Raw genomic sequence first — 57,671 nt, 5'->3', positions numbered from 1 at the left:
CGTAAGTTCGGCACTGCATACACACCTCCCAATTCCAACCAACTGCCCACCGTACCCGAGAAGGAAGGCGTTAGGCTCACGTTAAAGCCGCCATAAGCGTACAACATGGTTGGATTATTACCATCTAACACTAATCCCTTCTTATAAGAGATAAGCATCGGTACCTGAGTACCATCCTTCGAGGTATAGAAGACTTGTTTAGACTCAAATTGCTCCGACTCAAACGGAGACTCAGAGCGTTGGTAGATTTCAGAGCTTCCAGTTTCGACATCGAAAGAGAAAATCGTTGGCGGCGTTACATAGTTGGTAAAGGTGTAATAGAGCTCGGTTTGCTCGTTTTTACCACCCAAGCCACTGGCCGTTCCCAGCCCAGACAAATGAATTTCACGAACCAGATTGCCTTGGTAATCCAGCTGCTCAATCTTAGACACCACATCCACCATGTAATGAGCAAACAAGTAACCACCGCCAGTGCTGATATCTAACGGCTGTGGCTTTTCAGGAATGATATCGAGCCACTGCTGACTGCGAGTATCAAAGCTCACCACCTTGCCATTAGGCGCATCGAGATTAGTGTATAAAATGAAGACTTCATCTCGGTTATCGATGAGGTACGTGTCGCTATCAACATGATCAATCAGCGTGTTCAGTGATTGTTCCTCTGAACCTAAATCGATATAGAACAGTCTGTTACCTGATGTCGACTCTCGACCTAGGATGAGCAAGTAACGGTCGTCTTCGGTGGTGTAACCCGACACATAGCGATGTTGCTCAGTACTATTTTCACCAAAAATCACTTTGTCGCTGGCTTGCTCTGTGCCCAGTTCATGGAAGTAAAGTTTGTGCTGTTCGGTACGCGCAGAAAGCAGGCTGCCGTCTGGCTTATCGTAACTAGAGTAATAAAAGCCACGATTACCCAACCAAGAAATGCCGGTAAATTTAGCGTCGGTGATTTCGGCTTCAAGCTGCTTTTTAGTCTCAGTATCAATCACAAAGATCTTACGCCAATCGCTACCACCTTCAGAAATGCTGTACGCCACTAAGCTGTAATCTTTAGAAAACGACACCGAACCTAATGATGTGGTGCCATCTTCCGAGAAGGTATTCGGATCTAGGAATACTTCCATCGGCTGACCTTCTTTCTGACGATAGAGAATACTGTGATTCTGCAAGCCATCGTTCTTATAGAAGTAGGTGTAATCACCTCGCACAAACGGCTGTGAGCTCTTTTTGTAGTCTTGCGCTTTCGCTAATCGCTCTCGCAGTTCTGTGCGATACGGGATTTGAGCAAGGTAATCGAATGTGACTTCATTTTGACTCGCCACCCATTGCGCGGTTTCGTCACTTCTGTCGTCTTCTAACCAGCGATATGGGTCTTCGATTATCTGACCAAAGTAGTCATCGCTGACGATCTGTTTGTTGGTGACTGGATATTGATACTCTTTTGAATAGCTCATCGTGATCCTTATTAAAAATAATGTGAAATCGTCAGATAACGCGTTCTGATGTGTTCAATCAATAACTTAATCTTGTTCGGTGGTTGACGAGTAAATGGGTACACCGCATAGATACCGAGCTTCTTGCCGACTAAATCAGGGAAGATATCCACCAGCTGGCCATTACGAATATCGTGATACACCAGACAACGTGGCACGTATGCAACCCCATGCCCCCCCAACGCCGCCTTTCTTAATGCCGTCGCATTATCGGTAGAAAAAGAACCCGAAACGCGCACTATGTATTTATCGTTATCAGTAAAGCCATCTTTACTATGTAGAAATTGCCACTCACTAGCGCCCGTTGTTTGATAAGCGTATTGCAGGCAGTTGTGATCCACCAAATCTTTGGGCTGCATCGGCTTACCGTTTTTGGCGATATAAGACGGAGAAGCACACACCACCCATTGCGAATCCAATATATGACGAGCGATTAAACTGGAGTCTTCCAAGTAGCCGGTTCGAATGACCAAGTCGAGACCATCATCAACCAAGTCGACAAATCGATTGTTAAGAGACATATCGACCGTTAAACCTGGGTGCATATTACAAAACTCGGCCACAGCGTCTGCCAGAATCAAATCTCCCGAGATAGTAGGCACTGACATTTTGATATGACCACTAACATTTTCACCAAAGCCTGAAACTGCGTCCATAGCCTCTTGAGCCGCCTGCTTCACATTTTTGGCGCTATGTAGCATTGCCTTACCTGCCTCGGTCAGGGTCAATTTACGCGTGGTTCGATACAATAATTGCACGCCAATCTCTTCTTCTAAACGTGCAATTCTTTTACTAACTACCGAATTTGTAAGGTTATTTTGCTCTGCAACCTTACTAAAACTGCCCAATTCTACGACCTGTGAAAACAGGATCAAATCGTCTGCTCGCATCTGATTATGCCAATTTTGGAATTAATTATTTTCATTATTTCCCTATATCAATAAAAAATAAAGGGGTAAATTCACGCCAAATTAACAAAACAATTACAAAAACAGCTTTTGCAATCACATCGGTTACAAATAAAGCGACTCTAATTACAACAATTGAATCCTCGAGATTCAGATTACACCTACAAAACTAATAACGTGTTATTCACTTCAAACATGAACGTTTGAAAACAAGTACGAGGAAGTACCCATGAGTGAAACCCTACTAGCATTATTGGCCTTTTCGCCAATAGTTGTTGCAGCGATTCTGCTGGTTGGCCTGAACTGGCCTGCAAAAAAAGCGATGCCAGTGGCATTTGCATTAACCGTTGCTATCGCCCTATTCGCATGGGATATGTCTAGCACTCGCGTGCTGGCTTCAGTATTCCAAGGCTTCGGCATTACCGTATCGGTTCTCTGGATTGTGTTTGGCGCCATCTTCTTATTAAACACTTTGAAACACACCGGAGCTATCACCACCATCCGTAACGGCTTTACTGACATATCAGCAGACCGTCGTGTACAAGCGATCATCATCGCTTGGTGTTTTGGTTCATTCATTGAAGGTGCATCTGGCTTCGGTACACCCGCTGCAATCGCCGCTCCATTGTTGGTTGCCATCGGCTTCCCAGCATTAGCCGCGGTACTGATGGGTATGATGATTCAATCTACGCCAGTATCATTCGGCGCGGTGGGTACACCTATCATTGTTGGCGTAAACAAAGGTTTGGATACGCACAACATTGGTGAAAGCCTGATTGCAAATGGTTCAACATGGGACGCTTATCTACAGCAAATTACGTCAAGTGTAGCGATCATCCACGCCTGCGTTGGTGTGATGATTCCTGTATTGATGGCGATGATGCTGACTCGCTTCTTCGGTAAGAACAAAAGCTGGACTGAAGGTCTTGATATCCTGCCATTCGCACTGTTCGCAGGTGCCGCTTTCACCATTCCTTACGCACTAACGGGTGTTTTCCTCGGTGCTGAGTTCCCATCGCTGATTGGTGGTTTGGTTGGCCTTGCTATTGTTGTAACAGCAGCAAAACGTGGCTTCCTAGTACCTAAATCAAAATGGGATTTTGAGAGCGAAGACAAGTGGCCAGCAGAATGGCTAGGTTCTTTGAAGATCGATCTTGATGACAAAAATTCAAACGGTAACCAAAGCCATAAAAAAATGAGCATGGCGATGGCATGGGCACCTTACGTGCTGCTCGCTGTCACTCTCGTTGCTAGCCGTGTGAGCCCTGAGTTCAAAGGCCTGCTTAAGAGCGTTAGCCTTTCATTCAGCAACATCCTTGGCGAGACAGGCGTAAGTACAGCGATTCAACCTCTGTATCTACCTGGCGGTATCTTGGTATTCGTCGCACTGGTTGCTGTTCTAATGCAATCACGCAGCGCAGCGCCACTGGCTAAAGCCTTTGGTGAGTCGAGCAAAACTCTAATAGGCGCTGGCTTTGTGTTGGTGTTCACCATCCCAATGGTTCGTATCTTCATTAACTCTGGTGTGAACGGCGCTGATTTAGCAAGTATGCCGGTAACGACTGCAAACTTTGCAGCTGACCTAGTCGGCGGCGCATTCCCAGCGTTGAGTGCCACGGTGGGTGCGCTAGGTGCCTTCATTGCAGGTTCGAACACCGTTTCAAACATGATGTTCAGCCAGTTCCAATTCGAAGTAGCACAAACTCTGTCGATCTCTAGTGCTGTGGTTGTCGCTCTACAAGCTGTTGGTGCAGCAGCAGGTAACATGATTGCGATTCACAACGTAGTAGCCGCATCAGCAACCGTAGGCTTGTTAGGACGCGAAGGCGCAACGCTACGTAAGACAATCATTCCAACGTTCTACTACTTGGTAATGACAGGCATCATCGGCCTAGTGGTTATCTACGGATTCAAAATGACAGACGCACTTATGTAAACCATAAGTCGTTACCAAAGCACTTGGCGTTAATACTCAATTCCCCGACAGCGACATCGTCTAATAAGACAGTTGATGAGTTCCGGGATGGATACTAGAACACATCAACACCCTCGGGTATTAACGCCACTTTATTAAGAATTAAAGCAGCCCAAGCCAAGCTCTCATAGAAGGGCAACATCCCAAGAATTTAGGACTGAAATTATGATCATATCCGCATCGACTGATTACCGCGCCGCAGCAAAAGCAAAATTACCACCGTTTCTTTTTCACTACATTGACGGCGGTTCTTACGGAGAACATACCCTACGCCGCAACACGGCCGATCTTGCAGAGATCGCACTCAAGCAGCGTGTACTTAATGACATGTCGGACCTAAATTTGGAAACCGAATTGTTTGGCGAAAAGCTAGCGATGCCGATTGCATTAGCTCCGGTTGGCCTAACAGGCATGTACGCACGACGTGGCGAAGTACAAGCGGCAAAAGCGGCTGACAACAAAGGCATCCCTTTTACCATGTCCACCGTATCGGTATGCCCGATTGAAGAAGTCGCACCTAAGATTGAGCGCCCAATGTGGTTCCAACTTTACGTACTAAAAGATCGCGGCTTCATGAAGAACGTATTGGAACGTGCCAAAGCGGCAGGCGTAACAACGCTGGTATTTACTGTAGACATGCCAGTACCTGGCGCTCGCTACCGTGACATGCACTCAGGAATGAGTGGTCCAAACGCAGCAATTCGTCGTGTATTTCAATCGATGCGTCATCCTAGCTGGGCCGTTGATGTTGGCCTGTTGGGTAAACCGCACGACCTTGGCAACATCTCTACTTACCGCGGCTCTCCAACCAAATTGGAAGACTACATCGGTTGGTTGGGTGACAACTTCGACCCGTCGATTTCATGGAAAGACCTAGAGTGGATCCGTGACTTCTGGGACGGCCCGATGGTCATCAAAGGCATTCTTGATGAAGAAGATGCAAAAGACGCCGTGAGATTTGGCGCAGACGGTATCGTAGTTTCAAACCACGGTGGTCGTCAGCTTGATGGCGTTCTATCAAGTGCTAAAGCGTTACCTGCAATTGCAGACGCAGTAAAAGGCGACACCAAGATTCTGGTCGACTCCGGCATTCGTACTGGCTTAGATGTCGCTCGTATGATGGCGATGGGCGCAGACTGTACCCTACTTGGTCGCTCTTTCGTCTACGCGTTAGCAGCGCAAGGACAAGCAGGTGTTGAGAACCTACTCGACCTTTACGACAAAGAAATGCGCGTTGCGATGACTCTAACTGGCGCCAAGACAATCAAGGACTTAACTCGTGATTCTCTGGTGGGGCTAGATTAAGCCTCCGCGACTAAGATTCGGATTCGGATTCGGATTCGGATTCGGATTCGGACTAATGCTTTGGTCTACTTCGACTGAAGTTCAATCGGTGTCACAGCAATTCCACTGCCGTTGTGACACCGTTTAAAAACAAATCAGTGCCAAATAAGAAGCACAAGGAAGCAAAGATGGAGACAACTACATCCCATGAGCGAGTAATAGACGCACAAGCTTATCAGCAGCTTGAAGCGATACTGGCTCAAAAAATAGAAACAGAACGCATTGTCACTCAAGAGGCAAAGCGCTTGGCTTACGGCACCGATGCGAGTTTTTATCGCTTGGTGCCGAAAATGGTTCTAAGGCTCAAGAACTTAGACGAAGTCATATTCACCATTCAAAGTTGCCGTGAACTCGGTATTCATTTTACCTTTCGCGCCGCGGGCACCAGCCTGTCAGGACAAGCGGTTTCAGACTCGGTACTCATCACCCTAACCGACGACTGGCGTGGTCATGAAATCGTAGATAACGGCAATCAGATCATCCTGCAACCAGGTGTGATTGGCGCAGATGCCAACAAATACCTTGCCCCTTTCCAACGTAAAATCGGCCCAGACCCAGCCTCAATCAATACCTGTAAAATCGGTGGTATTGCGGCGAACAACGCCAGTGGCATGTGTTGTGGTACTGCGCAAAACTCGTATCGCACCGTCGAGAGCATGAAAATCGTATTGAGTGATGGCTCCCTGCTTGATACGGCTGACAACGCAAGTGTTGAGGCATTCAAGCAATCGCACAAAGAATTGTTTGAAGGCATTGTTGAATTACATCAACAGACAGCTTCAAACCAAGAACTTGCAGACAGAATCCGCCACAAATACCGCCTCAAAAACACCACTGGCTACGCTCTGAATGCTTTGGTTGATTACCACGATCCAATTGAGATCATCAAACACTTGATGATTGGCTCAGAAGGCACGCTAGGTTTCATTGCTGAGATTACCTACAACACGGTTATCGAACACCCAAACAAAGCTTCGGCCCTGTTGGTGTTTGCCGACATCGAACAAGCAAGTAAAGCCGTTACTACGCTATCAAAAACACCCGTTGCTGCCGTTGAATTGATGGATGGCAGAGCACTACGTTCAGTAGCTGATAAACCGGGTATGCCTGCATTTATGCCAAGCTTGGATTTAGAAGCCGCGGCTATTTTGGTTGAATCACACGCCAGCTCCCAGCAGGACTTAGATTTACAATGTAAATCAATTTTGGACGCATTGACTGAATACACGATTGTTGAATCGGTCCCTTTCACTTCCAATCCAAAGACAGTCGCAACCCTATGGGGCATCCGAAAAGGCATGTTCCCAGCGGTTGGCGCAGTACGTGAAGTTGGCACGACCGTTATCATCGAAGACGTAGCCTTCCCTGTCGAAAACCTTGCTAATGGTATTCGAGAGCTGCAAGAGTTGTTCGATAAATACGAGTACAGCGAAGCGATCATTTTTGGTCACGCCTTAGAAGGCAACTTACACTTTGTGTTTACTCAAGGCTTCGACAGCCAAACAGAAATCGATCGCTATGGCGGTTTCATGGATGACGTTGCCGAACTGGTTGCGGTGAAATACCAAGGTTCTCTGAAAGCAGAGCATGGTACAGGTCGTAACATGGCGCCTTATGTGGAGTTGGAATGGGGCAAAGATGGCTACGCCTTGATGCAACAGATCAAAGCGCTGTTTGACCCAGAAAGACTGCTCAACCCCGGCGTTATTATTAACGACAACCCGAATTCACACATCACGAATTTGAAGCCAATGCCTGCTGCTGACGACCTTGTCGATCGCTGTATTGAGTGTGGCTTCTGTGAGCCTGTTTGTCCGTCTCGTACCTTAACCCTATCGCCACGCCAACGTATCGTGCTGTACCGAGAGCTACAACGCCGCCGTGCCGCAGGTGAAGAGATAGAAGCAAGTGAGCTAGAGAAAACCTTTGAATACCAAGGTATCGATACCTGCGCCGCAACTGGCCTGTGTGCCGAGCGCTGCCCAGTAGGAATCAACACTGGCGACTTAATTAAGAAGCTTCGTATCGCCAAGTACGAGAAATTTACGCCAATCGCGAAGTGGACAGCGGATCATTTCTCGACCACCACTAAACTAACCAAGGCTGGCCTCAAAACCAATCAAGTGGCGAGTAAGATTTTAGGCGCAAATACCGTAGGCAAGCTAACCAATGGCTTGCGCTCAATGACTAAAGGCGCGACACCCGTGTGGATGCCTGAGATGCCACAATCCAACAGTCACTCGCTAACCCCATCACCAGTGACGGCAGAATCCTCAAGCAACCACAAGAAGGTGGTTTACCTGCCTTCTTGTGCCAGTCGCACCATGGGACAACAAAGCGATGCGGGCGACCAACGTCCTCTAACTGAAGTGACCATGTCTTTGCTCAACAAAGCCGGATTCGAAGTTATTCTTCCTAAGAAATTGGATGACCAATGTTGTGGTATGCCTTACGACAGTAAAGGCATGACCGATTTAGCTCAATCTAAAGCACAACAACTCGAAGAAGTGTTGTGGCAAGCCAGTCGTCAGGGTGAATACCCCGTATTAATGGACACCAGTCCGTGTGCTAAACGCAGCATTGAGCAATTCACCAAACCGTTAGAGGTATTAGAGCCTACAGGGTTTGTTAATCAATACCTGCTTGAGCACCTGACACTTGAGCCACTGCAAGAAACCGTGATGCTGCATGTCACGTGTAGCTCTCGTCGAATGGGCTTAGAAGGCGCGATGTTGAGCCTTGCTAAAGCCTGTACCGAAGAGGTGATTGTTCCTGAACATATTCAGTGTTGTGGTTGGGCGGGTGATAAAGGTTTTACTACGCCAGAGCTGAACGAGGCTGCGGTACACCCACTCAAAGAACAAGTACCGAGCAACTGTACTCGTGGTTTCAGTAACAGCCGAACCTGTGAGATCGGTTTGTCGCATCACAGTGGCATTCCGTATCAATCAATCTTGTACTTGGTGGACGAGGTGGCGCAGTAGCTTCACTCTTGATACAGAGTAATTTGCTCTAACTTAAAACGAAAATGGCAGCCCAATCAGGCTGCCATTTCTTTATTCGTTTGTTCGAAAGATGCTACTTAACTCGATGCCGATGAGCTAACCGTTATTAAACTAGATATTACAAAGCTAAGCGCATCAACTCTTCTGGCAAGTAATGTTCTGCTTCTGCACCTTTGGCGATTAAGTCGATCACTTGGAACTCACTCATGTCACCAAACTCTTTGGTTAAGTAATCACGAAACGCTTTCTCATTCGGCCATTTACCTCGCACGATATAGCCATCTTCTTTGTCAAAATCTTCCGTTTCAAAGAAGGAAAAGTCGGTCATACCAATATTGTGGCAATACAAAACAAGATACATAATTATTCCTCAACAATGGGGTTACTAATAAAAACTCACAGGGAGGTAGAAATCAAGCTCAAATACTTCATCACTATTAAGAAAATGGTTCCGATGATAATGCACATACGCAGGAGTCGAACGCTGTTTGAAACCAGAAGCCGGTAACCATTTTTCCAATACCATACTGATCTGTGGTAGCAGCTCACCATAACGACCATTAAGTCGAAACACCGCATGCAAACCGCCTGGAATCACCATTTGGTTAACCACACTTCGATACTTAATCGGCTCATCAATCGCGATACAGGCTACATAGCGACACTGATCCATTTCAACCCAAGCAGGGTTTGAGTGATGCAAACCAAATTGGCTCGAAAAATCACGCTGTTCCGAGTTCGCCCACGCTTTCAATATCAACCAAGCATTGCGAATGGATCGGTTATAGCCAGTATGTCGAACATAAGCTGCCATTCGGTCTGATACTTCAACAATTTTAGGTTCAGGCAACTCCCGCTGTGACACATTCAAATAGCCTGCCGCCACTTCGGGATCTTTCAGGTAAGGTTTTTCTGCAATCTGTAAATCATGCTTGCGCCATTCTCCGGGCGACATATTAAAAGTCGCTTTAAATGCTCGGCTAAACGAAGACACAGAGCTAAAGCCACATTTATGGGCGATCTCAACCACAGACGAGCTGGTATCGAACATTAATTGATTGGCCGCATACTCCATTCGAGTGCGTCGAATGTACTGATGTAGCGACTCCCCAACCACACTTTTGAACGTGCGATGAAAGTGTTGCTCTGAATACGCAGCAATCTCAGAGAGCGCTTTTGCCGACAAAGGTTGGCTGATGTCTTGGTGAATATGGAACAAAACATCATTGATTCGGGATATGTGTTGTCGTGACATCGTTCAAATAGCATAAATGGACATGTTTAAGAGCATAAACGGACACGCCAGTTTTTACAATTGCCGTGTAATATCAAGCGATAGAATAAAAACGATAAACGACGAGACACAACACATGGAAATCGCACAGTCATTACAACAGATTCAATCTTCATACATTCGAGAGATCCTCGCAGCCGCAAGCGATCCAAATGTTATTTCGTTGGCCGGTGGTTTACCCGATGCGAAAACATTCCCTATCGATTTAATGAAGCCTACGCTAGAAAACCTAGCGAACATGCCTGAAGTTTTCCAATACGGTTCGACCGCCGGTTATGGCCCGTTGCTTGATCACCTAACACAAAGCTACCAATTGCCAGAATCTCACACGGCCATGATCTGTACAGGTTCTCAGCAAGGTTTGGATTTGATTGCGCGTGCGTATGTTGACCCGGGTGATGTGGTTGTGATGGAAGCGCCAAGCTACCTAGGCGCGATGCAAGTGTTTGGCTTAGTTCAAGCAAACATTGTGACTGTGTCTCAAACAGAATTTGGGCCAAATCTAGATGAACTAGAGACGTGCTTTGCCGAGCAATCACCGAAAATGTTCTACGCCGTGCCTGATTTCCATAACCCAACAGGTGTGTGCTGGGCAACAGAAACTCGCCAGAAAGTGGCTGAGCTGTGTATCAAATACAACGTGGCCTTCATTGAAGATGCGCCATACCGTGAGCTACGTTTCACAGGAACAGAACTGCCGTTGGTTTCTTCGTTCTGCCCTGACAACTCTATCGTTCTTCGTTCATTCTCTAAGATTGCATCGCCAGGTCTACGTATTGGCGCGGTAACAGGCAAACGCAGCTACCTTGAGCCACTGATCAAAGTGAAGCAAGGCGCTGACTTGCACTCAAGTGTACCCATGCAAGCGCTGCTTGTTGGTCTTCTAAAGCATGAAGACTTCAACGTACATATGGAAAACATTCGCACACTTTACAAGTCTCGTTATGAGGTTCTGTTTTCAGAGCTAGAAAAACAACTGCCTGCAGATTGCGTGTTAAAAGCCGTAGACGGCGGGATGTTCATTTGGGTTGAGATCCCAGAGTGCGACACTTTTGAACTGGCTAAAACTCTGCTATCGAATGGCGTAGCGGTAGTACCAAGCCCTGTCTTCTATCCAAAGGCAGATGAAGCAAAAGCCGCACTGCGCTTGAACTTCACCAACGCCAACCCAGAAGAATTAACCGAAGCGGTAAAGCGCTTAGCGGAAGTACTTAACCAAGCGTAATCGCTGGTTAAGTCAGAAAGATTCAATACTAAGGCCCTGTTGTCGTTTTACAGCAGGGCCTTTTGGGTTTGGGAATGCGTGTTGTAATTCGAACCAGATAAAACGGTTCCATTGCATTTCTTAGCCCATAAACCACATAAATAGAGGTGATAAATATCCCTACTTTTGGTTGGTTTTTGTCCTTCCTTGGCTTGGTTATACTGCGGCGGATTTTAATAAGCCAATATGGGCAAACCTGAGTGAATTAAACTCAGTCTGTATCATAAAAGGCAACGCTCTGGATTTACGTTCCAGCTCGCAGAAAGGAAAAACCATGTCTCAATATGTTGTATGTGCTCTGTATAAATTCGTAGCACTTGATGATTACCAAGAAATTCGCCAGCCACTCACTGACGTGTTAGAAGCCAACCAAATCCGCGGTACTTTGCTACTTGCGAGTGAAGGTATCAACGGCACCGTTGCAGGTAAGCGCGAATCGATCGACGCTCTTCTTAAATGGTTCAAACAAGATTCTCGTTTGGCTGATGTTGTTTACAAAGAGTCGTTCAACGAAGAACAACCATTCAACCGCACCAAGGTGAAGCTTAAGAAAGAGATCGTAACCATGGGCGTTGAGGGTATCGACCCACGCCACGTTGTCGGCACTTACGTGAAACCAAACGAGTGGAACGCGCTGATTTCTGATCCTGATGTAATTCTGGTTGATACTCGTAACGACTACGAAGTCGATATCGGTACATTCAAAAATGCTGTAAATCCAAACACAGAAACCTTCCGTGAATTCCCTCAGTACGTTGAAGAAAATCTTGATCCTAAGAAGCACAAGAAAGTCGCGATGTTCTGTACTGGCGGTATTCGTTGCGAAAAATCAACGGCCTACATGAAAGAGCAAGGCTTTGATGAGGTATATCACCTTGAAGGCGGCATTCTTAAGTACTTAGAAGAAGTACCAGAAGAAGAGAGCATGTGGGAAGGCGACTGCTACGTATTTGACGGTCGTGTTGCAGTTAACCACCAGCTAGAAAAGAGCGGCTACGATGTGTGTAACGCGTGTCGTCTGCCAATCACTGACGAAGACAAAGCGTCTGAGCACTTCGAGAAAGGCGTAAGCTGCCCTAAGTGTATTGATAAGCACAGCGACGAGCAGAAAGCGCGTTTCCGTGAACGTGAAAAGCAAGTTCAACTGTCGAATGCTCGTGGCGAAACCCACGTAGGTGGCGATGCTGCTCACCTTATCGATCAACGTAAGAAAGAAAAGCTAGCACACAAAGAGCAGCAACGTTCTGGTAAGAAAGCGAAGTAAGCTTTCTGCTTTCAACACACATAGTTCTAAACATGTAACGACAAATAGTTAGCTATATACATACAAAAGGGCGTAAGTTCGAAGATGATTCTTCGAGTTTGCGCCCTTTTTTGATCGCTTTACGGCTTTGTGTTTTGAACCACATTTCTTTCGATAAATTGCTTCTATACTGTTAATAATTCGACTAGAGAGGAAGTGCCAATGCTCAATGAAAACCATGCCTTTATCTTAGATTTCCCAGATCTTAAATTAGACATTGTTCAGCTCAACCACGACGACGAAAAATTCAAAGCAGACATGCAAAAATACCACCAACTCGACTACGACATCCGTCAGCTAGAAATCTCTGGCAGCCCTATCGATGACGACAGCATGCACAACCTCAAAGTAGAACGCATGGCGCTAAAAGACTCGCTACACAAACAGCTCACGCGCCACCACGCACTTAAGATCGTATAGAAAAATCAATCCAAGACTTTATTCTAAGCCATGCATCACGCATGGCTTTTTGGTTTTATCACATCGCAAGTCTAAGCTAATTCGGCTTCTTCAATTATGTTACTGTTTGCTTACTCAAAGGCGTTTGATAAGGAAGCAATCAGAGTGGTAATAGAAGAAGAGAATATACAATTCCAGCTCGTTTCAAATTCTGAATTCGAAGAACTGTTTACGTGTATTAAACAAGGGCTTTTCATACACGTAGATAACGTTTTCGGATGGGATGACGACTTCCAACGTCAACGACTTTTAAACGATTACCATCCCTCTTGGTTTCATTGGGTATACCTAGAAAAACAAAGGGTTGGGCTTGTGTGTTTTAAGCCTTATGACAACGCATACCATGTTCACCTTCTGATAATTTCCCATCAATACCAAGATCAGTCTCTTGGTAAAAAAGTCATGTTCCTCATACATAAGAGCGCCACGAAAGAGCGACGTGAGCAAGTCACGCTATCGAGCTTTAGAAGTAACACTCGCGCCATTCGCTTTTATCAGTCACTTGGCTATCAGGTTATTGATGACAGTGATAAAGATTTTGTGGGGATGGCTCTCAACCTAGCTAACTCTCAGTCTCCCTAACCATAGAGAAAATACAGATAGCGAGTAGGTAGAGAGCGTTTACTTTAGCGCGCGCTTGAAATATCTAACTTCTCAATCAACGACGGAAAGCCCCAACCGTTCTCGCCTTCGACCACAGGTTCTCCGGTCAAATACTCAAACAGCGTTGGCGCTAAAGATCCGTTAGCTTCGATTTTCAGTTGCTGAGAGTTATCGCCAATTGGCGCTCCCCAGAATCCGATGAAAGCATCTTTCTCTAAGTAATCCTCACCAGCATGACGCCCCGGTACCTTGGTGTTGTAGCCAATTCCCGCTTTAGGGAACAAGTTAACCGTGCCAGCCCTATCTTCAAGGTAGATATTAGCCAGTTGATTCACTGAATCTGGTCGAGGTGTTGGTTGCGTTAATGAAGTCCACTCAGCACTGCTACACCACGTTGTCACATCCGCTTTAACCGCTCGGTTAATACACTTTTCTACCAATTGAGAATATTGTGAAAAATCAGCTTCGCTTGGTGATGCTAGGTATGGATTTAACCTTTGCGTATTGAGCAAAATCGGCGCTCGGTTGTCTTCCAATGACTCATAGAAAAGCTTGTCACCTTCGCGGGTAATTAATTCGTCGACTCGTTTTAAATCTCGGTTACCAATCACACGAACCGCACAACGTTGTTGGTCACATGTGCTTTCTCTTACGACCATATAATCAAGACTTTCAGGCAAGCGTTGCGCTATCTGATTAACGATGTCTATGTTCTGACCAGCTGGCGCTGCAATCGGAGACCACTGCGTGAGTTCTTGGTAAACCGGCTGAACCTGCCAACCTTGAGCCGAATTAAAGAAGTCCATCATGAAGTTACCACCGGCAGTCGAGGCGACCACCACATCCAATTCCTTCGAGCTTGGGTAGCTTAGAGCATTGGTGATTTTAGGCCCTTCACCCTCGTCTGAAGATATCTTCTTAACCACAATTGGATACTCTAGCTCTGCTTGTAAGCCTTCAAATACCTGCTTTTCGGGATTGAGCGCGTAGAACACCGGCGTTAAACCATGATCCCCAGCCATGCCCCATAGCGTTTTATCGTAAACGCCTGCACTGCGGTAGGTCGCTTCAATCTGGCGAATCCAATAGTCCAGTCGGTTAAGCTCTCCAGTAGGCATCAGAATTTCGTCACTAAAAGGACCGGTAAAGTGCGCGAAGTGATCCGGCCATGGGTTATAAACCAAGGTGTAGTCTGGCATCCCTTTTCCATCTAACTCGGCAAACTGAGTGATCGACTGTTTAACCTGAGCTCTCTTTGAAAACTTAGTGAAAAAATCAAAGCCAGATATAGACTGATACGCTTCAATATCTTCAATCAAGGCTTGACGCTTTTCTTGCAAAACCACTTCGACTTCTGAACGTTCTTGAAGCTCTTTAACGCAACGTTTTTCACCATAATCACGCAGTGACTCACCCAAGCCTAGGTTTACTAGCCCATCGTAAGTGGTATGAGCATTCCAATCGTATTGGGCGTTGCAGTTCAGCGTTTTTAGGTAATCAAGGCGATCAAACATGGTTTGCACCTTGTTGTTTGCCATCAACACATCCAGCTGCAGGGCATCATTACCAAAGAAGTAATAAGCTCGGTCGATCTCTCGGTCAACAAAGTGGAAATTAGGGATACCCGTACCACCTTGCCCCGATACTTTCGCGCCCGTTTTAATGATCGGTAGGTTGCGTACACTGATTGTCGGAGTAGAAGAGATACCTACTCGGCTTATATTATTTCGATTCTCTTGATAGAGTTTTTTGAAGAACGGAAGATAATTCGGATCACGGTAGGTTTGTTCAGACAGAACTTCCATGAACCTCACCTGTTGTTGATGCTCAGGCTCAATCACCGTTTCTAACTTAGGTTTGTATTGCGTTCGGTTTTTATGATTTTGGTAAGCAACCGAAATGAAAGGTGAATCTTCATCGACCAAGCCTTCGATCAACCCCTGCTGTAAACCATCGACGGTCACTTGGACCGCAAAACGTTTGTGCTGTTGAGATTCTAAGAATTGTATTAGCGCATCAGGCTGGTCACTGAACGCTTGTTGCATCCAATCATCGAGCGCTGCTGCACGTTCTTCTTTAAACACAAACTGTCGGTAAGCTTTCAGCAAGTTTAAGCGCACAAAATCAATAAGCGTGATGGTAAGAGCTTGTGCTTTGTTATTCGGCTTATCAGCGTTTTCTGGTTTACCATCTTCTGCAATCGCCAACATTGCAGACTTCATATCACCTTCATCCATTCCCAATGCCGCTTTACCGATCAAATCAACGATGATCGGTTGAATCTGAGCGATGATCGCTAGATCTTCAGGGCTATTGGTTAAGTATGTGTAATTCGCAGGGAGCGTGTCCATATCCTGCCAAACACCAATTTCGAATAACGCATCGTAGATAACCACCATGTTGGCAATGAAGTGTTCATCGATACGAATGCCTTCATGATGTCCCGTTGCTTCAGTCGAGGTATCTGGCTCGTGATGCTCAGTGGTTGGCTTATCTCCAACATGATAAAGGCTATGTTCAAAGCCCTTTAGCGCCTGCTCATCATAAACCGTCGACAAGTAAGATTTGAATACATCTTCACTGCCCAAGCCTGAATAGCGGTCGTAATAACTATAGAGAAAATAACCCAGAGGAATTGAGTACGTCGGGTTAGATAACTGAGCAACGACTCTGGCTTTTGTTTTGACATCTAAAGGGAGAGCGAGAATATACGCATCTAATGTAACTCCACCAATCGTGAAAAGAGCTGCATCACGAGTGAGTTTGGCAGAGTAACTTAGGCTTAAAAGCACCTGATTTTTCAACACTTCACTGGAGCTAAACACGCCACCAATGACGGGCGTTGTTGATATATCAGCGGCACTCGGACCTGACGCAACCGCCAACGATAAGACACTGAATAAACTGGCGTAACTGCGAACGTGAGAATAAGAGCTCATCAAATTTCCTTTAGATCAACACACTTCTATAAATACGACTTATTGTTTCAGTTTCAACTGATTAGTCAACCTACGGCCATCTCTAAAGGTTATACAGACAACCAATACCTATAAAATACATATACATCTATAAATAACAATCACTTAGCCAACCTACAATTGACAGGAACATCAATTACAAACACTAAACATTCACCATAGATATCACTCGCATATATAACTCAGCTAATTAGATATGTCTCTAGAATAAACACTCCTGCTATTTCTGCCACATACCGTTTTGATACATTTCTCATCAATGGCATTCAATTTATAAATAGTCATATTTATCAATGACATTCTCCCGATTGATTCCAGAGTAATAATTTTTATCAATAACTTAATAGGAGAACTAACATGAATGGTCAACGTTCACTGTTAGCAGTGGCAATAGCCCTAGGGATGGCAGGTTGTGGTAGCGATAGTTCAGATAACTCCGCAACTGATACTGGCGGTTCAACAGCAACTTCAGCGTCTTTAACAGCAAAAGCCGCTGATGGCTACTTGGTAGGAGCCAATGCGTGTTTGGATCTAAACAGTAATAAAGTTTGTGATAAGGATGAGCCAAGTGCCGTAACGGGTGACGATGGTTCGTTTACAATTGATAATCTAACTCAAGAACAACTTGAACAAGGTACTCTGTTGATCGAAGTGGTTGCCGGACAAACCATCGATACCGATAACCCAGGTGTCGTTCTAAGCAAGAGCTATCGCCTAACTGCCCCACCAAAATCGGAATTTATTAGTCCATTAACTACTCTCATTCAAAATGAAATCGAGAGTGGTTCTTCGTTAGAAGAAGCCAAAACAGCTATTCAAGAAAAGTTGGGAACCACACTCGACTTAACGCAAGATTATATCGAAGCCAAAAACAATAATGACTTAGCCGATTCACAAAAAGCGGCTTTTGAAAACCTACACCGCGTAGCTCAAGTTACCGCTTCAGTCATGGCTGAGAACACGGATGCGTTATCAGAAACGGCAGCGGGCGCCGGTATTTCTGTCGAGGCACTCACCGCATTAATTGCAGAGGAAGTAACACGAGTTCTCGACGAAGTCGTTAAGAATATTGAAGCCGCTGGTGAAAACTTCGACCCAAGCGATATTGCTGGCAGTATTAATCGCGATCATATCACCATTGATGACTCTAATCTCGAAGATAAAATTAAAGAAAATGAGGCAAATAAAGGCTCTAAGCAAGCCGACCTTGCGAAGCTTATCAAAACAGACGGTATCAATTGGTTTGGCGGCGATAATGACACTGGCAAAGATTTAGTGGTTGCCTATGGAACATTGAAGTCTGATTCAGATAACTCAGTGACCGAAACCAGTTATATTTATGATTACTTTGCTGAGCAATTTGTTGAGTTTGAATATACCCCTGACACAAATAACATGGTGTTAGGACAAAACGGTTGGGAAGCGAGCGATGATACCTTAACCAGCATTAAGCCGAACAAAGACGGCAGCTTAACTCTAGAATCTAGAAGCTCGATTTTTAGTGAAGTTGCTAGTGCCAAGCAATTAGATATCAGTGGGCTCAATGTTCGTTCCATCATGGATCAAACGGATGATGAAAACGTTTGGTCTAACATTATGCCAGTAGGTTTAAAATTCCCTGACAACACAACCGCATATAAATTGTCTGTAGAAGACATCAACGACAACATTTATACCTTTTACAAAGGTGATTGGTGTGCCGAGCACGCTCCGGATCGCTATGAAGCGCTCAATAACATGTGTAACGGCATTAGCGCCTTTAAGAATGGCAGCGATACATGGCTTGCCACTTTGGCATCGACCATTGCTGAAGATGAATCAGACCGTCATGACACAGCGTCTAACAATCATGCAGATTTAATTCCAATGGCAGGCATGGAAAGTGCTGAAATATTTGCACAGCTGCTTTCTAACGGCACCGTTGTTTATTATACAAGAGCATGGAATTTAGATTCTACATTCTCCAAATTGTCGGAACTCGGTTCGTGGAAAGATGAATCCGTAAATGGCGAGGTATTACGTCAAGTTACGATCCCTGAATCTATCCACTCGCAAGCTACATGGTCTAACTACCAAAAAGAAGATAACTCCGCTTACTTGTCTGTAGTCGAAGGCTTTGTACGTATTACCTACAAGGAAGTTGAAGATGCAGGCAGTGAGGCTTATGTTTTTGATGAAGCGACTAAGCAGTTCATTTTGGATAACGCATTAACACCACAACCTTTACACCCTCTCAACCTACAGGCTTGTCTTGACTCGCTGCCGGATGCTGAGTTCATTGCGACGGCTAATGACGTCACGGTTTACGATGTACAACGCACACCTATGTGGGATCAGGAGGCAAAAACACAGAACCTAACTTATGAGTTTACCTACTTGGGCGACACTTTCTCTTGGCTGAATGACGTTACGTTAGTCACTGGACTTCCAAGCTGGATTACTGACTTAGAAGGTAGCCTAGAAAAAACGCGTATCGATATCAAAGATTCGGAAGGTGCTTTAATGGGGTATGAGTACTCATATAGCTCTGAAGATCACTATCTAGGTCAAGAGGGCTTTAACTCTGATGACTCACTAGGTTGGGGGTCGGCTAAAGCAGCATTACCACTGACGATTACTGACAACCAAAAAATCATCAATCAAACGGTAGACTTTGGAACGTCAACTAACGCACCACTTGCCTCTCAGTTTGATTATTGGTATGACGAGATCAGCGGTGAATTCGGTGAAACTGAGTACCCTGGATTAAGAACCGTTTCTGTAGAGACTTCACTAGACGATATTATCTACGGACAACCTTACTTTCTACCCACTTTCAACTACCAAGAAACCTACCTAGGTAAAGAAGAAGTTACTGTGCCTGCGGGTACCTTTGCTGCATGTAAAGTAACAAGTGAGACACAATTCGAAAATGACGGACCTCGTGACACTCAAACAACATGGCTCACTAACCGAGGATCTATTAAGTCCGTTCGAGAGGAGTCCTCTTGGGGTATGTCGATTAATATGAAAGCAAAAAGCTTACCTTCTATTCAATAATCGTTAGATAATATGAACAAGCCAATATCTTATTGGCTTGTTTTTTTTCGTATTAGCTCTTTAAGCCAACATCTCCATTCACAAAACTTGGTAGCATTTCAAGCTCATCGCTTCCCCTAGTTAAACGCCCTAGCCACTCGTCCTTTACTGCTCAATTCGTAATGACCAATATAGGCTGGAATAAATACCGATTGTCCTTTAGTGAGGGTTAAGTGCTCGCCTTTCTCACTCACTAGCGTTAGATCATCGTCTATTGCCATTAAAATTTCAGCACCGCTTGTGATGACTTCTTCTTGCTGAGGGCGGTGAAAAATATTGAAATCAAAATCATTGACCGGGATATCATAGCTATCACATTGACCCAGTTTTGAGGGTGCTAATAATAAGCGTTCGAAGGGAATTGGCGTAAATTTTGTGCAGGCGACTAACTCAGCGACATCAATGTGTTTTGGCGTTAAACCAGCACGTAACACGTTGTCTGAATTCGCCATGATCTCGAGCCCAGTCCCCTTGATGTAAGCGTGCGGAGTGTTCGCATTCAAATACATCGCTTCACCCGGCTTTAGTGTGATCAAGTTAAGCAGCAGAACACAAAACAAACCGATATCGTTCGGGTACTGATGGCTAAGCTCAGTAACCAAAGCAAACTCAGCTTGATCTTGGTGAGCGGCTGCGTGAGTCAAAAGTTGCTCTAATGCTCGGTGTTTACGTTGGTCATTCAGCGTTAACAGATCGCGGAAAAACGCTTCTAAGCCAAGAGAATCAATATTGTTACCAAACTCTTCAACCAAGCCAGCCAGCTCGCTCGAATCCAATTTTCTGAACAGACCCAATATTTTATCGAACTCTCGAAAGCCATTCATCGCTTGATATTCAGTGATCGCGTAAACCAATTCAGGTTTGTGGTTCGAGTCTTTGTAATTGCGATGCCCTGCGTTTAGGGGAATTCTTGCTTGCTCTTCTCTCGCAAAGCCAATTTCAGCTTGGCGCTTGTTTGGGTGAACCTGAACAGACAGCGCTTTTTCTGCTGCCAAGATCTTAAACAAGAACGGTAGCTCACCGAACTCCTGCGCAATATCAGTAGATAGATAAGCGGGTTTATTCTTTTTAATCAGCTCAGATAGAGGCACCAAATGTTGGTCAAGCTTGACCATTGAGCAGCCCTTCGGATGTGCTCCCATCCAGACTTCCGCTTGCGGCTCTTGTGACTCATTCTTAAAGCCAAACAGCTCACGTATCGAAGAAATACTCCCCCATGCATAATTTTGGATGGTGTTTTCCATTGGGAAAAATGAGTGTTCTGAGAAGTGGCTGAGTGACATGGCGTTTTCCATAGTGAGCCCTTTGAACATAATTCAGAGAGCTGATTTCTAATAACGTAAATAATTAGAAAGACTACAGAGAGCAGCTAGGCCCCACATGAGATGAGGTCTTAGACGCAATAGGAAAAATTCTTAGAAACAGGTGAGATCGATGAAAAGCGTGAAAAGAGTCACATTTGAATATCACTAGTAGAAAGCGCTGAGAATAAGATAGCTACTTGTATCGCACTGGTTACAGCAGCGATACAAGCAACAATACAAACACCAGCGACTATCTTGTTATCGGGAAGAGTCCTTAAAAGCCAGAGCGAACCTCTGCACTTTTCTGAGGCGATTGAGCTTGTAGGAAAGGCAGCAGCAGCAAGCCAATAACGGCCGCACAAGTAGAGATGGTAATGAAGAACCCACTCCAACCATAAGTTTCTAGAACGAGCGCTAATGGGTAACCAGAAAGTGCTGCACCCATGTAAGCAAACAAGCCAACAAAGCCTGTCGCCGCCCCAGCAGAGTCTTTGTGCGAACATTCTGCCGCCGCCATGCCAATAAGCATCTGAGGGCCAAAAACAAAGAAGCCAACACAAAACAGACCAGCGGCTTGAAACACAAAATTGGTTAATGGCATAAGCCATAAAGCCGATACCGAGAGAAAAATACCAATCGCAAACAGGATGTTCATCGGGCCACGGTTGCCACCAAATAGCCTATCCGATCCCCACCCAGCAACAAGTGAACCAACGAAACCGCCAATCTCAAACAGAGACAAGGCAGCGTTGGCGTTTATCAAACTGTAATTGTGTTCTTCGGTGAGGTATAAGTTACCCCAGTCGTTAACCGCCGTTCTTACGATGTAAACCAACACATAGCTAAAGGCGAGCAGCCAAATGTACTTATTGCTGAACACATAGGTTTTCAGGATTTCTCGATAGCTTAACCCTTGCCCATGGCTCTCTTGCGCCAATTCTAGATGGTCACTGCGCCACTTCCCTACCGTCGGAAGTCCCATGGTGGTGGGCTTATCACGTAAGCGCCAACAAACGATAAGACCGATAAATACACCAATCACACCTGGCCAGATAAACCCAGCTCGCCAACTGAATTGCAGCGTTAGATAACCCACGAGAATAGGAATTAGCGCCCCACCAACGTTGTGTGCTGTATTCCATATAGCCCAGCGAAAGCCTCTTTCGGAGCGAGAATACCAAGTCGTCAATAACTTAGAACACGATGGCCAGCCCCAACCTTGGAACCATGCATTCAGTACCCAAAGCGAGATGAAAGCCGCTAACGAACTAGAAAAGCCAAACGCGATATTGATCAAGCCTGTTGCGATTAAGCCAAGCCCCATAAAGTAGCGCGGGTTTGAACGATCCGATATCGTGCCTGAGATAAATTTCGATAAGCCATAAGAAAGATAAAAGAGCGTGCCAATTAAGCCGATATCGCCTTTGTCCAAGCCAAGGTCGGTGATCATAGCTGGCGCGGCATAATTAAAGGTTTTACGAGTGAAGTAAAAACCGGCATAGCCGACATACATTCCTATCATGATGTGAAGACGCCAGTAGTGGTAACTCAGATTGATCTCATCATCAGTTAGAGCATCACTCTTTGACGTTGTTGAGCGCAGAAATCCAAACATATTCGTTCTCACACTTTAGGTAATGTAACGCTGATATTGGTGCCCGAAGATGAGCCATTAGCGTTGATTGTCATCTTGCCACCGAGCGCCTGAACACGCTCTTGCATACCACGAACACCCATTCCTTTGAGAAGGTCTTGCGCTGTAAAACCAACGCCATTGTCTGAGATCCGAAGATAAGCCTGATCATCTAGAATCAGTTCAATTCTGATTTCGCTCGCGTTGGCGTATTTAGAGGCGTTGTTTAGAGATTCTTGGCACAGCCTGAAGATAGTGACCTTGAGCGTGTCACTCAAACACGAGTAATCACCTTGCCAATTTAACTGGATATCAACGCCGTGATCCGAAAACTCCATCTCTCGAATAAGCTGTTCCACAGAATCTTTTAGGTCAAGATCGTCCAACATCTTAGGTCTTAGTTTTGTAAGTAGACGCTTGGTGGTGTCATAAACATTCAAAGACAATGACTCAATCGTGCCCGCACAACGAACGCTCATCTCAGCCGCGTCGACACGCTTAATAATGCTTGCTTGAGTGCGAATTGCCGTGATGTTTTGACCGATTTCATCGTGTAGCTCACGAGCAATGTCACGACGAACCGATTCTTCAGCTGTGATTAACTGACGTGAAAGATTTTGATTCCTGGAGAGCTCACTGCGCAATTTCGAATTGAGATCTTTTTGCTTTTGAACTGCAAGACCCAGCAATATACCAGTGATGGTTTGAGCGGAAAGAGATAAGAGTAAATCGGTAATTTCGAGTTTGGACGTTCCACTGTGGGCAGCAATCAGCGCAACACTGTTTAACAGGGTCGCGAGCAAAGCGCCTTGCCATCCGTAACGAACGGCCAGCAAGATAATAGGGATCGCCATACAAAATGGGGCAAATCGTCTGAGTTCATCAGGCAAACTGGTTTGTATCAAAATACTGGCCACCAGCAACACACTGTATAAAGCGATGTGACGGATTTTGAACTCTACAACATTATGGATTAAGTAAGAGCTCAGTGGCGCCCACTTATTTTGGAATAGATAGTTCCAGACCAGATAACACATAGGCACCAGCATCAGTCCACCCGTGATACTCGCTAACCACACCATGTAAACGGCTGGAACATGAGAACCCACCACGGCAACGTTAATTGATGCGGTGACCATGATTAAGCTCGCCATCACTAACAAGTGACGATTCTGGTCACCAGAATAATAACGTTTGGCAATTAGAGTAGCTGGAATACTTAGTCCACTGGCGATTAGTATCGTCAGCCATTGGGGTTCATCCAGTAATAGAGCTAGAGCGATCGCGAGCCCCCACTCTGCAATATAGATAGCAGGCCAATAGTGAGTGCGAGTGTGCAGCGTCATTCCTAACCTGAGTGAGAATGGAAAAAGCAGAATGGCTAACTCAGGGTCATTAATGAAATAAAAGGCAATAACCCATAAACAAAACCATGCGCTGCCAGCCATAAAAACCCCACATAGGGAGGTGGCTAGATAGGAGCGCATTAGTACTGATCTTGAGTGAACAATTTAGCTAACTCAACGTTGTTCTTAACATTGAGTTTGTCCATGGCATTGGCACGGTGTACATGAACCGTTTTATGACTAACCCCTAACTCAACGGCGATAGATTTCACATCGAGCCCTGTTGCCAATAACTGGCACACTTCGCTTTCTCGACGGGTGAGTTGATTTAAAGAGGCTTTATTCTTCATTGGTGTCGCAAGCTTTATAGCGATATCGGGCGTGAGATAACAGCCACCATTTGCGCTCGTATGTACGGCTTGGATTAACTCATCTGGGCTGCAGCGCTTGCTGAGATAACCTTTGGCTCCTAACTCTAATGACTTCTCAACCATCGCCGGAGAGTCATGTACGCTCAGCATGATACTGGCAATGCCTGATGGAATTTCTTCCAATAAGCTCAAGCCACTTTCATCCTGCATTGAAATATCCAAGATAACGACATCAGGGTGACAACTTGGCAATCCGAGGCGCGCTTCTGCCGCAGAGTTGAATTCACCCACGACCGTAATATCAGTTTCAAGACTGAGTAATTGAGCAAAGCCCGAACGAACAATGACGTGGTCATCAACAAGCGCAACATTAATCATGATATTAACCAAAATTAGGAGTAAGAAAGAAAAATAGCCCCGACAGGAGCTATTTAATATTAAGTTTATTGATAGATATGATACTGAATCGAACTAGCGATTGGTATGATCTCACGTGCTTTAATCAAATAAAGCACGTGAGACTAACTACCCGAAACTCTATTTACGAAAACTCGCTAGGCGTTTTGAGCAGCTAGGTGCATCTTCTTCGCGTGACGAATCTTCTTCTCTTCCGCAACCGCAACGAATAGCAGCAAAACAATACAAATAGCAGCAGATGTATCCAATGCTGCGAATGTGCCTTTCCAACCCGTTAAGCCGAAAATAGGTGTGCCATCCGCAATCATACCGAGGCCAAGTTTGGCAAAGCTGTCACCAATTAGGTAAGCAAATGTACCTTTCACGCCGTCAGCAACACTGATTGCTTTCTTAGGTACAAAACCTACCGCAGCAACACCAATCAACAGTTGAGGACCGAACACTAGGAAGCCAAGTACGAACAGTGACGCTAGGTACATGAACTCGCTCGTTGCATTTTGGTAGAACTCTAGAGAGACAATAATCAGTCCAAGCGATACACAGGCAACTAAAGCACGGCGTCCGTTCGCAAGGTCTGATAAATAACCCCACATCAATGTGCCAACCAGTGCTCCGACTTCAAAAAGAGTAAAGCCTGAAATCGCCGTTTCTTTTGATAGACCTAGCTCTTGATACGCGTAAACGGTAGACCATTGATCGATACCGATACGAACAATGTATAAAAAGATATTCGCGAAGCAGAGCAACCAGATCACTTTGTTTTTTAGAATGTACTCAACAAAGATCTCTTTCTTGGTCATTTGATTTTCTTCAGCGATAGTATCTTCTTCGCTAATTTCTTCATCAAACAACTCTTCAACCGTACCTAGACCGTATGCTTCTGGAGAATCATTACCAAAACGCATGCCAATAAAACCCACCACAATCGCGATGATAGATGGGAAAACGAACATACCAATTACGTTGCCATCAAATAGGTAATTCGCACCAAACAGAGCAACACCAGCAGCACCAGCACCACCCACGTTGTGCGACATATTCCAAAGACCTAAATACGAACCACGCTTGTTACGAGGCGTCCATTTAGTGATCGTTGAATAACTTGAAGGGCCACCCGTACTTTGGAAGAAACCACTCAATGCGTAGAAGGCAACCATCATGAATAAGCTAGCGCTGCCGCCACCCATACTGAAGCTGAAGCCCAACATGGCAATACCCGAAAGGACAAGCATGAAGGGCAGGAACTGCTTGGTATTTTTACCATCGGCGTAATAAGAAACGACGGTTTTACCGATACCATAAGTGATTGAGAAACCAAGACCGATAAGACCTAGATCCGTCATTGATAACCCATAAGTAGAAATCATGTCGTTTTGCGCGACATTGAAGTTCTTACGGATCAAATACATGGTTAGATAACCAATGAACACGACTAGGTAAGATTGAAGGAAGGGTTTAAACCACATTTTTCTTCTAGTTTCGACCGGAAGATCCAGTGTCGGTTTTCGAACCTGATCTAGGAACTTTAACATTGTGAACTCTCTTATTATTTATGAGGTCTGCACGGCATAATTGCGACCATGCATTCTTTGTTAGTTGACCGTGAAATAATAAAGAGTCTAAAAATCGACCGCATGAGAGAGGGTCTTAGAATAACTAAGAAAAATTCCTAGTTCAGAATTGGGAGTCAAGAAAGCGTGAACAGCATCACTTTGTTTACGGTCTGTTATGTATTGATATTACGATAACAAAAGTAACTCATTTCAAGGCTGATAAACTTTGTAAACGAACAGACACAAGTGAAACACTTCGCCTAAAAAAAGCGCCAGTGTCGATTCATCACCATCAAACTCCATGACATGATCAATACTGGCTCAACATTCATTCCTATTAAAATAGATTCAATAGGCTTGTTACGTGTTTTGCGCGAATCGTACTACAGTCGTTTACCGCTGCCGTCTTCCCACATCACTTCGCATTCATCCTTGATAGCCGCTTTCAATAGTTCGACTAGCGGAAAAGCTCGGCTACCGATATTAACAGGCGCTTCAACAACCTCTTCTTCACTGTCGTCATCAGCATTTTCTTGCTCTACCGGTTTGCTCTGCTCAGCAGCGATCGCAGCACGTAAGTTGTTTAGCGCTTGAGGAACCTCTGAAGCATCAATGGCTCCTGGGATCGCGCCACTATGTCCAAGCATCTTAATGAACTGAAGACCTACTTCACCAAACATCGTGACGCTAGCATGAGCCTTGCAACTAAAGGTAATTAACATAATGAGCCTCTATCAAATTTAGGTATCTGTAAACTATGTTGAGTAAATCATTGGAAAGCAAGTGGATAATAACTAAATCGCTTTTGCCAACTCGAACCTTGATTATCCTCCCTCTCGGACAAGCTTGCGCCGTCAGTGATACGCATCACTATTTATTATCGGTTGGGCATTTTTAATATAAAACCTTGATAATAATCACACTAAATAGCCATCTAAGTATCCGCATAGCTTATTATTTAATCTACTATTAACTTCATTATCAAAATCTTTGGCACAAATCACATGAAAAGGCTGGTCGGCAGACATCTAGAAGAAATGGCGGACATACGATCCACCCGCAAGCAAAAGATTGTCCACTCCTTTTCACTGACTGCCGCTGCGTTATTCATTTTCTACACTTGGGCTTACTTCCAAGGCCAACATTACACACTATCGGTTTTCGAATTGTGTTTTGCACTGATCGCTATCTCCAATGCATTTTACGTAAGAAAAGTCATTAACCCTGAATATTCAGAATTGATTCTGAGTGGCGTTCTTCTGGTACAAGGGGTTATCCTATTCTTGTACAGTCACGCTATTCCCGACCGGATACTTTGGCTCTATCCGATTCTGGCAGCCGTCATTTTCATTAACGATTTCAGAATTGGCATTGTCTTCAGCACCTCATTTTGCCTATTTATCAGCATCTTAATTACGGCGATGCCCAACAACTTTTCTTTGCCATTTAACAGCACACACAGATTTATTCTTAGCCTGTTTACCATGAGCTTGGTGTGTCACACATCCGCTTATTACTACACAAAAGCCGTCAGTTACATCCAACGCCTGTATAAAGAAGGCATTGAAGATCTCGCCTACAGAGACCAACTTACCGGATTGGCAAACCGCTGGAGTTTTGAGCGCTGGGCGGTAGAAAAGCTTGCGACAGTGGATAGTGAGCGATCACTTACGGCATTGGTCTTTTTAGATATTGATGACTTTAAAGGCATTAACGACAGCTACGGGCACGACGTCGGAGACAGTGTCTTACAGCACTTTGCTAATCGCTTGAGCAACAACATCCGAACCAGAGACAGAAAAAGCCATGAATACGATTATTCGATTGCGCGCTTTGCTGGCGACGAGTTTGTTTTGATGCTCTACGATGTACCAACTCGTAAAGATCTAGACGGTATTTTAGATAGGATTTGTGGGTTATTCGAAAGTGGTTGCCAGACAAACGAGAGAATCAAGGAATTAACGCTCAGTGTTGGGGTGTCTTTGTATCCGCAAGATGCTCAAGAATTACATGAACTGACGAGATGTGCTGATAAAGCGATGTATGTCGCTAAGCACTCAGGAAAAAACCGATACGCTTATTATCACGACAATCCAGTATCGACCTTGATAGAAGAACTACCGACGAATCTAACCTTCTCAGAATCGGATTCATCTGAGCTTGAAGATTGTCTTGAAGCAAAAGTCGAAGGGAACAATGTTACGCTGTTAAAAACGCGTCAACGTTAACCATTAATATCGCTGACTGCTAAGCGCGCTAACCTGCCATATACATAAGCCATAGGCTCACTAACCCGATAACAATAATCCATACGACTTGTCGTGTTCGGTTTGGGTTATTGCCTCTAGGTCTCACTACCGTTTTAAAAGCAGCTTGCTTAGCCGACTGAATAAACGGTGCTTCAATCTCACGTTTTTTCACGCGACGTTTAACAGCGCTGTTCGCAACCTCGGTAAAACGCTGCCCTTGCTCCGTTGTAAAGTCGTTATCAAAGCCCATCCGACCTTGCCTTTCGCCATGTTTTTGCTGTACTGCCATAGCGGCCTCCTTGGCGGTCTACTCTATATTGAGTATAGACATAATTTCATATTGTTACCTGTTCAAAATTATTGTTACCTGTTCAAAATTTTCGAATAAGTCACTCAACGCTATGCCATCTTCTTTTTAAATCGAATTACATAAACTACAGCTATTCAAGTTTATGAGGATTTCAAAATGACGAGTGTAAGAACAGTAGATCATGTGATTGCAGCACATGCCACCTCCGATGGTGATGGCGTCAAAATCCAAAGACTCGCTGGCTTCAATAACACGCGTTTCTCTCCATTTTTGATGATTGATGAACTTAAGTCGGATGAAAGCAAAGACTATGTTGGTGGCTTTCCTCCACACCCTCACCGCGGGATAGAAACGCTCACTTACATGCTCCAAGGTCACTTCCAACACAAAGACCACATGGGGAATGTTGGAGAGCTACGCTGCGGTGGCGCGCAGTGGATGGCCGCAGGTCGTGGTGTTATTCACAGCGAAATGCCAATGATGGAAGAAGGCGCATTGCACGGTTTTCAGATTTGGATAAACCAACCAGCAACACACAAAATGCAGCCAGCGCAATATCACGACTTCCAGAGTGAAAGCATTACAGAACACCAAAGTGAACAACGTGGTTTATTGAGAGTGATAGCCGGTGGGTTTGAACTGCATAACCAAACTAACGATGATTCAGAGGCTTTACGGGCGCAAGGTCCATTGCAGAAAACAGGTGTGCCATTAAGCGTTGCGGATTGGCGCTCTCATTCTGGGCAAAAAGTGACGTTAGGGACTAATGTTAATCACAATGCCATGACTTATGTGTACCGAGGCAGTATTAAGATCAACGACAAAGTGATCAAGCAAGGTCAGCTTGCCCTGTTAACAAAAGCTGAATTGTTGTCTTTAGAAAGCCTAGAAGATTCAGGTGTACTGATTTTTTCTGGTCAGCCGATTAATGAACCTGTTGTGCACTATGGTCCGTTCGTCATGAATTCAATGGAAGATATTGAACAGACGATTCAGGATTACAACAACGGCGTATTTGAGACTTACTGATTTACAGATGTCTGTCTTTGAGCTTTGAGATTTGAATTGAAGATTGAAGATTGAAGATTGAAGATATTTTGCAACGAACAACGATTTGGTCATCCATTTGATGACTGCAAAAACAAGTGACACTATCCACTGCCGGTTACTATCACTTATTTAACCACGCTCTTAGAGCGTGGTTTTTTTCTATTAAATTAGAGACCAACGATGCCCTGATTAAACGAATTTAGAGCGAGTTACAGGTACTCACACAGGTAAGCTGTCGCTTCTTTTACCTGTAGGTCGAATGAAGAATCACCCGCAACGTCAAAAGACTCACCAGATTGGTATGTCGTCCAGTCATCATCGCCAACACGCTTTACAATTAAAGCACCTTTAACAACGGTCATCTTCTCTGGAGCCGCAGTACCGAACGTGTATTCGCCAGCCGCCATCACACCAACACTCACATCAGCGCCAGCTTGGTTAAACGCTAACGACTTAACGCCACCTTCAAAGTATGTGTTTTCTTTAATCATTGTACTTCCTTGTTATCTTCAAATTGCAATTATTGGACTCAACGAATGAGCCTATGCGTAAATCTAGGTGATAATTGTTTTAACCAATTCGAGACTGTCCTACAAGAAATAAATACGCATAGCTTAGGCATTTATTGAATTCACTTTCATTGATAACGTAAATACCAAGGAATCAGGTAAAAAATCGCCAACGCAACCAAATTTATTGGAACATTCGATCCTGCTTCTAACTCTTATAACAATTTTTGCAAACTAAGGTTTTAGTTAATAGAATCTAAAATAATATCAGTGGGAAAATGAAGAGATAATGGCAAAAAAGTCGATCAAAAGCAGAGATTTATTTGCCAACTCGTTACTCTACAGCTTCCTATTAGCTGGTTTTATGATTGCCCTCACCGCGGGCTATTTTGCTTACCAAGCCCACCAACAATCTGTCAGCCCAAGCAATGTCTATGGCACATGGATAGAGATTGCAGCACCACCTTACAATACTGATACCCTGACACTTTCAGATAATGGTGTGATGATGAATCATCGCCTCATTGCTACCTCGTTTGATTTTGATGGCAAGATTGTCACGATCAGCACAGGCTCTGGAACCACCGTTTACACCATCAGTGGAACTTACGATTCTCCTCGCTTGAAGCGACTAGAGCCAAGCGTACCATCTCAGCAATTTATTAAAGAAGGCTACGAGGATACTGCAACTGGTGATACCCACAGTGTGATGCAACAAAGACGGGCTTCTTTAGCTGAGCAATTCAAAAGATAATCCCCTTCTCAGTCTTCTTCAGTCGTCTAAATAATAGTCTTCTCCGTAAATAGTCTTCTCCGTAAAAAGTATTCTCCGCATCACTACTTTCATATTTACCTACCGATCTGCGCCGCTCACTCAACACACTTCGCTTTGTGATACTGCTTCAACTTGCGATATTTTCTTATCGTTTGTCGCATCTTTTCATAACTTCATGTCGTGGATTTTCACTTATGAGATTTTACTTCTGAAGGGTGTTTTATTTTATAAAACATGGACTCAGCCTCTCACTCATTAAGCAACAGAATTGTAACGAAATACTATTTTTTAGTTGTCCATCGAAAACGGATTTATTTTCAGTTATAAAATTAAAACTCTCTCGAATACTGACTGGGAAGCTCCTTCAAAACTGACTGGAGCCGTTTATGGGGCCATTTGGTTCTCGTAACCTTCAAGGAATGAGAGAAAAAGTATGATTCGTATAAATACCTGTGCTGCGAGCATTGCTCTAGCGCTATCTGGTACAGCATTAGCTGCTCCAACAGCACCTAGCATCGACATGTACGGTTCCAACAACCTGCAGTTTTCCAAAATTGAACTCGCGATGGAAACCACATCAGGCTACAACCAGATGGTTAAATATCACGACAAAGCAAAGGTCGACGTCAAGTTCAACCAATGGAGCGGAACGTCAGGAAACACTTACAACATCTACTTTGATGGCGTTAAAGTGGCCACTGGCCCTATAACTGGCAGCCAAACGACAGCTTCATTCGAATACGGCCATGGCGGCTTATTTCAGATGGAAATCGAAGCGTGTGACGAAACAGGCTGTGCCAAGAGTGCACCCGCTCAGATCACAATCGCAGATACCGATGGCTCACACTTAGCGCCACTTTCGATGAATGTGGACCCGAACAACAAGTCATACAACACAGATCCAAACACGGTAGTAGGTACTTACTTTGTTGAGTGGGGTATTTATGGTCGTGATTACACCGTTGATAACCTACCCGCTGACAACTTGACCCATATCCTTTACGGCTTCATCCCAATTTGTGGTCCTAACGAATCAGTAAAATCAGTGGGCGGCAACAGCTACAACGCACTCATGACAGCGTGTCAGGGCGTTAATGATTACGAAGTGGTCATTCATGACCCATGGGCGGCTTTCCAAAAGAGCTTCCCTCAAGCAGGGCACGAATACAGCTCCCCTATCAAGGGTAACTACGCGATGATGATGGCGCTTAAGCAGCGTAATCCTGATTTAAAAATCATTCCATCGATTGGTGGTTGGACGCTATCTGATCCGTTCTTCGATTTCACCACAAAAGCCAACCGCGACACGTTCGTTGCATCGGTTAAGAAATTCCTCAACACATGGAAATTCTATGACGGTGTCGATATCGATTGGGAATTCCCTGGTGGAGGCGGTGCTGCTCCCGATCTTGGTGACCCTGTGAATGACGGCCCTGCTTACATTGCATTGATGGCAGAACTGCGCGTTATGTTGGATGAGCTAGAAGCTGAGAACGGCCGTACTTACGAGCTAACATCAGCGATCGGTGTTGGTCACGATAAGATTGAAGACGTGAACTACGGCGATGCTATCCAATACATGGATTACATATTCGCAATGACTTACGACTTTTACGGCGGTTGGAACAACGTGTTAGGTCACCAAACAGCACTAAACTGCGGTAACTTCATGCGTCCTGGTCAATGTGATGGCACAGGCCTTGATGAAAATGGCGAACAATACACTGGCCCTGCTTACACCACAGACAACGGCATCCAACTGTTACTTGAGCAAGGCGTTCCTGCGAACAAACTTGTGGTTGGTACAGCGATGTACGGTCGTGGTTGGGAAGGCGTATTACCTTCATCACTCACCGATCCTACTGACCCAATGACGGGTGTAGGTAATGGCAAACTGACCGGCAGCTCTGCTCAGGGTGTATGGGAAGATGGCGTTATCGATTACAAAGGCATTAAAGCGAACATGCTTGGTGCAAACAACCAAGGCATCAACGGCTTTGAATATGGTTACGACGAAATGGCAGAAGCGCCTTACGTTTGGAACCGTACTTCGGGCAAGCTGATCACATTTGATGATGACCGCTCAGTAAAAGCAAAAGGCGCATACGTTCGTAGCCTTGGTCTTGCGGGTTTATTCTCTTGGGAAATTGATGCGGATAACGGCGATATCCTGAATGCGATGCATGAAGGTCTAGCAGGTGGAACTACTGACCCTGTAAACCGTAAACCAACCGCAGCAGCGGGCGCAGACCAATCGGTTGAAGGCCCAGCTTCTGTTTCTCTAGACGGTAGCGTTTCAAAAGACAGCGACGGCACGATTGCGAGCTACGCTTGGTCACAAGTAAGCGGCACGGCAGTAACGCTGGCGAACGCTAATGCGGCTGTTGCAAGCTTCGATGTGGTTGAAGTCGCTCAACAAGAAGTACTAACGTTCAGTCTAACGGTAACTGATAACGAAGGTGCTACTGCAACTGACACAGTGGTTGTAACAGTAACCCCTAAGGACACAGGTCCAGTCAATACAGCACCAGTTGCGATTGTTTCAGCTCCAGCTGAAGTTAATGCGGGTGACGTAGTCGTGGTTGATGCTTCGGCTTCGAGCGATGCTAACCAAGATACATTGACCTTCACGTGGGATGTGCCTGCTGGTATTGATGCTACGGTTCAAGGTGCTTCAGTGAGCTTTGTCGCGGCGGAATACACGCAAGATACGACGCTGAACTTCTCTGTAACGGTCAGCGATGGCACTGATACATCGGTAGCGGCTACTTCAGTGAACGTTCTTAAGAAAACCACTGGCGGCGGTACATGTACTAACGCTTGGGATTCAAGTGCGGTCTACACTGGCGGCGACCAAGTAACTCAAGGCGGTAAGGTTTGGGAAGCGAAGTGGTGGACAACAGGTGAAGATCCAACAACGACAGGCCAATGGGGCGTGTGGAAAGAGATCGGCCCTGCAAACTGTGCAAGCTAAAAATAGGGTTTAGCTAAACGCTAACTAAGCGTCGACTAAACACCTAAAAGCAAGGCCAACCAGATAATGTCTGGTTGGCCTTTTTATTTATGTTTTCTGAGCTTTGGGCTTACGATCTTTTTATTGGCGTCCTACTGACTTGCGATCGTTGGAGTTAGCCAATTAAGTTATCAAAGCTCTCGAATACTTGTGGGCACTTCATCACTCGCCCGTGACCTTGGCCTTGAGTCGCAATCAAGGTAACGCGACCCATTTCATTAGCTGCACGCTGAGACACATCAAACTTAGTAAACTTGTCTTGCTCATCATGAACAATGATCGTCTGAGACTCACGAAGCGCCAGCTTTCCATAAGGATCGACAGACTGAATTGGGTAGTTAAACTGCTCTTCCACTTCACCTACTACCGCCTCAAACAACTTCATTGAGTAACCAGAACGCGCAACGCTGCCAAATAAGTTTTCTAGATAATCCAACACAGGTGCAATGAGCAATAACGGCTTGTTTTCCAATTTAACGTGCTTACATTCCAACGCAGAAGCGGTACCCATACTGTGACCGACCAACCCTGCCACTTCACCCACCGAATCGAGAACAGCTTCCAAACCATTCACAAACGCTGGGATATGACCATGTACGCCATCACTGCCACCATGAGCAGGGTGGTCGTAAGCCATTGCAGTAAAGCCTTTAGCAGCGATGTGTTCCATTAAAGGAAAGAACTGACTCGCGGTGCCAGACCAACCATGGGTCAGCACCCAAACTGGACCAGTACCCAGAGAATACGTTTTTATAACGCCATCACGACCTTCGATTTCACTCTTGATAAGCCCTTGCGGATCTGCATTTTTTTGCTCGGTACGCATTGGAGTGAGCAGCAGTTTACGTGCCGTTTTCTTTGCATGACTCGGCGCTAAAATGTAGTGCAAATTAGTTGTTGCGCCAATTAAGCTGCGCTTGAAGCTAAATTTGTTCGATGTATTGAAATAGATTTTGTCACTCATGACCGTTCCTTGTATCGCCATCTTAGTTGGCGGATCGAGCTCGGCCCTAAAAATCGAACGACCGTGCTATTTGTTGATATAAAAAATGGCGTTACTGCTGCTTATAAAGTTTATCGCCACTTCTCTAAAATTTGTATCAGCCTGACTAAAGCAAAGTTCACATACTTTATAAATACAATGCCTTGCGAACTAATTGGTTTACGAGTTAAACCGCTTTCCAGCTAGCGACCAAGCGCTCAACACCACTCCAAAAATGAGTATGGCTCGCTTGCTGCCCTCGCAATGAGTAAAACAAGTTCGCGCTTAAGTAGAGACCGTACAACTCGAAGGTTGCCTGTTTCGGGTCTAAATCGGCTCTGAATTGTTTGCTCTCAACCGCTTTTGCTACCTGAATCGTCAAGTAGTCAATCCACACTGAAATGGTTTTCTGCAGTGCCTTCTGAATCACAGAAGTTTCGCTGCCTGCATCTTTCCAAGCGTCAATAAACATGCAGCTGCCTTGGAACGAATGGTTCCAGCCCAGCCAGTTATCGAGCAGTTGTTTCAGCTTGGCTTCAATATCACCGTCGCCCAACTCTCTCGCCGGAATGATGACTCTTTCAGTGAATATGGCATTGGAATATTCGAGTACAGAGAGTTGCAGGTTCTCTTTAGAGTTGAAGTGCGCAAACAATCCACTCTTAGACATACCACACTGCTTGGCTAATTCGCCAATCGTCAAACTCTCAAGACCATTCTCACTCGCAAGTGAAAATGCATGGCTCAAAATATACTCTTTGGTTATCTTTCCTTTGCTCATTATTCACCAATAATAAATCTGATGCTTTATTTTTAGCACGTTCGTACTTTTTTTCAAGTTTTTTACTTAACCCTTGGTATTCATTTTGTATTATCAAAGAATTGTGGAAAAATGCGACAGTATTCAAAGGAAATTGAAATCGACTAACAAAGGAAAAAGAATGAACACACTTTGGGAACAGTTTGCGTTTTCGGCGTCAGTAACAGGCCCTATCTGTTTAATGCTGTTTCTTGGTGTGATGCTCAAGCGAATCGGCTTGATCAATGATAATTTCATTGATGTCGCATCTAAGGTCGTATTTCAAGTCACCCTACCAGCAATGCTATTTCTTAGTATTGTTCAATCAAATCATAATTTTTCAGCCAGTAGCGCGTTAGTGGCCTTTGGCGTCATCGCAAATTTTATCTTTTTCTTGTTCACGATTTTCTCTACCAAGTTGGTATTCAAAGATTCGAAAGATCAAGGTGTGATTGTCCAGGGTGGGTTCCGCGCTAATACCGCGATCATTGGCCTCGCCTATGTGGCTAATATCTATGGCAACCAAGGCGTGGCATTGGCGGCTATCTATGTCGCATCCCTAACCGTGCTGTATAACATTCAAGCCGTGATTGCACTGACACCCAAAGGCAAAGACACCGGCGCTAAAGCCATTAAAGTGATCGTCAAGTCCATCACCAAAAACCCGTTAATTATTGCTATTTTCTTAGCGGTCGTCTTCTATGCGCTTTCAATTCCTATTCCAAAAATGGTGGCTGACGCTGGGCAATACTTTGCCAATATGACATTACCTTTGGCCCTGCTCTGTACTGGCGGGTCGCTGGATATTAGCTCGCTCAAACAAGAAAAGTTGTCGACGTGGTTCGCCTCTAGCTACAAGTTAATTGCCTCACCGTTACTGATTACATTGGCTGCTGGGTACTTAGGGTTTGAAGGGCTCGATCTCGGACTTATCTTCTTGATGAGCGCTGCACCAACGGCAGCAGCGAGCTATGTTATGGCGCGTGCAATGGGAGGGAATTCAACCCTGGCGGCTAACATCATCGCGCTCACGACCGTTGTTTCTCTTATCACTTGTACACTAGGTATTTTTGCACTCACCGCAATGGGTTTAATATAGCTGCGACAGGCTTCAAAAAACCGACACAAGCCCTGAAATAAAGGTCATAAGCCTTGATTTAGGACTAACTGGTTGGGCATAAAGGCTGCTAGATTTCGTAAAAATTTCACTAAGAGATCTAATATGTCTTCCGTTCAACATACGCCTTCACAACACATCGCCAGTATAGAGTTAGGCCGAGTGATTGCTATCTTGGCGATCATTGGCTTACACGGCCAAATGGCACTTACTTATTGGCAAATCGATGAAGTGCCATGGATTGGTTATGTGCTTAACCAAGTCGCTCGCTTCGCCGTGCCTCTGTTCTTTCTGATTTCCGGCTATCTGATCCAACCCAAGCTCACAGCGTCGCCTTGGACAACCTTCATCAACTACTCCAAACCACTACTCAAAGTTTGGTTGGTATGGAGCGTCATCTGCCTAGTCATGCCATTTAATCTCGCTAAGGTTGAAGAATTGGGTTACTTAGGCGAACGCCAAGGCTACTGGGGCTTTTTAATGAACACCCCGCTCAACTCTTTCTTAGAGGGTGGGCTGGTTCACTTGTGGTTTATTCCAGCCCTTGTTTGCGCAGTGTTGGTCATCGCTTTATTGGTTGAGTTGAAGCTCAACAAACTTCTATTACCGATAGCCATAGCGCTCTATGGCTATGGTGTTTTGGCAGGAAGCTACGCAACGCTGACCGGATTAGAAGCACCCTTCTTCACGCGTAATGGCCCGTTCTTTGGCACGTTAATGGTGACCTTAGGTTTCCTTATTCGTCAGAATCAATGGAAGGTGTCATCAACTAAAGCGTGGGGGTTATTAGCGTTAGGCATGTTGATTCACTTTGCTGAGGCGGCATGGCTCACCACGTTCGACGTCGGATTCAACATGAATGATTTCTTGTTTGGCACGGCGCTATGGGGGATGGGCGTGTTCATGTGGCTTTTAGCAAATCCAAACATGGGTAACTACGCTTGGGTTCGTGCCATTTCGAATCGTATGCTGGGTATCTACGTAAGCCATTTACTGATCATTATTGTGTTGTTCAATGTCTGTGGAGTCTTAGGCATTACGGAATTGGCAAAAGACGTTACGGTATTTTTTGGCACCGTATTGTTGAGTTTCTTGTTGGTCGTTGGGATCGAAAAAACGCCACTGCGACGCGTGCTACTTCGCTAGTCTTTATGCCTAAAACTATCCGCTAAATCAATTTTAAAGAGCCACAAAAAAGAAAGGCAAGATAACTTAATATCTTGCCTTTCTTTCATCATATTGGAACCGAGATTATCTCACTCGTGAGGTGCTATAGGAACGCCATCGCACCTTTACCCACACCTTCATAAGCGACGATTTGTAGTGATTGGTTCTCAGCTAGGCTCGGTTCAACTTGATCCGCAATATAGCCCGCAAGTAATTCCACCGTGGTATCTGTCGGTAAAATTTCCGTCTCACTCTTAGCAATCGCTAGCTCAAATTCGCCTTGTGGCGCAGTGTAGCGGAAGCCATAGTGACTTTCATCATTAACACTTTTCGCGTGTTCACTCAGGTTAAGTGATGAAACTGAAACTTGGTCTTCTTTAGAGCCTAAATAAATGTCTTCCCAACGCTGAGCAAACGCCTGTTCGCGTTGTTCGTCACGCTGACCATCAACCAAGATTTCGACTGGAGAACGGTGGCCATGTGCGATGCGTTGGCAGTTGCCATCATGCTTTTTCAAACCATGGGTATAGTGGTAAAACGCGCCATTAATGTTCTCATGACGTAGGGTGATCTCTAACCCAGTGACGTTACTTGGAAGGTTATCACGCAGAATATGATAAACATGAGCGGTCACACTCTCGATGGTGATCGCCTCTGCATCAATCAGACAGTATGCTTCGTCAGGGCAATGTAGGTAGAGACTCTTGTCACCACGCAACACATCAACCTTAGAGTAGCCCGCTTTGCTCGCTTGAAGAACAACTGCAGCGCTTTGCATCGGCAGTAGCAAACGGTGATCAACGTGCTCATCAACGAGGTGTTTGATCTGCTTTTTGACCTTGCTAAAATCCAGCACCATGCTCATTTCATTAAGTTCACCAGACATGGTGACATCTAAAATCCAACTATCTCCTACGACCCCTCTGTGTTCACAGATGTATGAAGAATCGATAACGGTAAGGTCTCTTACAAATAGGTTCAAGTTGAACTCCTTAATACTTTAATGAGATACGGGAGGCTGAATAATGTCCAGCAGGCACTTCGTCTCATTGGTGTCTAGATAAAATAGGACGAGCAGGATGTTACGACAAGCTCAAAAAGTCCACCTTTTTAGACCCTCTTTTGAGAAAAGAACAAACTCTGCACAATTTCCGCTAAAACATAGACCAGCCCGATGCGAATAGCCATATATTGGGTAAGGTTGCCGAGCGTTTCACGATACATTTTGCTTTAGCCAAAGGCGCGGTGACACCCCAGCAACATGCTGAAAAGCGCGTGAAAACCCCGAATAGCTGCTGTAACCCACTTCATCAGCAACCCAGTTGATGGGCTTATTTTGCAATAAGAGGGATTGAGCCACTGAGACTCGCCACTTTTGCACATAATCTCCAGGCGTCTCACCGACTTCTCGTTTGAACGCTTCAATAAACTGAGTTCGAGACATCGCGGCCAGTGACGCCATTTCCGCAATCGAAAAGTGGCGAGCAGGCAATAGGTGAACGGCCGTAACCACCGAAGCCAATCGTGGATGAGCTAGGGCTGAGAATACCCCTTGATCAATTTGCTGCTGTTCAATGAGATGACGAAAAATCAAAGCCATCAAGGCGTCACTCAACTTATCCATTAGATATTGTTGCCCCGACGATTGTTGTCCTGAAGATGCTTGCCCCGACTCTCGAAATAGCACCTCAATCACTGGCATTAAGTTAGGTGCATCCGCAAACGGAATCACTATCACGTCAGGCAGAGCAGACAATAAAGGATTCATCTGCCCTGAACGATATTCGACATTCGCACACACGACCTCAGCACCGTCTCCCACACCTTCAATCACATGTGGTGTGCTATTTGGAAGGTAAACAATGCAGGGCTGTGACAGTTGCCTGTACTCCGTGTGCGCGCTAGACAAGGTCAACTCACCCGCGCTCAATACATGAAGATGCCCTTCTTTACCCTGTTGCGGCTTAAATGACGACACTCCGCACAAATTGCCAGAATAGAAAACACCGGTACGTATCGAGAAGTGTTCCATTAATTGTGAAAGCAGATCCATGCATCCTCCGAACGATTCGCTTACTTTTAAGTTCTTTTGTCCCTCTATAGACCGGACGAGTGGGCTAAATTACTTCAAACAAGATAACCAACACTGACAAGGAACTTGATATGTCACACATGAAATCGACCAGTCAAAAAATCACTCTATTGGCCGCGTTACTAGGAACCAGCTTTTCACTGATGGCAGCAGACATCGACATGAGCGTTGATAGCAATGACATCGCGATCAAAGGCTATGACCCAGTGGCTTACTTTACTGATGCTGGTGCCGTTCAAGGTTCATCAGAATTCACTGCTACTTATAAGAACGCTATTTATCAGTTCGCAAACAGTGACAACCGAGATCAGTTCCGCACCAACCCTGAAGCTTATGCGCCTCAATACGGTGGCTATTGCGCCTTTGGTGTGGCTATGGGTAAGAAATTTGAGACCGACCCTAACGCTTGGAAAGTCGAAGATGGAAAGCTGTATCTGAACTTAGACAAATCAGTACAAAAACGATGGTTGGAAGATACGCAAGAGTTCATCCAAGACGCCAACAGCAACTGGACGACGATCAAAACCGTAGAAGCCTATAAGCTTTAGTCTATAAGCTTTAACCTACAAGTTTTAGCCTAGTAACTTTAACCTTTATCCATTGCCCATTAATAAAAACGGAAGCGACCGAACGCTTCCGTTTTCATTTCGACGTTCCAAATATTAATAAGCCTCCAGCTATTGGCATCACCACAATAAATAGCGATGCGCAGCTCAAATCAGGAAAAACCCGTCAGCCTTTAGCACGAATCAAGCCCATTTCTATTCTATACTCCTAGAAGATAAGCTTTTCTTTTCATGGAAGAATAATGATATTACCTAGGATTTTTGCACTCGGACTTTGCGCCTTATCAACACTGACTTATGCCAACCCGTGGCAGTTCGTCAAAAGTGAAGATGGCATCATCATTGATAAGAGACCTCACATTGAAGGCTTGGTAGAGATACGAGCACAAATGCAAACGCCCACCACTTATTCTGGTTTTTTACTGTTATTGGAAGACAGCGAGAACGTGCCAAACTGGATAGATAACGTATCGGAAAGTCGTGTCTTGATGCAGATATCTGAGGATGAAAATATCGTCTATACCCAATTCAAAGCGCCATGGCCTGCTAGAGATCGCGATATGGTGACTTACTCAAAATACAGCATTGAGGATGGCCAGTTTGTCTTGTCGATTAAAGATGCATCTAATTATTTGGCAAAAGAGTCGGGGTACATTCGAATTTATGATGTGGACGCACTTTGGACGCTGCAACCGCTCACCAACGGCAATACCTACATTACCTACACCGCATATGCGAACGCGGGGGGGATATTACCCAATTGGTTGATGAATAAGTTATCGATAGGCAGTGCGCTGAGCACGTTTAAGGGGCTGAAAGAACAGCTACCAAAATACCAAGGCCAGCAGCACCCCAACCTGCCAAGTGAGTCTCGTTAACTATACAGGTTTATTGAGGCAGGCAGCGACAGTGCTAGATAATCTAAGGTCTTCTTGCTAGGTCGCGAGCTAAGATAAGCGCTAAACCAAACACCTGAAGAAACAGGGCGATGTTCTTGTAGAAAGCCATTTTCTCATCGAGCCTTTGGATTAACTCAACTAAGGTCAGATTATCCAAATAGTAGTCATCGATTCGTGCTCGTTGCGATTCTTGGGCACTGTTTATCAGCATCATAAGCTTAGGTAAATTAGCCAACGAGATGGCTGGCACCTCATCACTCACCCAACTCCGGAGTTGGCCGCGAAGCGCTTCATTAAGAACAGTGGCAGGTTGAGCGGTTTCTGGGGATAGCTTATCAAGGTGAATCAGAATCGCTTCACGCTTACGCTCTAAGGTTTCGATCGTATTCCAGGAAAGTTGTATCGAGTACACATTGCCGTATTTACGATCGTTGTATTCCGATTTCTCCGCTTCAATTTTGTCCAACACCAAGCTCGACATGACAATCGCCATGATGTTGAGTATTAACCCTGCAAGGACAATCGCCCAAGCAGGAGGAAGGCGCAATGCCATAATGCTCCCTAGAACATTTTATCAAAAGGTAGGTAAGCTAAGTTTAGGACAATCAAAGAGATCATGCAGATAAGCGTTAACACCATACCCACTTTTCTGCCTTTGAAATTCTTCGCTAAGATCCCTTTCGCGTGAATCACTCGCCCCAGAATAAACGCCACACCAATGACATGAATAAGCCACACACCAGCCCCATTCACCTCTAGCAACCCCATCAAAATCACCGTGATTGGGATGTAATCCATTGCGTTACTTTGTGCCGATCGAGCTATCTGTAACGACTCAACACCGCCATCGGCATGAGCAACAAGATTGATTCGTCTTTGCTTAATAACTTCGATCGCTAACCAGATCATTACTACCGTAAGCAAGGCTGCGTAAAGTGCTGTAACCATTATATTTCCCTATTACTTGGTGTTTATTCATCATCCATTACCCATCAATTCATTGATGCGGTCAACGCAAAATGATAGTCGAGCCCGAAAGTTTGTAAGAGATCTCTCACACCGAACGTAAGAGATCACAATCAAGCTTCGCAGAAAATTCCTAAAATACAAACCCAACCCCTTGTTTTGTATGAATCCACGCATATTTATTTCGGTTAGTGAGTACATTTATTTCTTGAGGTGGATTGTGAGTAAAGCCTCTGCAGTGTTTAATACACATGTCGACAGGGAGTTGGCAGGAACAGGAAAAAGCCTAACGGATTAGGTATCTTCAGGATGAAGATTTGATGACTTAGGATGAGTTATCAGCAAGGAAGTTTTGCTCTAGGATAGAGTCGCTTGTCAGGATGATGAGTTAGCAAGGACACCGCTAGGAAGGCGATGAATTGGATAGGTTAAAGGATTTAGCCACGTCAAGGAATGATGCATGGAGCACCAGTTACCTATTGAAAGATAAGTAACGCGCAGTAGCAGGATGGCTACGAAAAGAATAGACCCCGTTTGGTGAAAGCCAAACGGGGTTTCCTTTTTTTTTAACGTCTAAAAGCTGTTAGCAACTAACCGTTAATAGCAGCTAACCGTTAAAAGGCACGTTACAAAATAATGTTCATCAAGAACATTGCACCAAAGGCATTCAATACCGAAATCGCGATCATCACCGGGATATAACGACCTTCAGTACCAATTGGTCCCATAATACGACCCATGTATTGCACCTGAGAGCCCATCAAGTAGATAGCTGGCGCCAAGATAGCGATATGGTTGCCGTTCAGGATGCCTTGGTCAAACAGCGTGATAACTACACCCACAGCACCGCCCATCGACATCCAAGCGCCAATCAATACTGCTGCCGCTTCACCAGGTAAACCAAATACCGCCATGATTGGAGCAAATACACTGCCCATCAAATCCAGCGCACCGGTGATCTGCAATGCCTTGATGATCACAAACGCCATCAGAACATTCGGTACCGTAGAGGTAGTCGCAATAACCCAGCCTTTCTTAGCACCTTCAACGAAAATATCAGTAACCATTGGTTTCTTTGCTTTAACTTCGCTCATTATGCTACTTCCTCTTCCAGTTTTTGTTCTTTGTCTGATTTTGGTTTGTCTTCTTTGCCTTCAGTAATGTTGAGGTAAATACGGAACAGGTTCGCACCGACAAACTTGAAGATGAACATCACAGCCACAGCCAAACCAATTGACGATGTTACCGCCAAAGAACCATCCATCGCCGTTAGAGTGAACAGAACCGCACCTGAAGAGAAAAAGTTAACGATCGCCGCGCCCGCCGTAAACTGGAACATGGTGAAGACATCGGTTTCACGCTTAGTCAGATGCCCTTCATCTTTCAGTTGCCTGGTCATCGCTGCACCTGCATCGGTACTTTGCAAAGAAGCAATCAGTGCCAAGCCTGAGTTACCCGGAATACCCATTAGAGGGCGAAGCAGCGGTGTCAGTAGTTTACGAGCCGCGTCCAGTGCACCGTAGTGCTCAAGTACGTTGATCATACCCAGTGCAAACATCACGGTCGGAATAAGTGTCAAAGCAAAAATGAAACCGTCGCGAGCACCACTACCGCCTTTACCACGCAGTGACGTCGTTGCCGCTTGGATACCATCGGCCGTTTCACTGACATCGTAAGCGACCTTACCGAATGAACCGTTGAGCGTTGTAAAATCGAGCACTCCATACCATTCATTGGACTGCATTAAGCCTGAAAAGAACACAATCGCGAATGCGAGTGCGATATAGCTGCCGATCGTGACTTTACGATCGGTTTTAGTTGGATTAGTCATAAGGACCTCTATACATCTCGTTTATGTGGAACAGAACACGTATAGATAGTGCAAACTAATGAACAATAGGTTAATGACCAAAATCAAATAGCGTATCGGTTTGAACAAAAGAACCACAGCAACATATAAAACTGTGATTTAGATTTAAAAGCAGAGGTATACGCTAAAACAATTAGAATATTTCACATACAAAACTAAACAAAATTCGCTTCAACAGCGCAACCAAAAACGCACACAATCACCACACAAATAAGGTTTCAAATGACAGGTTTTTACCTAGTCTGATCTCTGATAATGATGTAAGTGATCTCTTACATGCTTTTTCTGTTCAATTTTAATTCGATTATAATACAGCGGCTTAAATCGCGGTTACGCTTCTAAAATGCAATCGTTTACCTATTATTGGTTGAGTTTTGAACCATGGCTAAACCGTGAGCCATTTTATAAAGAATTTGAGCTTAATCCGAAATTTCAGCCCTTAGAGGTGCTATAGACTTCGCGCTGCCAATATCGAAGGAGAACGGTGGTGATGATGATGGAAATGAGAACGCTTAAATATCAAGTAATGGGCAAAGGCATGTGGATCACTGCAACAGTATCTCGCGCAGTAGCGGACAAACTTGCGCTGGAATATCAATCCTATGGCTGGCCTGTTGAAGTATGTGCCGCAGAACAAACACTAACGTTTGATCTCAATGCGGCATAATATTGGCAATGGCGAATAAGCTCTATCGGTCCTAAACCCGGTAGGGCTTTTTCCCTAACCTCTATTTTCTCTATAATCTCTATTTCTCTATGATTGACGAGTTACCGATGATCGACCGTTTTCCTATGAACGATGGGGTCCTATAATCGACGGCTTTCACTGTGACCTCACGTTTTCACCCAATCTACTGTTTTCTATATAATCTATTGAATTATTAAGATATCTATCACACTGCACATGGTTATTTAGGTCTACGCTTTTACCCGTGTTAATAACTTATTAACTTCGGAGCGTAATCCATGTTAGGTATCCAGCTTTCTGCTGTTCTCTCTTTATTATTTTTTTCTACGGTAGCAGGCGCTGCCACTTCTCAGTTGGGAGAGCCGCTCAAACTAACCAGTTCATTTGCTGGCTACCTATCGCTGACCATTTTCGTTGTCGCCTACATCGTGGTGATGATGGAAGAATACCTAAAACTCCGAAAATCCAAGCCGGTTCTACTTGCGGCGGGCCTGATCTGGATAATCATTGGTTTTACCTACCAAGAACACAACCTTGTCGAAGTGGCCAAACAAGCGCTTGAACACAACCTTCTGGAATACGCCGAGCTATTACTCTTTCTACTCGTCGCCATGACATACATTAGTGCCATGGAAGAGAGAAGACTGTTTGATGCGCTGCAAGCGTGGATGGTAGGCAAAGGCTTTAATTTCCGCTCTCTGTTCTGGATAACCGGTATTCTGGCTTTCTTTATCTCACCTATTGCCGACAACCTCACGACAGCTCTATTGATGTGTGCCGTTGTTCTCAAGGTCGCAGGCTCTAACCCTAAATTTGTCAATCTCGCGTGTGTGAACATTGTCATAGCAGCCAATGCTGGCGGCGCATTTAGTCCATTTGGAGATATCACAACGCTGATGGTATGGCAGGCTGGCCATGTCAGCTTTACCGAGTTCATTCCTCTATTTATTCCTTCAGTGATGAACTACCTTGTTCCAGCCCTGATCATGTCTTACTTTGTTCCGACGACTCAACCTGACACGGTCCATCAGCACATAGAATTAAAGCGTGGAGCAAGACGAATCGTCTGCTTGTTCATCATGACAATAGCGACCGCGGTTGCTTTCCATGCCGTACTCCACTTCCCTCCTGTGATGGGGATGATGATGGGGCTCGCCTATCTGCAGTTCTTTGGTTATTACTTACGTAAGACTTTACCCAACTCACTCGCGAAGAAAAAAGCGGTGGCGATCGCCAATAACGATGAAGGCGCCCTAAAGCGACTCGGTTCTGTTGTACCATTCGATGTATTTCGAAGAGTGTCGCATGCCGAATGGGACACGTTGCTGTTCTTCTACGGCGTCGTAATGTGTGTCGGTGGCTTGAGTTTACTTGGATACTTGGAATTAGCCTCGGGCGTGATGTATAGCCAATGGGATCCAATTTGGGCCAACGTCATGGTGGGGATCTTATCGGCTATTGTCGATAACATTCCGGTGATGTTTGCCGTGTTATCCATGGAACCCCAAATGTCGATGGGCAACTGGCTACTGATCACCTTAACCGCGGGCGTCGGTGGTAGTTTGTTGTCAATTGGTAGTGCAGCAGGCGTGGCATTGATGGGGGCGGCGCATGGAAAATACACCTTCTTTGGACACTTAAAATGGATGCCAGTTATCATGATTGGCTATGCCGTCAGTATCGCCGCTCACCTATGGCTGAATGGCGATCTTTTCTAGTAAAACGCTCTAATGCATATCAGCCTGAGGCTTCTCAACGCGTGTCCAGACGTTACTTAACTGCATCGCTGGACATTGGTTGCAGGTTAACACGGCACCCTCATGTTGAATTCGCATCACTAGCCCGGAGTCAGATCGGCGGTTCGCTGAATTCAGCTCAATATTGATTAAGTCATCTTCAACACGATAAGTTCGCATAACCGTATTATCCGTTGTTTGATAAGTCACTTGCCCGGATTCAAAAAGTAGATAACTGTCATTATCTGCGTTCTCATACATACCTTTGAACAGAGCAAGTTGTGGTACTTCGAAGGGTCGACTGGTGTCGGTTAAACAGCCCGTCAGCAATAGTGCGCTACTGCAGCAGAGTATAAGTGAATGGTGGCTATTCATTTGGGCATCCTTGCCTAGAGAACATGGTTAAAGGATATGCAACCAAATAGGTATTTTCCAGCAAGTGGCAGTTTTATTGCAAAGTCACATTTTAAGAACCCTTAACGTTCACCAATAATTGATACGCAATTTTCAACAAACATTCCGAAAAAGACTCTTTAATCTTCTTCTCTTCCCTCAATAACCAATAAGCGCTGTTTACGTTCTACACCACCCGCATACCCGGTCAGCTTGCCATTTTTACCAATCACACGGTGACACGGCACAATCACTGACACCGGATTTTTTCCATTCGCTAAACCCACGGCTCGCACCGCTTTGGGGTTACCAATCGCGTCGGCCAATTGTGCATAGCTCCATGTTTCTCCATAAGGAATGGTAGTAAGCGCCTGCCAAACCGATTGCTGAAACGGAGTGCCCTTAGCTGCGATCGGCACAGAAAACTGGATAATTTCACCAGCAAAATAACGGTTGAGCTGGTCGGCGACCAATTCAAAGATCGGAAAGCTAGCATCTTGAACGCCTAACTGTTCTGGCTTGGTGGTGTATGTTTCAAACCAAAGGCCGAGCAGCCCTTCATCGTTCGCCTGTAAAGTCACGGTTCCCAATGGGCTCTCATAATAAGTAAATCGGTTAGCCATAATATCTCCTAGCCTGCTACTGCATGTGTTTGTGGGTTGCAGATGTTTGTGGGTGCTCTTTCTATTAAGACTGATTCCAACAATGGAACGTGGCGTAACTTCCCCAAGGCGAAACACTCTCTGTATTGATGGCTGGGCGATGCTCAATGAACTTCTTCACCACCAGGTCGCCAACCAACAGATGATTAGGTTCACTTAACCCGCGAAGTAGCGCGTATTGAATCGTCCAAGGCCCAATGCCCTTTAGCTCAATCCACTTAGAAGGATGTTCGGCTTCATTGCCGACCATGTATTCGGCAAAGCGCTTTAAGGTCTCTTTGCGGCTTCTCGGCATTCTTAAGAAGCTGACATCAGCCTCCGCTATCTGTTTAGGTGTCGGGAAGTAGACCTTCTCATGTGCATCAGAAAGCTCTTTGACCAACAAGTTAAGCTGACCAATGGCCGCGGTTACCGAGACTTGCTGTCCGAGAATCGCTCTTACTCCGGCTTCCCAAGCACTCCACACGCCAGGAATGCGGATGCCACTCTTAGCCACTAAGTTGGGGTCAATGGTTGTAAAGAAGGCCTCAACCTTGGCAATATCGACATCAAGGTCGAACATGCGTCGAATGTTCGCAATCAAGCTTCTTAACTGGCTTATATCGTCCAACTCAAATTCAATATCTAAGCGGTTCTCTTTAGCCAAAGTGGCCTTGAACCAACCCTTTGACCCATTAACATTCACTGTGCGCTTGTAATAGTCTTCGCCAACGTCTTCTAAGCCCTCAATCATTCTTCGTCGATAGAAACCCAGTAAATGCTTCCAGTCTAATGGGCCGTGAAAGACTAGCTGAATATGATTGCTCAGGTTTTCACTTAGCTTTGTTCGTCGGATTTGGCTTGGCGAGAGCTGCAGCTCTTTTAGAAAGGCATCATTGAAACGACGCGTGCTATTAAAACCACTCGCAAAGCCAACATCGGTAATACTCATGCTACTGGTGTGCAGCAACTGCTTGGCAAACATCAATTGGCTATAAAGGCTATATTGCTTCGGCGACACACCGATGTAATTATCAAATAAGGTTCGTAAATAGCGGTCTGAAATACCTAATCGAGTGGCAAGGTCGACGATTGATCCTGAGTTCAGCGCACCATGATCAATCAACTGTAAAGCACGCAAGAAAGTCGTTTCAACACCTTTCCAAGCCGGAGAAAAAGGTGCGCTGTCTGGCCGGCAACGTAAGCATGGGCGATATCCAGCCTTCAAGGCTTGAGCTTGATGAGAAAAATACTCGACATTTTCTTCTTTGGGCGGGCTTGCTGGGCAAATCGGACGACAAAAAATTCCGGTGGTTTTTACCGCTGTAAAAAACATCCCATCAAAGCGAGCGTCTCGCGCATATCGAGCCAAATGGCACTGCTCACTCGTTAACGTACTGTTGTGATGAATATTTCTCGACATGCTGTGCTCTTCCCATTTGCCATAACTTTTACTCCGATACCTAAAAGTTTACCGTGAACTGTCATTGTCGCTAGCCACTTTCGGAACTGAAGGTTAGATAAATCACAAAAAAGGGTTTTCTTTTTACGCAATTCGACTAAATTTAACCTTGAGAAGAAACTCTTCTCACAACGTCAACGATAGGTACTTAGCACACTAAGATGCAGAGACCTGTCGAATATAAAAAGGAAAAGGCTATGGTTCTTCACACGTGTCGTATTGTTTTATCAAACCAACAGGTTCTCACCAGTCAATCAGTCGAGCAGTCTCTCAGCTTTCTTGAAGACGAAGCGAGTAAGGGGATTTCTAAAATTGAGATTGACGCAACGGATGGCAATCAAATCCATTCATACCTGTCACACTCTCTTGAAGAGTCCATTGAGAATCTAATGAATCTCTAGAATTTTCGAAGAATAGTGCTTTGAAGTGATAGGGCTTTTAAAAAAGGTTACGCATACCAGGCTTAAACGGTTTTATCCGAGTTAGGGTTATCTCTGATTTGGCAATGAAGATCATCTCTGGTTTAAAACGAAAATGGCTCCCAACTATATAACTAGTTAGGAGCCATTTTTTATTGAATCTAATCAACAAAGCCGTTGCTTACCGCGAATGCCGTTACTCTGGTGCTTGTTCAGCGGCTTGTTGCAGCGTGTAGGCGGTCGATGGGTCAATCTCGTTAACCAGCTTCTCAACCTGCATGATCGCATCAACCGAGGTGCTGCTTTTACGGTAGCTGAGATAAATTGGGCGATACCAATCTTCTACCCCTTTCACCTTATGCAGCTGACCCGAATCGATAAAAGGTTCAACCATAGAAACAGGTAAATACGCACTGCCACCTTTCTCTAAGATGAAATCGAGGGCAATACGAGCCGTAGAGGTACGTAAATACGGAGCTGGAACTTTAGGGTGACGCTCTGCGTGTTCTGAACCGAAGCGCGTTCCCCAATCGACATACACATACTTATGTTGGAACACAGATTCCAGGTCATCTTGCTGCGTTGATACCAACACCAAAACCAAATCAGCGACTTTTTTACAGTTCAGCTCTTCTGCTTTAATCTGATCGAAGGCGAAAGCCATATCTAAGGTTCGCTCTAGCAAATTACGGTTCAGTTGCTCGCGCCCCATCACCTCAGCCATGAAGCCATAACCACCAAAAGAATCGGTCACTACGCTTAAACAGTTTTGCAGATACGCATCCCAAATATTCGGAGTGCCACCTAGTGTTAACTGCAAGGCTTTTCCACTCTCTAACGACAGCTCAAACTTGGCTTGTTGTAAGGTGGATACCATCACTTCAGCATAACCAATCAAACGCTCACCGGAAGAGGTAAGCTTGATGTTATTGCGGTCTCGAATGAAGAGCTGAGTATCAAAATAGCCTTCAAGCTGTTTGATCCGCGCACTCACCGCTGCTTGTGTTAAATACAAGTTTTCAGCTGCGCGCCCAAAGTGGCGCACCCTTGCAACCTCAAGAAAGGTTCTAAATACTTTCACATCCATCAAAAATACATCTCTGTAATAAATCTGCTAACTAGCCGATCTAGGATTGTTTATCGTAAAGGCAAAAACGTTTTGTTTCCTATTTTAGCCTTTTAACAATATTTTCGCGTGAGCAATAAACACTAATTTCTATCTAACCACATTACTGAGGCTGATATGTCTGAGACCGAATTCCGACACGGAAAAAAACGTTTTTATGACACCATTAAATTCCCACGAGGGTTCGCTAAGTCAGGTGATTTTACTCTTTCAGAAGAAGAAATCCTAACCTTGTTTGGTGACACTATGCTTGCACTTGAGACTGGTGAACTAACACCGACCAATGCTGAAGAAAGACATTTCATCAAAGTATTGGCTCACCCTCATAAGGCTAAGTCCAAGTTAGACCGTGTTTGGTTGAAGTACATTCAACTGGCTCGTGGACGCCGTCGCTTTCATACCCTAAACGGCTGCAAACGCGGTGAAGTGCCTAGGGAAGAATACGACAGAGAGTTAGTGTTAGAAGATTAGTAAAACTGCTCAAAGTGATACCTAATCACTTTGGGCTTTTTTTCATAGCATATTAGCGGCAACTTAAAACAAACACGTATCTTCTTCGTAATTAGTAAGTTTAGCCAACCTGTCCGGTTTTACCAATATTTATATAAAATTCATAGTGATAGCTTTGAATAATCACTATTCTTAAATATACCCATGCTCATTCACGCCTGTCGGTAATACTTCCTCACTTTTTCTCCTCTTTTTTGCACGGCAGTGCCACATAAGTATCACTCTTTGATCATACGTCCATTGCACTCCTGACCATCCATCCATCCATCCATCCATCCAACGAAACTTGTTGATCTTTCAGCCCCTGAATCAAACCCACCTGACGATATATGACAAACGTATTAATCTTGTTTAACGCTACCAAATATCCATACAATAATTGTGCAAATTTGAGAGTTCTGGTCACAGATACGACGAAAAAAGCAAAAACTTGACCTAAAACAATAGCGGAATTTAATAACTTATTTTATAATGCGAATTAATGTTTCAGAACACTATAAAATTTTATTTCTAGGGGCAAAATCAATGAGACTTATTCCATTAAGCAACAAAGCTAAAGTAGGTAAATGGGCTGCTCGTCACATCGCAGATTCTATCAACAAATTCGCTCCTACTGCTGAGCGTCCATTTGTTCTAGGTCTTCCTACTGGTAGCACACCTCTAACTACTTACGCTGCGCTAATTGAACTACATAAAGCGGGCGAAGTAAGCTTCAAGCACGTTGTAACATTCAACATGGATGAGTACGTTGGTATCGACCCTAACCACCCAGAATCTTACCGCACATTCATGCACGAGAACTTCTTCAACCACGTTGATATTCAAGCAGAAAACATCAACCTGCTAGACGGAAAAGCTGAAGACATCGATGCTCACTGTGCAGCATACGAAGAGAAAATCCGTTCATACGGCAAAATCAACCTATTCATGGGCGGCGTAGGCATCGACGGTCACATCGCATTCAATGAGCCAGGTTCTTCTCTATCTTCACGCACTCGTATCAAAACGTTGACTGAAGACACTCGTATCGCGAACTCTCGTTTCTTCGATGGCGACATCAATCAAGTTCCTAAATACGCACTAACTATCGGTGTTGCTACTCTTCTAGATTCTGAAGAAGTAATGATCCTTTCTCTAGGCCACAACAAAGCGCAAGCGCTTCAAATGGCTATCGAAGGTTCTGTAAACCACATGTGGACTGTTACCGCTCTACAGATGCACCGTAAAGCTATCATCGTTGCTGATGAGCCAGCTCAACAAGAGTTAAAAGTTAAGACTCTACGCTACTTCCAAGAGCTAGAAGCTGAGAACATCCAAGACCTATAATCCGCATAGTCTTGGATAGAAGGGCGTTTTTAATAAAGAGAGCGTCTTGAATAGAAAAAGCCACTGAATGTGGCTTTTTTTGTACCTGCTGCTTTTGTGTTTAATGGGAAGAGAGGTTTCGGGTATTTTTTATAGACACAAAAACAACAAAGCGATTTCTCCAACGAGAGAAACCGCCATCATTTTAAACTTTGTATTGATACGAACGAACAGCTACAAGATATGTAGGATGCGAAACAAGATAAGCAGGACTGCAAACTAGAACTAAGAACTCAGTGCGTTATCTCGGCATAAGGTCGTGATAATGTCAGTGATAGCCAAAACGATCGTCGACTTCACTTTCTGATTGTGTCGACCCAAGAACATTTGAAGCATTGGGCCAGACATGGTTTCCACCATCTCCGCATCATATTCGATAGGCATAATACGCTGAACCGCGTGCACCTTGTTGAGCTCAAATATAATGTCGACTTCTGTGAAACTGGTGTCTTCACCCTGTATTTTCGCCCACTCTTTCAAGGTAACGAAAATCTCTAAATCATCGTAGAGCTCTTTACTGATCACACCAAGCCCTAATAGTAGCTTAGCGCGGATCATAATCTCGCCCAACGGCCCGCCACTGTTGAGAAGTGGTTCAACAACAAATTTAATTGCCGTGTCGTCTTTCTTGAAAATGTTTTTTAATACGGCATCTACCGTGTCATCCAATGCATCGTAAGCCGCCATTAGACAGGCGCTAGCGCTCTCAGCTTCAGATAGGGCTTCGAGTAATTCAGTTTCGTGGCTAGTTTGTATTGGCATAACGGCTCGACAATAAGAAAGTGCCACTGGTGTGGCACTTTGATGGTTTATCATTTCAATGCTAGATAAGCTTCTTCCGCTAGTTTAACAACTTCTGAGTCACTATTCAGCTCAGAATAATGCGCTAATGTCTCAGCAAACCCTTTTTCTGCGAACATTGCCTGAAGTTCAACCGCTTGAGGGTCATCTTCATTCTTGTAATGGAAAGCCGCTGCAATCGCTTTTACGAGATGAGCGTTTGGAAGACCATACTCCAATGTGCCGTTTAATGGCTTGACTAGGCGGTCTTGTGGGCTCAGTTTACGAATTGGCTGACGACCAACACGGTCTACTTCATCACGTAGAAACGGGTTAGCAAAACGACCAAGAATCTTTTGGATGTACGCAGCGTGAGCTTCTGGATCAAAGCCGTAACGCTTAATCAGAACCGCACCACTCTCTTCCATCGTTGCTGTTACTTCAGCGCGGATTACGTCATCTTCGATAGAGTCTTTGATTGTCTCGTGACCTGCAAGCACACCAAGGTATGCCGTTACCAAGTGACCCGTATTTAGCGTGAACAGTTTACGCTCAACGAAAGCCATTAGGTTGTCAGTGCATTCCATACCTGGGATGTTTGGAATCTCACCCTTAAATTGTGTTTGATCTACGATCCACTCGCTGAACGTTTCAACGGTTACGGCTAGAGGGTCTGTTTCGCCCGCTTCTGCCGGTGGAACAATACGGTCAACCGCTGAATCAACAAAGCCAATGTGCTCTTCCGTGAACGCTTTCATTTCATCAGAAAGGTGCTCTAACACTGCTGCCTTTAATTGGCTAGTACCGCGAACCATGTTCTCTGCCGCGATAATGTTCATTGGTGCCGTGTTGTTTGCCGCAGCACGTTTTTCAATACCTTGAGCGATCGATTTAGAGATAATCTTAAGAACCGTTGGGCCTACCGCTGTTGTTACAAGATCAGACTCAGCGATGCAATCTACTACAGCGCTTGTCGCTGAGTTTACTGCTGTCACGTTCTTAACCACTTCCACAACACACTCTTCGCCAACAATCTTAACTGGGTATTCTTGGCGTTCAATTAACGCATTTACAACCGTTTCATTTACGTCAGCAAACGTAACCTTCATACCTGCATCAGAAAGAAGCTTACCAATGAAACCACGACCGATATTACCTGCACCAAAATGTAACGCTTTCATAATTTTGACCTTATAAATATTTGAATCTAGATAGCTAACGGCTCAACAACATGCCTTGACGACGTGCCCTAGGCATTAAGCAGTAAGCTATTCAGACTGAATCTTTAATAAACCGATAAAGAGTAAGACCGAAAATGAGGCCAGTGGGGGGACACCGGCCTCCTTCACTCAGGAGCTTGACTAGAGCGTATTAATTTCCGTTTAGAATACGTAGAACATCATCTGGGTTAGTTGTGTTCTGTAAGCATTCCACTGCTTCTTCGTCATCAAGTGAATTGGTAATAGCCATCAACACCATGTTGTGTTCATCGCCTTGTGCTGCAATACCGATAACCATCTTAGCGATATCATCTTCGTCTTCGCCCCACTGAATGCCTTCAGGGTATTGGCAGAACACGATGCCGGTTTTTTGTACGTATTGTTTTGCTTCGATTGTGCCGTGTGGTACCGCGATAGACTCGCCTAAGTAAGTAGACACAAGCTCTTCACGAGCAAACATACCGTCTACGTATTCAGGTGACACGTTGCCAAGTTTTACTAACTGGTCGCCAGCAAACTTGATAGCGTCTTCTTTCTGCGTAGCTTTAAGGCCAAGGAAGATACTGTCGTTAGTTAGTGCAAGTTTGTTGCCTTTCTGTGTAGGAGCGGCTGCAGTCACTGGCGCTTTTGCTTCGCCACTTTTTGCTTCTACAAGGTCTGCAACTAGCTGGTCGTATACAGCACCATCTAAGAAGTTGTTAAGAGACATATGCATTGCACCTGGTACGGTTTTACGTGCACGGTCTGTTAGGTCTTTGTGTGTAATAACAATTTGCGAATCAGCTGGTAGATTGTTGATTGCGTAGTTGGTTACCACAATGTTCAGGCCTGCTGCTTCTACTTTTTTACGCAGTAGACCGGCACCCATTGCACTTGACCCCATACCCGCATCACACGCTACATACACTGCTTCTACATCAGTTAGGTTCACGTTTGCACCTGATGCCGCACCTTTAGAAGACGCTTTCATGTCTTTCATTTGCGCTGATGCTTTTTCTAGTGAATCTTCGTCGTCACCTTGAGCTGCAGTCTTAAGTAGGATTGAAGCTACGATGAAAGACACAGCGGTTGATGCGATAACAGAAAGAACAACACCAACGTAAGAGCCTTTTGGCGTCATCAATAGAACTGCAAAGATAGAACCTGGAGATGCTGGAGAGATAAGGCCAGAATCAAACATTACGTTAGTGAATACACCTGTCATACCACCTGCGATAACAGCAAGAATTAGACGTGGGTTCATTAGTACGTAAGGGAAGTAAATTTCGTGGATACCACCTAGGAAGTGGATGATAGATGCGCCAGCAGCAGACTGTTTCGCACTACCTTTACCAAATACCATGTAAGCAAGTAGAAGACCAAAACCAGGACCTGGGTTCGCTTCAATTAGGAAGAAAATTGAACGACCAATCTCTTCAGATTGCTGGATACCTAATGGAGAAAAGATACCGTGGTTGATTGCGTTGTTTAGGAAAAGGATTTTCGCAGGTTCAACAAAGATAGAAGCTAAAGGAAGGGCACCAGCTTCAACCATTGCGTTAACACCAGCAGCAAGAGCACCAGACAGTACTTTAACTGCAGGACCAATCACAACGAATGCGATGATTGCGCAGATCATACCGATGATGCCAGCAGAGAAGTTGTTCACTAGCATTTCGAAACCACTCTTCACTTTACCGTGAACAGCTTCATCGAATTTCTTAATTGCGATACCACCTAGAGGGCCGACAATCATCGCTCCCATGAACATTGGGATATCAGTACCAACGATGACACCCATCGTTGTAATCGCGCCAACAACCGCACCACGGTCGCCGCCTACCATTTTACCACCAGTGTAGCCAATCAATAGCGGTAGAAGGTATGTGATCATAGGACCAACCATTGATGCTAACGTTTCGTTAGGCCACCAACCTGTTGGGATAAATAGTGCTGTAATGAAACCCCACGCAATAAATGCGCCGATGTTTGGCATTACCATATTGGATAAGAAACGACCAAAGTTTTGAACCTTAATCTTAGCTTCTGGTGATAACATAGGTAGAACCCCGTAATGTATTGGTTGGTCAAATGACCGAAAGTGTTTACTCAAAAGTCGATTAAAATGTATCACAACATTTCCAAAATGCACCTCGACCCATATTTCGTGACAAACATCACACACAAAAAACACTTTGGGGTTAGCAAGGGCATTGTAGATCACAAAAACAGCATGAATTTAAATTACAAAGCAAAATAAACGATAATAAATATCATTCAATGTAGATATAGATCACACTTACTTTTGTAATACTTAAAAATAAATAGTGACTTAAATCACACTTAATAAAAAACAGTATCTAGAATCTATAAATACCGTACAAAGGAACGCCGTATCATGCCTAATCCATATGCATCAGTATGGTTCTAAGCTTATTTTATGTAATTTAATTACACAAATAGAACCTAATCAACATTCTTAAATAAGACATGGCACTCTATTAAAAACATAGACCTGTGATCTGCAGTTCGCATTAATAGATGTGATATGGTATTTATCTGTTCAAATGATGTTTCCTAAACTTCCCTTCAACACCAACCCTGCAGTCACTCTGCGATTTGAGAAAACTATGTCAGACAAGATTTCCACATCAGCA

50 protein-coding genes (2 of these 50 cut by a window edge) are annotated in these 57,671 nt (G+C 44.7%); 22 read left to right on the top strand and 28 right to left on the bottom strand.

Annotated features, from left to right (window positions below; genetic code table 11):
* On the bottom strand, positions 1-1,457 hold the 5' portion of the coding sequence (locus tag L3V35_RS05495) for a prolyl oligopeptidase family serine peptidase (RefSeq protein WP_237298774.1). The gene continues 604 nt to the left of window position 1, outside the view; only the first 1,457 of its 2,061 coding nucleotides appear in the window; the start codon lies at positions 1,455-1,457; the stop codon falls past the left edge of the window.
* Between the two features lie 11 nt (positions 1,458-1,468).
* A complete protein-coding gene (locus L3V35_RS05490) occupies positions 1,469-2,386 on the bottom strand; it encodes a LysR family transcriptional regulator (RefSeq protein ID WP_017075317.1) in 918 nt (305 codons plus the stop codon).
* 247 nt (positions 2,387-2,633) lie between these two features.
* On the opposite strand from L3V35_RS05490, the gene L3V35_RS05485 reads away from it, so the two are divergent.
* From L3V35_RS05485 to L3V35_RS05475, 3 genes are all read left to right on the top strand, one after another.
* Positions 2,634-4,340: an L-lactate permease gene (locus L3V35_RS05485; protein WP_237298772.1), complete on the top strand. Its 1,707-nt coding sequence runs from the start codon at positions 2,634-2,636 to the stop codon at positions 4,338-4,340.
* 204 nt (positions 4,341-4,544) lie between these two features.
* Positions 4,545-5,684 carry an FMN-dependent L-lactate dehydrogenase LldD gene (lldD, locus tag L3V35_RS05480; RefSeq protein WP_237298770.1) on the top strand — a complete coding sequence of 380 codons (1,140 nt, stop codon included), beginning with the start codon at positions 4,545-4,547 and terminating at the stop codon, positions 5,682-5,684.
* Positions 5,685-5,851: 167 nt separating this feature from the next.
* Positions 5,852-8,707 carry an FAD-binding and (Fe-S)-binding domain-containing protein gene (locus tag L3V35_RS05475; protein ID WP_237298768.1) on the top strand — a complete coding sequence of 952 codons (2,856 nt, stop codon included), beginning with the start codon at positions 5,852-5,854 and terminating at the stop codon, positions 8,705-8,707.
* A gap of 139 nt (positions 8,708-8,846) precedes the next feature.
* Here L3V35_RS05475 and L3V35_RS05470 read toward each other — a convergent pair whose 3' ends face one another.
* Positions 8,847-9,089: a hypothetical protein gene (locus L3V35_RS05470; RefSeq protein ID WP_017075321.1), complete on the bottom strand. Its 243-nt coding sequence runs from the start codon at positions 9,087-9,089 to the stop codon at positions 8,847-8,849.
* A gap of 24 nt (positions 9,090-9,113) precedes the next feature.
* Positions 9,114-9,983 (bottom strand): helix-turn-helix domain-containing protein, encoded by an 870-nt coding sequence (locus L3V35_RS05465; RefSeq protein ID WP_017085035.1) that lies wholly within the window; start codon positions 9,981-9,983, stop codon positions 9,114-9,116.
* 115 nt (positions 9,984-10,098) lie between these two features.
* On the opposite strand from L3V35_RS05465, the gene L3V35_RS05460 reads away from it, so the two are divergent.
* The 4 genes from L3V35_RS05460 to L3V35_RS05445 all read left to right on the top strand — a co-directional run bounded on the left by L3V35_RS05460 (position 10,099) and on the right by L3V35_RS05445 (position 13,630).
* Positions 10,099-11,247: a PLP-dependent aminotransferase family protein gene (locus tag L3V35_RS05460; RefSeq protein WP_237298766.1), complete on the top strand. Its 1,149-nt coding sequence runs from the start codon at positions 10,099-10,101 to the stop codon at positions 11,245-11,247.
* Positions 11,248-11,560: 313 nt separating this feature from the next.
* Positions 11,561-12,550, top strand: a complete 990-nt coding sequence (locus L3V35_RS05455; protein WP_135381938.1) for a rhodanese-related sulfurtransferase — start codon at positions 11,561-11,563, stop codon at positions 12,548-12,550.
* A gap of 201 nt (positions 12,551-12,751) precedes the next feature.
* Complete coding sequence (locus L3V35_RS05450) at positions 12,752-13,009, top strand: YdcH family protein (protein ID WP_010432560.1); 258 nt, start codon at positions 12,752-12,754, stop codon at positions 13,007-13,009.
* 96 nt (positions 13,010-13,105) lie between these two features.
* Positions 13,106-13,630 carry a GNAT family N-acetyltransferase gene (locus tag L3V35_RS05445; RefSeq protein ID WP_237298764.1) on the top strand — a complete coding sequence of 175 codons (525 nt, stop codon included), beginning with the start codon at positions 13,106-13,108 and terminating at the stop codon, positions 13,628-13,630.
* A gap of 44 nt (positions 13,631-13,674) precedes the next feature.
* Here the strand turns inward: L3V35_RS05445 and L3V35_RS05440 are convergent, their stop codons facing one another.
* Entirely contained in the window at positions 13,675-16,590 is a 2,916-nt protein-coding gene (locus L3V35_RS05440) for an alkaline phosphatase family protein (RefSeq protein WP_237298762.1), read from the bottom strand.
* A 396-nt stretch (positions 16,591-16,986) separates the two neighbouring features.
* Between L3V35_RS05440 and L3V35_RS05435 the strand changes: the two genes are divergently transcribed.
* On the top strand, positions 16,987-19,668 hold the full coding sequence (locus tag L3V35_RS05435) for a hypothetical protein (protein WP_237298760.1): 2,682 nt from the start codon (positions 16,987-16,989) through the stop codon (positions 19,666-19,668).
* A gap of 116 nt (positions 19,669-19,784) precedes the next feature.
* Here L3V35_RS05435 and manA read toward each other — a convergent pair whose 3' ends face one another.
* The 6 genes from manA to L3V35_RS05405 form a co-directional block, all read right to left on the bottom strand.
* Positions 19,785-20,990, bottom strand: coding sequence for a mannose-6-phosphate isomerase, class I (manA, locus tag L3V35_RS05430; RefSeq protein WP_237298960.1), 1,206 nt, complete (start codon positions 20,988-20,990; stop codon positions 19,785-19,787).
* Between the two features lie 295 nt (positions 20,991-21,285).
* Complete coding sequence (locus tag L3V35_RS05425) at positions 21,286-22,626, bottom strand: MFS transporter (protein WP_237298758.1); 1,341 nt, start codon at positions 22,624-22,626, stop codon at positions 21,286-21,288.
* A gap of 8 nt (positions 22,627-22,634) precedes the next feature.
* Complete coding sequence (uhpB, locus tag L3V35_RS05420) at positions 22,635-24,131, bottom strand: signal transduction histidine-protein kinase/phosphatase UhpB (protein ID WP_267136086.1); 1,497 nt, start codon at positions 24,129-24,131, stop codon at positions 22,635-22,637.
* Positions 24,131-24,739 (bottom strand): transcriptional regulator UhpA, encoded by a 609-nt coding sequence (gene uhpA, locus L3V35_RS05415; protein ID WP_004732761.1) that lies wholly within the window; start codon positions 24,737-24,739, stop codon positions 24,131-24,133. Before uhpA ends, uhpB begins: the two co-directional genes overlap by 1 nt.
* Positions 24,740-24,915: 176 nt before the next feature.
* The gene (gene uhpT / locus L3V35_RS05410) at positions 24,916-26,310 is read right to left on the bottom strand and encodes a hexose-6-phosphate:phosphate antiporter (RefSeq protein ID WP_004732760.1); all 1,395 of its coding nucleotides are present in this window, start codon (positions 26,308-26,310) and stop codon (positions 24,916-24,918) included.
* Positions 26,311-26,714: 404 nt separating this feature from the next.
* Positions 26,715-27,053 carry a DUF1840 domain-containing protein gene (locus tag L3V35_RS05405; protein ID WP_146455334.1) on the bottom strand — a complete coding sequence of 113 codons (339 nt, stop codon included), beginning with the start codon at positions 27,051-27,053 and terminating at the stop codon, positions 26,715-26,717.
* Between the two features lie 315 nt (positions 27,054-27,368).
* On the opposite strand from L3V35_RS05405, the gene L3V35_RS05400 reads away from it, so the two are divergent.
* Complete coding sequence (locus tag L3V35_RS05400) at positions 27,369-28,559, top strand: GGDEF domain-containing protein (RefSeq protein ID WP_146446973.1); 1,191 nt, start codon at positions 27,369-27,371, stop codon at positions 28,557-28,559.
* A 28-nt stretch (positions 28,560-28,587) separates the two neighbouring features.
* Here L3V35_RS05400 and L3V35_RS05395 read toward each other — a convergent pair whose 3' ends face one another.
* Positions 28,588-28,869 carry a hypothetical protein gene (locus L3V35_RS05395; RefSeq protein ID WP_054546126.1) on the bottom strand — a complete coding sequence of 94 codons (282 nt, stop codon included), beginning with the start codon at positions 28,867-28,869 and terminating at the stop codon, positions 28,588-28,590.
* 177 nt (positions 28,870-29,046) lie between these two features.
* Here L3V35_RS05395 and L3V35_RS05390 point away from each other — a divergent pair, with 177 nt between their 5' ends.
* The gene (locus L3V35_RS05390; protein WP_237298755.1) at positions 29,047-29,919 is read left to right on the top strand and encodes a pirin family protein; all 873 of its coding nucleotides are present in this window, start codon (positions 29,047-29,049) and stop codon (positions 29,917-29,919) included.
* 230 nt (positions 29,920-30,149) lie between these two features.
* On the opposite strand, the gene L3V35_RS05385 is transcribed toward L3V35_RS05390, so the two are convergent.
* Entirely contained in the window at positions 30,150-30,431 is a 282-nt protein-coding gene (locus tag L3V35_RS05385; protein ID WP_017089998.1) for a pyrimidine/purine nucleoside phosphorylase, read from the bottom strand.
* A 307-nt stretch (positions 30,432-30,738) separates the two neighbouring features.
* On the opposite strand from L3V35_RS05385, the gene L3V35_RS05380 reads away from it, so the two are divergent.
* A complete protein-coding gene (locus L3V35_RS05380) occupies positions 30,739-31,203 on the top strand; it encodes a DUF2850 domain-containing protein (RefSeq protein WP_237298753.1) in 465 nt (154 codons plus the stop codon).
* A 454-nt stretch (positions 31,204-31,657) separates the two neighbouring features.
* Entirely contained in the window at positions 31,658-34,198 is a 2,541-nt protein-coding gene (locus tag L3V35_RS05375; protein WP_237298751.1) for a glycosyl hydrolase family 18 protein, read from the top strand.
* A 154-nt stretch (positions 34,199-34,352) separates the two neighbouring features.
* Here the strand turns inward: L3V35_RS05375 and L3V35_RS05370 are convergent, their stop codons facing one another.
* Both L3V35_RS05370 and L3V35_RS05365 read right to left on the bottom strand, forming a co-directional pair.
* Positions 34,353-35,201: an alpha/beta hydrolase gene (locus L3V35_RS05370; protein ID WP_029221922.1), complete on the bottom strand. Its 849-nt coding sequence runs from the start codon at positions 35,199-35,201 to the stop codon at positions 34,353-34,355.
* 205 nt (positions 35,202-35,406) lie between these two features.
* Positions 35,407-36,000: a TetR/AcrR family transcriptional regulator gene (locus tag L3V35_RS05365; RefSeq protein ID WP_054546122.1), complete on the bottom strand. Its 594-nt coding sequence runs from the start codon at positions 35,998-36,000 to the stop codon at positions 35,407-35,409.
* Between the two features lie 160 nt (positions 36,001-36,160).
* Between L3V35_RS05365 and L3V35_RS05360 the strand changes: the two genes are divergently transcribed.
* Both L3V35_RS05360 and L3V35_RS05355 read left to right on the top strand, forming a co-directional pair.
* A complete protein-coding gene (locus tag L3V35_RS05360; RefSeq protein WP_102457843.1) occupies positions 36,161-37,117 on the top strand; it encodes an AEC family transporter in 957 nt (318 codons plus the stop codon).
* A gap of 123 nt (positions 37,118-37,240) precedes the next feature.
* Complete coding sequence (locus tag L3V35_RS05355; RefSeq protein ID WP_237298749.1) at positions 37,241-38,281, top strand: acyltransferase family protein; 1,041 nt, start codon at positions 37,241-37,243, stop codon at positions 38,279-38,281.
* A 124-nt stretch (positions 38,282-38,405) separates the two neighbouring features.
* Here L3V35_RS05355 and L3V35_RS05350 read toward each other — a convergent pair whose 3' ends face one another.
* Both L3V35_RS05350 and L3V35_RS05345 read right to left on the bottom strand, forming a co-directional pair.
* Positions 38,406-39,284 carry a 6-carboxytetrahydropterin synthase gene (locus L3V35_RS05350; RefSeq protein WP_237298747.1) on the bottom strand — a complete coding sequence of 293 codons (879 nt, stop codon included), beginning with the start codon at positions 39,282-39,284 and terminating at the stop codon, positions 38,406-38,408.
* A gap of 231 nt (positions 39,285-39,515) precedes the next feature.
* The gene (locus tag L3V35_RS05345; protein ID WP_004732746.1) at positions 39,516-40,355 is read right to left on the bottom strand and encodes an AraC family transcriptional regulator; all 840 of its coding nucleotides are present in this window, start codon (positions 40,353-40,355) and stop codon (positions 39,516-39,518) included.
* Between the two features lie 110 nt (positions 40,356-40,465).
* On the opposite strand from L3V35_RS05345, the gene L3V35_RS05340 reads away from it, so the two are divergent.
* Together L3V35_RS05340 and L3V35_RS05335 are read left to right on the top strand one after the other, a co-directional pair.
* The gene (locus L3V35_RS05340; protein ID WP_017077045.1) at positions 40,466-40,942 is read left to right on the top strand and encodes a YHS domain-containing (seleno)protein; all 477 of its coding nucleotides are present in this window, start codon (positions 40,466-40,468) and stop codon (positions 40,940-40,942) included.
* A 260-nt stretch (positions 40,943-41,202) separates the two neighbouring features.
* Complete coding sequence (locus L3V35_RS05335; RefSeq protein WP_237298746.1) at positions 41,203-41,838, top strand: START domain-containing protein; 636 nt, start codon at positions 41,203-41,205, stop codon at positions 41,836-41,838.
* A 43-nt stretch (positions 41,839-41,881) separates the two neighbouring features.
* Here L3V35_RS05335 and L3V35_RS05330 read toward each other — a convergent pair whose 3' ends face one another.
* From L3V35_RS05330 to L3V35_RS05315, 4 genes are all read right to left on the bottom strand, one after another.
* A complete protein-coding gene (locus L3V35_RS05330) occupies positions 41,882-42,412 on the bottom strand; it encodes a DNA mismatch repair protein (RefSeq protein WP_237298744.1) in 531 nt (176 codons plus the stop codon).
* Positions 42,413-42,420: 8 nt separating this feature from the next.
* On the bottom strand, positions 42,421-42,807 hold the full coding sequence (locus L3V35_RS05325) for an MAPEG family protein (RefSeq protein ID WP_054546115.1): 387 nt from the start codon (positions 42,805-42,807) through the stop codon (positions 42,421-42,423).
* A 644-nt stretch (positions 42,808-43,451) separates the two neighbouring features.
* Positions 43,452-43,919 carry a YjiG family protein gene (locus tag L3V35_RS05320; protein WP_004737023.1) on the bottom strand — a complete coding sequence of 156 codons (468 nt, stop codon included), beginning with the start codon at positions 43,917-43,919 and terminating at the stop codon, positions 43,452-43,454.
* Positions 43,919-44,656, bottom strand: a complete 738-nt coding sequence (locus L3V35_RS05315) for a nucleoside recognition domain-containing protein (RefSeq protein ID WP_017082976.1) — start codon at positions 44,654-44,656, stop codon at positions 43,919-43,921. Before L3V35_RS05315 ends, L3V35_RS05320 begins: the two co-directional genes overlap by 1 nt.
* Before the next feature lie 529 nt (positions 44,657-45,185).
* On the opposite strand from L3V35_RS05315, the gene L3V35_RS05310 reads away from it, so the two are divergent.
* Together L3V35_RS05310 and nhaD are read left to right on the top strand one after the other, a co-directional pair.
* Positions 45,186-45,362 carry a hypothetical protein gene (locus tag L3V35_RS05310; RefSeq protein ID WP_004732739.1) on the top strand — a complete coding sequence of 59 codons (177 nt, stop codon included), beginning with the start codon at positions 45,186-45,188 and terminating at the stop codon, positions 45,360-45,362.
* A gap of 299 nt (positions 45,363-45,661) precedes the next feature.
* Entirely contained in the window at positions 45,662-47,101 is a 1,440-nt protein-coding gene (gene nhaD / locus L3V35_RS05305) for a sodium:proton antiporter NhaD (protein WP_237298742.1), read from the top strand.
* Positions 47,102-47,110: 9 nt separating this feature from the next.
* On the opposite strand, the gene L3V35_RS05300 is transcribed toward nhaD, so the two are convergent.
* The 3 genes from L3V35_RS05300 to L3V35_RS05290 form a co-directional block, all read right to left on the bottom strand.
* Positions 47,111-47,494: a hypothetical protein gene (locus tag L3V35_RS05300; protein ID WP_237298741.1), complete on the bottom strand. Its 384-nt coding sequence runs from the start codon at positions 47,492-47,494 to the stop codon at positions 47,111-47,113.
* A 158-nt stretch (positions 47,495-47,652) separates the two neighbouring features.
* Positions 47,653-48,135, bottom strand: coding sequence for a methylated-DNA--[protein]-cysteine S-methyltransferase (locus L3V35_RS05295; RefSeq protein ID WP_237298739.1), 483 nt, complete (start codon positions 48,133-48,135; stop codon positions 47,653-47,655).
* A 64-nt stretch (positions 48,136-48,199) separates the two neighbouring features.
* Positions 48,200-49,576 (bottom strand): AlkA N-terminal domain-containing protein, encoded by a 1,377-nt coding sequence (locus tag L3V35_RS05290; RefSeq protein ID WP_237298737.1) that lies wholly within the window; start codon positions 49,574-49,576, stop codon positions 48,200-48,202.
* A 236-nt stretch (positions 49,577-49,812) separates the two neighbouring features.
* Here L3V35_RS05290 and L3V35_RS05285 point away from each other — a divergent pair, with 236 nt between their 5' ends.
* Positions 49,813-50,016 carry a hypothetical protein gene (locus tag L3V35_RS05285; protein ID WP_004732734.1) on the top strand — a complete coding sequence of 68 codons (204 nt, stop codon included), beginning with the start codon at positions 49,813-49,815 and terminating at the stop codon, positions 50,014-50,016.
* A gap of 214 nt (positions 50,017-50,230) precedes the next feature.
* On the opposite strand, the gene L3V35_RS05280 is transcribed toward L3V35_RS05285, so the two are convergent.
* Complete coding sequence (locus tag L3V35_RS05280; RefSeq protein WP_004732733.1) at positions 50,231-51,121, bottom strand: LysR family transcriptional regulator; 891 nt, start codon at positions 51,119-51,121, stop codon at positions 50,231-50,233.
* A 156-nt stretch (positions 51,122-51,277) separates the two neighbouring features.
* Between L3V35_RS05280 and L3V35_RS05275 the strand changes: the two genes are divergently transcribed.
* Positions 51,278-51,631: a DUF413 domain-containing protein gene (locus tag L3V35_RS05275; RefSeq protein WP_017092459.1), complete on the top strand. Its 354-nt coding sequence runs from the start codon at positions 51,278-51,280 to the stop codon at positions 51,629-51,631.
* A gap of 564 nt (positions 51,632-52,195) precedes the next feature.
* Positions 52,196-52,996 carry a glucosamine-6-phosphate deaminase gene (gene nagB / locus L3V35_RS05270; protein WP_004732731.1) on the top strand — a complete coding sequence of 267 codons (801 nt, stop codon included), beginning with the start codon at positions 52,196-52,198 and terminating at the stop codon, positions 52,994-52,996.
* A gap of 264 nt (positions 52,997-53,260) precedes the next feature.
* Here the strand turns inward: nagB and L3V35_RS05265 are convergent, their stop codons facing one another.
* From L3V35_RS05265 to L3V35_RS05255, 3 genes are all read right to left on the bottom strand, one after another.
* Positions 53,261-53,797, bottom strand: coding sequence for an MltR family transcriptional regulator (locus tag L3V35_RS05265; RefSeq protein WP_237298735.1), 537 nt, complete (start codon positions 53,795-53,797; stop codon positions 53,261-53,263).
* A gap of 50 nt (positions 53,798-53,847) precedes the next feature.
* Positions 53,848-54,996, bottom strand: coding sequence for a mannitol-1-phosphate 5-dehydrogenase (locus tag L3V35_RS05260; protein WP_009846102.1), 1,149 nt, complete (start codon positions 54,994-54,996; stop codon positions 53,848-53,850).
* A gap of 190 nt (positions 54,997-55,186) precedes the next feature.
* Entirely contained in the window at positions 55,187-57,073 is a 1,887-nt protein-coding gene (locus L3V35_RS05255; RefSeq protein ID WP_054546108.1) for a PTS mannitol transporter subunit IICBA, read from the bottom strand.
* A gap of 571 nt (positions 57,074-57,644) precedes the next feature.
* On the opposite strand from L3V35_RS05255, the gene L3V35_RS05250 reads away from it, so the two are divergent.
* Positions 57,645-57,671: the start of a hypothetical protein gene (locus L3V35_RS05250; RefSeq protein WP_017075533.1), read on the top strand. It continues 840 nt past the right edge of the window; only the first 27 of its 867 coding nucleotides appear in the window; it begins with the start codon at positions 57,645-57,647; the stop codon falls past the right edge of the window.

Source organism: Vibrio sp. L5-1 (genome assembly GCF_021728315.1).
GTDB lineage: Bacteria > Pseudomonadota > Gammaproteobacteria > Enterobacterales > Vibrionaceae > Vibrio > Vibrio splendidus_K.
Note: the sequence above shows the minus strand (reverse complement) of the source record. Positions and strands in the feature narration are given on the sequence as shown.

Coding starts and splice junctions, on each gene's coding strand:
- L3V35_RS05310 (WP_004732739.1), top strand. CDS start 45,186: ATGATGATGGAAATGAGAACGCTTAAATATCAAGTAATGGGCAAAGGC.
- L3V35_RS05405 (WP_146455334.1), bottom strand. CDS start 27,053: ATGTTAATTACCTTTAGTTGCAAGGCTCATGCTAGCGTCACGATGTTT.
- L3V35_RS05450 (WP_010432560.1), top strand. CDS start 12,752: ATGCTCAATGAAAACCATGCCTTTATCTTAGATTTCCCAGATCTTAAA.
- L3V35_RS05280 (WP_004732733.1), bottom strand. CDS start 51,121: ATGGATGTGAAAGTATTTAGAACCTTTCTTGAGGTTGCAAGGGTGCGC.
- L3V35_RS05445 (WP_237298764.1), top strand. CDS start 13,106: ATGTTACTGTTTGCTTACTCAAAGGCGTTTGATAAGGAAGCAATCAGA.
- nhaD (WP_237298742.1), top strand. CDS start 45,662: ATGTTAGGTATCCAGCTTTCTGCTGTTCTCTCTTTATTATTTTTTTCT.
- L3V35_RS05325 (WP_054546115.1), bottom strand. CDS start 42,807: ATGGTTACAGCACTTTACGCAGCCTTGCTTACGGTAGTAATGATCTGG.
- L3V35_RS05470 (WP_017075321.1), bottom strand. CDS start 9,089: ATGTATCTTGTTTTGTATTGCCACAATATTGGTATGACCGACTTTTCC.
- L3V35_RS05260 (WP_009846102.1), bottom strand. CDS start 54,996: ATGAAAGCGTTACATTTTGGTGCAGGTAATATCGGTCGTGGTTTCATT.
- L3V35_RS05385 (WP_017089998.1), bottom strand. CDS start 30,431: ATGATTAAAGAAAACACATACTTTGAAGGTGGCGTTAAGTCGTTAGCG.
- L3V35_RS05440 (WP_237298762.1), bottom strand. CDS start 16,590: ATGAGCTCTTATTCTCACGTTCGCAGTTACGCCAGTTTATTCAGTGTC.
- L3V35_RS05465 (WP_017085035.1), bottom strand. CDS start 9,983: ATGTCACGACAACACATATCCCGAATCAATGATGTTTTGTTCCATATT.
- L3V35_RS05370 (WP_029221922.1), bottom strand. CDS start 35,201: ATGAGTGACAAAATCTATTTCAATACATCGAACAAATTTAGCTTCAAG.
- uhpB (WP_267136086.1), bottom strand. CDS start 24,131: ATGCGCTCCTATCTAGCCACCTCCCTATGTGGGGTTTTTATGGCTGGC.
- uhpA (WP_004732761.1), bottom strand. CDS start 24,739: ATGATTAATGTTGCGCTTGTTGATGACCACGTCATTGTTCGTTCGGGC.
- L3V35_RS05330 (WP_237298744.1), bottom strand. CDS start 42,412: ATGGCATTGCGCCTTCCTCCTGCTTGGGCGATTGTCCTTGCAGGGTTA.
- L3V35_RS05375 (WP_237298751.1), top strand. CDS start 31,658: ATGATTCGTATAAATACCTGTGCTGCGAGCATTGCTCTAGCGCTATCT.
- nagB (WP_004732731.1), top strand. CDS start 52,196: ATGAGACTTATTCCATTAAGCAACAAAGCTAAAGTAGGTAAATGGGCT.
- L3V35_RS05355 (WP_237298749.1), top strand. CDS start 37,241: ATGTCTTCCGTTCAACATACGCCTTCACAACACATCGCCAGTATAGAG.
- L3V35_RS05275 (WP_017092459.1), top strand. CDS start 51,278: ATGTCTGAGACCGAATTCCGACACGGAAAAAAACGTTTTTATGACACC.
- L3V35_RS05300 (WP_237298741.1), bottom strand. CDS start 47,494: ATGAATAGCCACCATTCACTTATACTCTGCTGCAGTAGCGCACTATTG.
- manA (WP_237298960.1), bottom strand. CDS start 20,990: ATGTCACTCAGCCACTTCTCAGAACACTCATTTTTCCCAATGGAAAAC.
- L3V35_RS05265 (WP_237298735.1), bottom strand. CDS start 53,797: ATGCCAATACAAACTAGCCACGAAACTGAATTACTCGAAGCCCTATCT.
- L3V35_RS05345 (WP_004732746.1), bottom strand. CDS start 40,355: ATGGATCTGCTTTCACAATTAATGGAACACTTCTCGATACGTACCGGT.
- L3V35_RS05485 (WP_237298772.1), top strand. CDS start 2,634: ATGAGTGAAACCCTACTAGCATTATTGGCCTTTTCGCCAATAGTTGTT.
- L3V35_RS05460 (WP_237298766.1), top strand. CDS start 10,099: ATGGAAATCGCACAGTCATTACAACAGATTCAATCTTCATACATTCGA.
- L3V35_RS05490 (WP_017075317.1), bottom strand. CDS start 2,386: ATGCGAGCAGACGATTTGATCCTGTTTTCACAGGTCGTAGAATTGGGC.
- lldD (WP_237298770.1), top strand. CDS start 4,545: ATGATCATATCCGCATCGACTGATTACCGCGCCGCAGCAAAAGCAAAA.
- uhpT (WP_004732760.1), bottom strand. CDS start 26,310: ATGTTAAAGTTCCTAGATCAGGTTCGAAAACCGACACTGGATCTTCCG.
- L3V35_RS05395 (WP_054546126.1), bottom strand. CDS start 28,869: ATGGCAGTACAGCAAAAACATGGCGAAAGGCAAGGTCGGATGGGCTTT.
- L3V35_RS05390 (WP_237298755.1), top strand. CDS start 29,047: ATGACGAGTGTAAGAACAGTAGATCATGTGATTGCAGCACATGCCACC.
- L3V35_RS05320 (WP_004737023.1), bottom strand. CDS start 43,919: ATGAGCGAAGTTAAAGCAAAGAAACCAATGGTTACTGATATTTTCGTT.
- L3V35_RS05290 (WP_237298737.1), bottom strand. CDS start 49,576: ATGTCGAGAAATATTCATCACAACAGTACGTTAACGAGTGAGCAGTGC.
- L3V35_RS05335 (WP_237298746.1), top strand. CDS start 41,203: ATGATATTACCTAGGATTTTTGCACTCGGACTTTGCGCCTTATCAACA.
- L3V35_RS05315 (WP_017082976.1), bottom strand. CDS start 44,656: ATGACTAATCCAACTAAAACCGATCGTAAAGTCACGATCGGCAGCTAT.
- L3V35_RS05365 (WP_054546122.1), bottom strand. CDS start 36,000: ATGAGCAAAGGAAAGATAACCAAAGAGTATATTTTGAGCCATGCATTT.
- L3V35_RS05455 (WP_135381938.1), top strand. CDS start 11,561: ATGTCTCAATATGTTGTATGTGCTCTGTATAAATTCGTAGCACTTGAT.
- L3V35_RS05475 (WP_237298768.1), top strand. CDS start 5,852: ATGGAGACAACTACATCCCATGAGCGAGTAATAGACGCACAAGCTTAT.
- L3V35_RS05435 (WP_237298760.1), top strand. CDS start 16,987: ATGAATGGTCAACGTTCACTGTTAGCAGTGGCAATAGCCCTAGGGATG.
- L3V35_RS05285 (WP_004732734.1), top strand. CDS start 49,813: ATGGTTCTTCACACGTGTCGTATTGTTTTATCAAACCAACAGGTTCTC.
- L3V35_RS05400 (WP_146446973.1), top strand. CDS start 27,369: ATGGCGGACATACGATCCACCCGCAAGCAAAAGATTGTCCACTCCTTT.
- L3V35_RS05380 (WP_237298753.1), top strand. CDS start 30,739: ATGGCAAAAAAGTCGATCAAAAGCAGAGATTTATTTGCCAACTCGTTA.
- L3V35_RS05295 (WP_237298739.1), bottom strand. CDS start 48,135: ATGGCTAACCGATTTACTTATTATGAGAGCCCATTGGGAACCGTGACT.
- L3V35_RS05425 (WP_237298758.1), bottom strand. CDS start 22,626: ATGTTTGGATTTCTGCGCTCAACAACGTCAAAGAGTGATGCTCTAACT.
- L3V35_RS05360 (WP_102457843.1), top strand. CDS start 36,161: ATGAACACACTTTGGGAACAGTTTGCGTTTTCGGCGTCAGTAACAGGC.
- L3V35_RS05255 (WP_054546108.1), bottom strand. CDS start 57,073: ATGTTATCACCAGAAGCTAAGATTAAGGTTCAAAACTTTGGTCGTTTC.
- L3V35_RS05340 (WP_017077045.1), top strand. CDS start 40,466: ATGTCACACATGAAATCGACCAGTCAAAAAATCACTCTATTGGCCGCG.